Origin of the sequence: Shewanella sp., from assembly GCF_048265805.1 — a bacterium.
GTDB lineage: Bacteria > Pseudomonadota > Gammaproteobacteria > Enterobacterales > Shewanellaceae > Shewanella.
The window spans coordinates 57,672-115,342 of the sequence record NZ_JBLXAT010000011.1; the positions used below are offsets into that span (position 1 = coordinate 57,672).

Consider the following 57,671-nt stretch of genomic DNA (forward strand, 5'->3'; position numbering starts at 1 on the left):
AACCGTGAGCGTTTTTTCGCTGGAATTATCCCCGTAAAAGCAAAAATCCCCGCCAAAGCGAGGATTTTCAATCAACCATGATTCACATTAGCCTAAGTTCATCATGTGACGGCGCTGCTCAACCAATGATTTAAACGCCAATAATTGCTGTTTATCAAGGTGACTCGCCATCGGTATTTTTGCTGTGAGCGGGTTAACCGGACGACCGTTGATGTGGAATTCATAGTGCAGATGCGGCCCAGTGACACGGCCGGTGTTGCCCGACAGCGCAATGACTTGACCACGACTCACCCGCTGACCTTTGTGCACCAGCACTTTGGATAAGTGCAAGTAGCGTGTGGTGTATTTACTGTCGTGCTCCACCACCACATAACGCCCTGCGTAGGCATGGTTAGTCACCAGTTTCACTACGCCGTCACCCGTCGCTTCAACCTTAGTGCCAATCGGCGTAGCAAAGTCAGTACCGTTATGCGGTGCGTAACGCCCTGTCACTGGATGGTGGCGATTAGGGTTAAAACCTGAACTTACACGAAAACGTTTAGCGGTTGGGTAACGTTGAAAGGCGCGGACTAAGCTGCCACCGTTTTCATCATAGAAGTTACCATCAGCATCTTGGAAGGCAGTAATATCGTTACGGCCGCTATGAATGCTAATGCCCAGTAACTGGCTGTTACCGGTAGACTCACCTTCAACAAATTGATCTTTAAGCAGTACCGAGAAACTGTCACCAGCGCGCAAATCACGAGCAAAGTTAACTTTATCTTTTAACAGCATCTCAATACGTTGAATTTCTGCAGCACTTAAGCCGACTTTTTCTGCTGAGCGGTAAAAAGAACCGTTGATTTCACCGCTGATAATACGATCTTGCCAGTTACCCTCAACATTGATTTCGTTGACCGCAAATGAACCATCTTCGTAACGGGTAAACACCACCTGACGGGCAGCGTTAAAGTACAGTTCTAACTTGGTCAGTTGTTGTTGGTCGTCGGTCCAAAAGCTTATGCGGTCGCTCGGCATCAAGGTATCTAACGCCAGAATGTTTAAATCCGCTTCTAACACTTTGTACATGGTTTGTTGGTCAACACCCGCTGCAGAAAATAACGCGCTTAAGGTGTCACCGGATTCAATCCGATGGACAAAGCTCGGCGCAGTGGACACGGTAACAGGTGCATCGGGCGATTGTTGAGGAAGAAAACGACTAAAATCGAGTTCTAGCGGCACGCGGTCACCCACGCTGACCAGCCCATGCTGCTGGGATGATGGCCAAATAGCGGCGAGAACAAGCGCGAATCCGGTGGTAACAAGGGCCTTACGATGAAGAGATGGCAGCGCCTGCAAACGGGCGGTAATACTGCTGAATCCAAAATACTTCTCTGTCTGCAATCTGCGTCTCCCAAGTGGTATGTCGCTAAAAACACGCTGCAGCCCACTAAGACAACAGCTAATCTGGACAGAGTTATATCAGATCGAACGCAATAAACAAGGCCGAAACGTGACCAAAATCCAATTGCTGGCTTTTTGAACTAAAAATTTGCGAAATCACGCACAAACTAAGCTAATGACACTACCTCGCGCCTGCTTATGCACATCCACCCGCGTTAGCAACTGTTCTTTCATTTCGGTCACGTGGGAGATCACCCCGATCATGCGTCCAGCCGACTGCAACTCGGTCAACGTACGAATAGCCAGCTCTAACGAATCCTGATCTAAACTGCCAAAACCTTCATCAATAAACAGGGTGTCGAGTTTGATGCCGCCTGCGTAGGCTTGCACGACATTGCTGAGTCCCAGCGCCAACGACAACGCAGCCATAAAGCTCTCACCACCACTTAATGTAGCGACAGGACGTACCTTGCCGCTGTAGGCATCTTCGACTTCTAAATCCAACCCTGAAGCGCGATTGCCTTTGGCGCGATCTTCCTTCCGCAGCAAGCGATAACGGCCTTTACTCATGCGTGCCAACCGCTCGGAGGCTTCAAGTAACACATCATCCAGCAACACGCTCAGCACAAAGCGCTGCAAACTGAGTTTGCTTTGATTGTTGCCGTTGGCGACATCGGCCAAGGTGCCGATAACGGCAAACTGTTGCTCTAACGCCGCCAGCGCCTTGGCGTCGACCGCCAGCTTTTGCTGGCAATTGCTCAGGTTACTTAAGCGGCTATTGAGCTGTTGATACTGTTCATCAGCCAGTTGCAACTGTTGTTGTTGCTGTTCAACTAGGGATGACTGTGCGGTAAGGTCAGGCGCCACCGCATCTTTGAGCTTTTGCTGCAACGCCTCTAGTTGACCTGCTAATGCATGGCATTGCTGCTGCCACTGCTCAATCTGACCGTTGAGTTGTTGCTGTTGCTCCACCGTTAGCTGTGCTGAGGTTAATGCGTTAGCATCGGCAAAACCGGCTTGCTGCAGAGCATTGGTAAGCTCAGCATCCGCTTGCTCGCGATAATTTTGCGCCTGTGTTAATTGCTGCTGATGCGCTTTCAGCGTTGACTCAGCAGTGGCTAAAGCTGCACTTGCCTGCTGCTGCGCTTGCTGTATTTGACTGATGTTTGAGGTTAATTCGGCTTGCTGCTGCGCCAACTGCTCTAGCTGTGTGGTCAACTGCGTCAACGCTTGCTCAGCGGACAGACTTTGTAGCTCTGCTGGTAAACGGCGTTGATTCTCGCTTAAAGCACCACACAAACTGCTGACTGCACTTTGCTGCTCAGATGCCTGTTGCTGTGCAGTATTCACTTGCTGTTGCTGTGTCGTTAATTGTTCATCAAGCTGCTGCAGTTGCTGTTGCTGCTGATTAAGTTGCTGCTGTGCTTGTTGCGCTGTGGCTAACTGCTGTTTAATTTCATTCCATTGCTGCTGCCATGCCATCAATGGCACTTGTTCGCAAGTGACTGACGGTTCAAGTTGCAGCGCCTCACACAATGGCGCAAGTTGTTTATCTAACTGACTGATTTGGTCGCGCACACTGCGATAATCACTGCGCAGTGCTTCACAGCCACTGCGTTTACTATCGAGCTGTTGCTGCGCCATTTCCAATTGCTGCTCGGTGGGGATAGCTAATTCGCTGTGGGCCGGATTTGGGTGTTCCAAACTGCCGCACACTGGACATGGCGCCTGCGGGCCAAGTTGCTGGGCGAGCAGCGCGGCTTGGCCTCGGTGCCATTGCAATCGCAGTTGGGTCAATTCAATCTCAGCAGCATCTAACGCGGCTTTGGCTTGTTTGCCCTGCTGTGCTTTGAGCTCCAACGCCTGTGTTAACTGCGCTTGCTGGCGTTTGAGCTCAACGAAGTGCTGGCCCTGCTCACAACGGCGCTGCCATTGATATTGCTGTTCTTGTAGCGCTGACACTTGCCCAGCGTGTTGCTGCAGCGATGCCATCACTTGCGCTAATTGCGTTCTTTGAGTTTGCAGCTGATTCAGCTGTTGCTCTGCGTCTTGTTGTGCTTGTTGGGCACGCTGTGCCTGCTGCTGCGCCTGATTAAGCTGTTGCTGCTGCTGATAATAGCTATCCAGCAGCGGTTTTAACTGCTCCGCTTGCTGTTGGGTGCTGCGGCTATGCTGCAGTTGCTGATCAAGCGCAGGCAACTGCTCGGCTGCGCTATCGGCTTGCTGTTTATCAGCGCTAGCCTTGCTCAGCGCTTGCTCGGCTTGGGTTAATGCTTGCTGCTGGGCAAGAAATTCTCGGCTGCGCTGTTGCTGCTGGCGATACACAGGCAACACTTGCTGCGCCAATTGCGCTAAGTTGAGTTGCTGTTTTACCCCATCCATTTCAGCCTGACGCGCTTTGGCTTGCTCAAGGCTCGCCGCTATGCGCGCCTTTTCAGCCAGTTCATTACTCAGTAGTTTGGCGGCATCGAGCTGCTTATTGGCAACATCCAACTGCGCGCTTACCGCCTCTTTCTGTGCTTTGGCATCGGCGCACTGTGGAGTGAGTTCCGCAATAGCCGCCTGCAACGCTTCGGGTGAGTCAACGCCAGCGGCCTCTAATATGCCAAGACGTTTTTGCTCTAAGTCGTGGGCATTTCTACGAATCGTTGCTGCTTGCTGTTTTAGGCGTTCTTCAATACGGCTGTATACATTGGTTTGAAAAAGCTGACTAAAGATTTTTTCACGCGCTTTAGAGTCGGCCAGCAACAATTCTCGAAATTTACCTTGTGGCAGCACCATCACTTGCCGAAATTGGTCAACGTCCAATCCGGTTAATGACTCAATCATCTGCGTGGCTTCAGTTACTTTACTGGCGACCAAAATCTCACTCCGGCCATCATCGTACAGCCGTTGTAATTCAGCCTCACCACTTTGATGAGTAAAGCCGTCGCCACGCGCTTTGGGACGCTGCTGGTCGGGAATACGTTTTATCAAGTAACGCCGTTCACCCAGGGTAAATTCAAGACTGACTTCGGTGAGTAAATTGTCATCGGCGTAATCGCAGCGCATTTGCGGGGCTTCGCGTTCGTTACCGGTAGTTTTGCCATACAGGGCAAAACAGATGGCATCCAAAATACTGGTTTTACCGGCGCCGGTGGGGCCATTGATTAAAAACAGTGGGTTATCGCCCAAGCGACGAAAGTCGATTGTTTGGCTGTCTGCAAACGGGCCAAATGCGCTCATGCTCAGCAATAATGGTTTCATGCGTCCTCTCCTTGATGCAGCTCATCCAGCAACTGTTGTAGATGTTGCTGCTGCGGCATGGACAACGGCTCGCCTGCGACTTGATCAAAGAAGTCACTAAACATTTCCAGTTCACCTTTTTTTATGCGGTCACGGCCGATATCACGCTGTTGTTGCTGTGACATCAAGCCTGTGCGCTCGAGATGCAACACATTGGGATAGGCGCTGCGCAGCTTGCCCATTGGGTCAAGCAACGCATGGGTATCACTGAGACGCACCATCAGATAGTCATCCGCATGGGCATCGTCTTTGGCTTGCACCAATAAATCCGCCAAGTTGCCTTCGATAATGCGAACATCGCGGCCGGTGTGAATCGGCAATAACTCAATTTTTGCGGGTGCGTCGGCAGTTAACTCCACTAAGGTGACCGACTTTTTCTGCGTGGCTTCGCTAAACGAATATTTGAGGGGCGAGCCGCTATAACGCACATGTTCAACGCCACGATATTGCGGCCCATGCAGATGGCCCAGCGCGACATAATCAAACGGGGCAAATAACGCGGGCGAGATCCGGTCAGCGCCGCCGACACTTAGCGGCCTTTCAGACTCTGACTCGCTACTGCCATCCAAAAAACAGTGCGCAACTACCACTTTGGCCAAGCCGTCGCTGTCATGTTCGGTGACTTGCTGCAACAAGGCTTGCATCGCCAATTCGTGACTGTTAATCGCTTCATCGCCAAGCGCATGGCGCACCACCGCAGGCTCAGCATAGGAGATCGGATAAAACCACGCATCCGACTGCTTACCCCGCAGTTTTATCGGGGTAACTGGCAAGCTCAAGCTGCCCACCATGTGCAGGCCACTGCTACGCATCTGTTTAGCAGCGAAACCGATACGTTCAGCACTGTCGTGGTTACCAGCAGTAATCAGCACTTGGATCTGATGCTGGTCAATCAGTTCATCTAAAAACGCTGATAACAAGGTCACAGCGCTGGCAGGCGGGATCGCGCGGTCGTAAATATCGCCGGCGATGATCAATGCATCCACTTGGTGCTCGACGGCTAACGCGGCGATTTGCTCAAGTGCAATGCGCTGTTGCTCCAGCAATGATTCGCCATGCAGTTGACGACCGAGGTGCCAGTCAGAGGTATGGATAAACTTCATTAATGCATGATTCCTTATAACGCGTGCTTACAGTGGCGATAAGTTGTAGTGCTCGGCCAGTAGTTTAACACTCATCAGCAGCGACATGGTGACGACTAACGGCTTGATAAGTTTGGTGCCTTTGGTCAGCACCAGCCGCGAGCCTAACGTCGCGCCGAGCCCCTGCCCCACGAGCATAATCAGCCCCATGCTCCACACTACTTTACCGCCAAGGGTAAAAAACAGCAGCGAGGAGATATTGGTGGCAAAGTTCATCACTTTGGCATGGGCAGTCGCTTTTGCAATGCCATAGCCCGCAAGCGTGACAAAACCGAGCGCGAAGAAACTACCGGTCCCTGGGCCGAAGAAACCATCGTACAGCCCCACGCCGAGGCCAACAGTCAACGCAAATAGTTGCGGACTCAGTACGCGCGCACGGTCATCGTCGCTGATCTTTTTCGAAAACAGGAAATAGCCACCAATGGCTAAAATCAAAAAAGGTAATAGGAGTTTCAGGACACTGCCATCGACCATCTGTACGCCGATTGTCCCCACTGCGGAGCCAACCAACGCGCAGAAGATGGCCAGCTTCATCTCACCCAGTTGCACCATTCCTTTACGCACAAAGTACCAACTGGCAAAAAAACTGCCACCACACGCTTGCAACTTGTTGGTTGCCAGCGCTGCTGCGGGTGGCAAGCCAATCCACATTAATGCTGGGATGGTGATCAAACCGCCGCCACCGGCGATAGCGTCAATAAAACCAGCGATAAAGGCGATGGCAAACAGTAGCAACACCAGTTGAAATGTCAGTTCAATATCCATTTAAGGCACAATCTTATAGCGTGGGGGAAATCGGTATTAGAGAGGTTTTCTATATAAAAGGCAAAGGGTTAACTGAGAAAAAAACACCGCTTAATCATTCACTCACCAATGAGGTTTAAACGTAGCTCGCAGCGGTGAGCAAGGAGCACCGTAAGTAACCAACGCCAAATAAAAACCGACCAGCACTTTATGGGGGATTACCGGGGCAGATCGGTTTTGCTGCAGTTGGAGTGAAATGGCAACACATCGAGTGCGATTGACCTATGGTGTTCGATTTTCATCCTATGAACGAGGTGCCCCAGTTTAGTTAGCCAACTGGATGCAACTTCGTTTCGCAACGCTCATTTGCCGCTAGTGATAGGCTTCACCTTGGTGAACTTTGCCACGGAATACATAGTCACCCCACGCGGAGTAGCCGATGATGACAGGCAAAATCAACAGTACGCCCATCAAAGCAAATAGTTGGCTACTGAGCGGCCACGCGGCCTGCCAAAAGTCAATTTCCGGTGGAATGCGCTTCGGCCAAATACTCAACATGAGACCGATATAAGCCAACAAGATCAGCAGCAACACGGCCACAAATGGCTTCTAGGAATGGCGTTTACGCAGATGACTGAGCCCCCTAGTATGCTGCGCATCGACAATGCTGAGATTAATTCACGTATCGGATGGTTACTGCGCAAAAGCGAGCCCAAGTCAGCACTCGCTGAGCAGGGCTTCCAAGCGAAAATCATTCTGGCTGGCGACCAACCTCATGGAGACAAGTCTCAGCAACTGTAACATTAGCAATGAAATCGTAACGGCGGGAGCGGTATCAAAGAGTGGAATATAGCAGCTAAACATGGCAGCTAGTGAAAAAATAGCTGCCATACTGGTAATCAATTAATGATGGCAATGCTCATCACATTCGTGCTCATCGTCATCGCCAGCAAAGTCATCACCGTCTTGGTGTTGCATTACGCCCCAACCGTCGGTCATACCATCAAATTCACCAGCAAAGCTATTGAGTTCGGTTTCTTTGGCAAGAATGGCGTCATAGTCTGGCACCATGTGATAACAGGCAATAATTTCCCATTTTTCAACTTCTTCGTTGAATTGCAGTTCCAAATCAGCACTGTCGTTTTTAGCTGTCAAATCTTCTAACACTGACTCCGCATCGCTGCGCTCATCAAATACTAAGAAGAAATCGATATCCATTGATTTGGTTAAATCCATACCAGCATCGACCATAGCTTGCAGCATTTGGCCGTTATCATCTGCAGGGAATTGCATTTCTGTTGCCTCGGTTGTTGCAGCTTGACCCGCTTCGGCCACCACCACAATAGTTTCGCCAGCAAATACTACCGTATCACCAGCATAGATCTTTTTGCGTTTACGCGTTTCAACGTCGCCATTTACCAGCACTTGACCATCTGCCACCGCAATTTTGGCCTGAGCGCCATCCTGACATAAGCCTTCGGCTTTGAGGATTTTGTATAACTCGATAAATTCTTCGTCGGCGCGAAGTTTGAATTCAGTCTGTTGTGCCACAACATATGTCCACTTGGAAAAATTGCGCTGATTATAGCAACCTCAAGCTCTGACAGCTATCAGAGTTACGGCGCTAACAGTCCATAGAAACGCTCATCTAACCATTCTCCGCCAATTCGATGGTTATGACGTAAGATGCCTTCTAACTGAAAGCCACTCTTAGTTAACACCCGAGCGGAGGCCATATTACCATCAACACAACGACCAACAATTTTATGCAACTGATATTGCGTCAACGCCCATTGTGACAACGCTGTTAGCGCTTCGGTCGCAATCCCCTGCCCACAATACTCAGGAGCAATTAAGTACCCAACCTCGGCCTGAAGCAGCTCGTTATCAATACAACAAATACCCATCAGGCCGACTGCATCATCACCATACATAATGGTTAGCGATAACCAATCTCCGGCAAAAAAATCCTCACAAAAACAACGAGCGGAAAATTTTTGCTGCAAAATGTCTTCGCTCTCAATGTCGCGAATAAAACGATTCACCTCTGGGTCACGATTAAGACGGAGAAACAACGGCCAATCTTGCGCCAGCATCTGTCTTAAGGTTAATCGTGGAGTCGAAATTAGTGCGTGGGTCATCACAATACTTGTCTACCAAACATGAAACGTTAACCTAACATACAAAAACGCCGTCAGCGATGATGACGGCGTTTGCACTCTAACCTCTAAGCTACTGTTGCGAAGCAATCCAACGATCGATTTTATCTTCCATCACCGCCAACGGCAGTGAACCAGTGGTCAGCAGCTGATCATGAAAAGCTTTCAAATCAAACTTATCACCTAATGCTTGCTCCGCTTTATGACGCAAAGACAATATCTTCAACTGCCCGACCTTATAGGACAAAGCCTGCCCCGGCAACGCCATGTAGCGCTCAACTTCGGCGATGATATCGCTCTCGGCCAATGGCGAGTTATCTTTCATGTATTGAATAGCTTGTTCGCGTGTCCAATGCTTGGCATGCATCCCAGTATCAACCACTAGGCGCATGGCTCGCAGCATTTCGTCCGACAGTTTGCCAACATACTGATACGGGTCTTTAAACATGCCCATCTCAATACCTAAATATTCGGCATAGAGCGCCCACCCTTCTTCAAATGCAGTGTAACCACCAAAACGTTGGAACTGTGGAATATGCTCCAACTCTTGCTTAATAGAGATTTGAAAATGGTGACCGGGTGACGCTTCATGCAATGATAACGTCGTCATGCCCCACTTGGGTTGAGCATGTAGGTTGTAGGTATTGATGTAAAACACACCGGGGCGACTGCCGTCTACCGCTGGCGCATCATAAGACGCACCGGCAGCTGATTGCTCACGAAATGCTTCTACCGGTTTCACCACATAATCGGCTTTTGGCATTACGTTAAAATACTGCGGGAGTACCGCATTAATCCGCGCCTTAACGGCATCGTAGCCTTTGATAAGCTCCGCTGGTGTGTCGTAGAAATACTGCGGCTCTGTTTGCAGGGAGGTAAAAAATGCCTTCAGATCGCCCTTAAAACCCACTTGCTGCCGTACCTTATCCATCTCTTTCAGAATACGGGCAACTTCTTGCAAACCAATCTGGTGGATCTCATCCACCGACATGGTCGTTGTAGTGTGATAATTCGCTTGCTGCTGATACCAAACTAAACCGTTTGGTAGATCCCAATATCCTGCAGTATCACGCGCCGCAGGCAGATAAGTGCGTTCAAAATAGTCAACTAAATCTTGCAAAGCTGGCACGAGTTCATCTTGGATCATCGCACGATATTCAGCAGTAAGTTGCGTTTTCTCACTTGCTGAGAAACTCGCTGGCAGAAACTTTATCGGGTTATAAAAAATACTCTGTTCCGGTTGGCTAACCAACTGTGCACGTAACTGAGGAATAATACGTTGTACCAGAATTTTCGGTAGCACAATCTGTTGTTCGATACCTTCATTCATCCGCTGCTGCGCCAGCTTAGTCCAACTGATGAAGCCTTTAACGCGCTGATGCCAGTTTTGATAATCTTTCACCGTGGTAAAAGGTTGAGCGCTCTCAGCGCTACCGAGCTGCACCATAGTAATCACTGAGCTATAAAACTGCGTCATCGGCAATAGCTGATTCGGGAATTTTTCGCTTTGCAGTGCAATTTGACGATCATAAACAAACATGTCGTAACTTAACTGCAAGTCTGCTGGCAGAGCTGAACGATCAAGCTGCTGCACTAACTGCAAGTAACGACGATTAAGCTCATGCTGCTTTTGGTAATAGCTATCAGTCAAATCACCGCCGAAATCGGCGTCATAGTCATGAACACCAACAAACGTGGCGTAAATTGGTTCCAATTGCAGATATTCATTGAAGAATTGATCGGCCAATGCCAAATACTGCGTTGCTGCAGATTGCTGCTGAACAGCATTAGCATTATTTACATCAGTCGTCACGGAAGGGGATGATGAACTGCATCCTGCTAAGCTGACTAGCAACGCTAAACTAACAGCCGATAATCCGAGTTTCATTATTAACATTCTCCTAAGGGACTTGCACTTTTCAAAGCTAAACTATAATTGAGAGGTCATAGCAAACAGGTAACCGGCATGATTTATTCGTTTAATAATTCCGGTTTCAGGGATCCAGAAACTGGTGTCTATAACCAAGCTTACTTCATGGAAGTATTTCACCGTGAATGGTTCCGCCATTTAAGGGATAAACAAACGTTAGTGTTGTTATATATCCACCCGCAGCTGTATGAGCACAGTGCCAATCCTAGAGTACGGGAAACATATACGCAAAGCATTCAACAAGGCCTACTGCGTAACACTGACATGCTTGCTCGTTTAAACAGCAACACCTTTGCCGTAGGACTATTCAATACCGATGATACTGGCACAAAAGTGGTGGTAGAGCGTATAAAAGAACAGCTTAGCAACTTCTCCAACAACTACATGCAGCAACATGGTATTGGTGTCGATAGCAAAATAGCAGCATGTATCTGCCAACCGAAAAAATCGATTAAGCCCGAAACCCTATTCATGACGGTTGATAATTTATTGCTGCACCCCGAGAATGTTCAAGCTGCTGAGCAACATCAAGATTGCTGGATAGCCACTATTCATTAACAGGCATTAGCAATGTGGTTACGGCTGAAAGAGAGTCAGCTGAGTTTACAACTTGCAGGAGCTACATAATAACACCGCTAGTCACTTACATAGAAAAGGCCAGCTACTGGAGCTGGCCTAATACTGTCAACTTATCCTAGAATTTGACACACAGTGCTATGCAAAATCTAGAACTTAACTCCTACACTGGTAAATAAGAAACGGCCAAGCGAATCATAAAAGCCAGACATTGTATTAGCATTTGTTGATAATGTTCCACCAACCATCGGAGGCTCTTTATCAAAGATGTTATTCACACCTGCAGTAATAGTTATATAATCGTTTACTGCGTAATTTCCAGAAAGATCAAAGAAACTGTACGAACTGATACCGTCTCCAACTAAAATGTCTGTGCTGCCTTCGTAGTCAACTTTTCCATAGAAGCGCCATTTAAAAGCAACACTGTAATCGTCAGCTATATACTCAGTTCTGACCGTGTGGCGCCACTTAGGAGACGCAACTTCACAACTAGAACTTATTACGCCAGAACAGTCATAAGCAAGATTACTCGCGCCGGCAACAGGTTCAATTTCCTTCTTGATGCTGTATGAACCATTCAATGCGAAAGCTAACGTACCGCCATCAAGTTCCATCCGATAACCACTTTCTAAATCAACTCCTTCCCACGTACGGCTACCAATATTAGCCAATGCGTTCTCAACGTATCCAGTTTGTCCCAACCATAGGCTTCCCGATACACTTCTGTTAATGTTATCGCAGAAAGTTGCATCACCAGTTAAAGCACAGTTTTCCACAATGGTCTCAGCACCGATGCTGTCAATCACCTTATCCATCTTGATTTTAAAGTAATCAATAGAGAAGTTGAACCCTTCAAATGGACTGCTAACTAGACCGACCGTGTAGGTGTCTGCAGTCTCCGGTTTCAACTCTGTATTACCACCAGACACCTCATTATATTGGCTTGCAGGAGAAGAACTGATATTTCCATACTGATCAGCAGTAACCCCAGTACGAGCACACATTTCCGCATTCAAACCACTTTTTTCAATCTCTTGAGCTGAGCCGGCACAAACGTCTGCACCAGACCACAAGCCGATTCCTGTAGCAGAGAATAACTCACTTACATTTGGTGCACGCACAGCTCGCGCATAGCTTGCGCGAAATTTATATGCATCAGCCAGAGTATAATCGGCACCTATTGAGTAAGTTGAGTCAGTGCCAGTTGTATCATAATCGGATATACGACCGGCCAAATTAACATTCAAATTATCTAATACAGGAACGGCAAGTTCAGCAAACACTTCATTTACATTGATATCACCAATAATATCTTCTGTCGGACCACCTTGTCCTAGTAACAGGCCTTCCGCATAAATAGTATCGGCTGTTCTCTCATAATCTAGTTCGCGGCGTTCAGCACCAATCACCACACCAATAGTGTTTTCCGTCGTAGGCAAACTCCAGCCTAAGTCACCCGAGATATAACCATTGTAAATTGTCTGCTTAACGATACCGTTTAATGTACCAACGCCGGCTAACTGAGCCGCTTGCTCAGCTGTTACGCCACCCAACTCAAACACGTTGTAATACAAACAACCATCGGCCTCTAAACATTCAGTGTCAACAGCACCGACACGTTGCGGAATTTGTGTAGCTAGTAAGTCATTCTTATAAATTGAACTTGAGGACGTAGCCGAATAGCTGTAACTAACGTCATAACTCCACGAACTATTAATTTCACCTTCCATACCCGTTAAAATACGGTATGAAGTGTGTTCCATATTATCTGAACGAGGGCCGCCTTCAACATTACGCTTACCGATATACATTATAAATTGATCATCAGGAGTCTGACCAAAATAGGCTTGCAACTGGGCTTTTTGTGCATCGGTCATTAGAGGATTGTTATAATCCATCAATAGTTCATTATTAAAGAAAGTGCCTGATTCTGCGATCTGCCCCGCGGTGCGGTTATGCATAAATGACACTTCTAAATAAGGACGGAAGTGCTCGTTTATTTCATAGTTAACAAACGCGCCAGTAGAAAAACGCTCATTAGGGCGCATAAAATGGTTAACTGGGGCATAGTTATAGAGATTCATAACCCCGTCAGGATCTTCAATGAATCCATTCCCATTAGGGTTCAGAAAACCAAAAAATTCGTCACTTCCCATTTTACCATCAACAACGGGGAAAACATCGAAATAAGGATTAGGAGCTGTTGCTGAACCACCACAAACAGTCCCAGCATTGTTCAATGCACAAGAAGAATAGTCGCGGCTACCTTGTCTTAGCTCATCATTACGACGCCAAACAGCATAAACAGTAGCATGACCTTTACCATTGTCGAAGTTGCCTCCCATAGTCATGTCCATGGAATAAGCTTTGCCATCAACGCCATTGTAGCCATCAGGATAGTCATATCCCTGTTCATCCATTAAACCTTGGATGTATGAGTTATCGTTTTTATGCTGGTAGCCTGATGCTCCCGCATTAAACTGAAAGCCTTCAAAATCATCGTTCATGACAAAGTTGACAACACCTGCCACTGCATCAGCACCATATACAGCCGCAGCACCGCCTGTCAGCACTTCAACTCGCTTGATTAACGATGAGGGAATTTGGTTTACGTCGGCAGATTGAGAGTAGATACTGCCAGCTTGCATTCGACGTCCGTTAATTAAGACTAGCGTACGATTAGAGCCTAAGCCACGTAAGTCGAGTGTTGCAGTGCCAGTTGCTCCATTGGCAAGAAATGAAGTTTCCGCAGCTTCGATTTGAGGCAACTGATTCAGAATATCCTCTACTCGATCATAACCGGACTGTTTGATTTCAGTCGCATCCATCACCATCACTGGACTAGATGTCTCCACATCAGTCCGCTTAATACGAGACCCAGTGACCTCAATTCTCTCAACTGTCGTTGCTGTTTCTTCTGCCGCATATGAAACAGAAGAGAACGACGCAGCAACAACACCACTCACTAGAGCAAAATTTACTGCTTTAGCCAGTGCATTCTTCTTAACGATCATGCTATTTCTCCCTTGACTTACTTATTAGTGCAAGCGTAATTGTCGCCTGCTTTACATGTCACAATACGTAACAAAATAGAGGTACATTTGTGAAAAATGTGAAGATAAAAACACAACAAAAACATTTTATCAACACCGTTGTTATTGTTAAGCAGCACTTAAGATTGAGTTAACACAAACGAATGAATAGAAAATAAATTAATTTTGTGAACATGCCATAGTTGTTTTGCGGAAAAAGAGAGGATATATCAGAAATGACTGAGTATTTATCGGATTTGATATGTCAGAGAAATGTTTAAAAATACTGGTAAACGCTCATTATATAACCATAAATTTGTAACAAAATGAGTCTAATAGCTACTTTTAATAAGCATAAAAATATTTAACACGCTAAATTAACATAAATATAACAACATTTATATGTTAAAAGAAAACTGTTTGTTAACTATTGACTCAAATGTCACATTTAAAATATTAAGTACTGGCTCAGCAATGGGGCGGAGTTGTTTGTTTAAATAATAAACATAGTCAGGAGGAATATTAGTCATTACTGTAGGAATGGCGCCGTTCGCGGTTATTACATAATGAATAACTGCCCCTCTTTTGCCATGTTGAGGATCTTGAGTAAACTCGATTAATCTTTGGGCAGCTTTAACATGCGGAATGGCTTTAGATTGATAGCCTTGTATGTCTCGTCGTAATCGGCGAGTGAACACTAGTTCGGCATCACATTTTCCTTCTTTGATCGATGCTATCTGCTCCCGCAGGTAGGAGGTAACGTCGACATCATGAAACAAACGCCAGTATAACTCGTGCTGGATTCGCTTAGCGAGTGGCGTCCAATCACTGCGTACTTGCTCCATACCTTTGAAGATTAATTGGTCATTACCACTTTTGTCCTGCTTCATGCCGACATAACGCTTTTTGGAACCTTCATCCGAACCTCGCAATGTTGGCATAAAGAATCGACTAAAATGGTTATCAAACTCCAGTTCTAAATAGCTAGGGAGTTGGTAGTGTTGCTGAATATGAGTGCGCCACTTTTCGGTGATCTGCACTGCCAATTTTCGGCCAAAAGCTTCGTAATCGACTTCATTATGTGATTCACCCAGCCACACAAACGTGGAATCAGTGTCACCATAAATCACCGTGTAACCTAACTCCTCAAGCCATGCTTTGGTCTGCTGCATGATCTGATGACCACGCATGGTGATTGAGCTGGCTAGCTTGGCATCGTGAAATACGCAGCCTCTAGAACCCAATACCCCATAAAGCGAGTTCATGATGATTTTAATGGCCTGAGACAGTGCTGCGTTTTGGTCGTGCTTTGCTTGTTCCCTTGCGTCGGCCAGCTTACCAACCAGCTCAGGCAGAATATGATCTTGCCGGCTAAATTGTGCACCTAGGAAACCAGCCACCGTATCTTCAGCATTTTGCTTTAGACCAGTAATCAAACCAAGCGGATCCACCAAAAAGGTACGAATGATTGAGGGATACAGGCTTTTGAAATCCAATACCAGAATATCTCGGTACAATCCTGGTATCGAATCCATCACATAACCGCCAGGGCTTTCCAAACCATTACTTGCCGGCATTGCTGGAGCAACAAAACCAGCGCGGTGCAGATGAGGTAGATAGAGATTATTGAACGCTGCCACCGAGGCGCCAGCACGCCCAAACTCTAGCCCCGTGAGTTGCGCGCGCGCCATGGCGAAATTAAGCAAATCAGTTTTAGCAAAGATGTCCCAGACGAGGCGGCAATCGGTAAGATTATATTGTGCCAGTACCGTCTTTTCCTCTCGAAACTGACGGTTGATTTCAGCCACTTTGTTTTGCGTGGCAATAGTTTTGCCCTCACCTAGCAGAGCATGAGCAACAAAATCCAATGAAAAACTATCAAATTGGTAAAAGGCGGCCTTTAGCCAGTCAATACCATCTAAGACAACGCGTCCAGGTAAAGATAAGGTTTCTGGGCGATACGTCCCTTCGACTATCCATCCTAAAGGTTGTCCGTGACGACCAAATTGAGGCGCAATACCTAGCAACTGACAGCGCTTAGAAAGTAGTGCGAGATCAAAGCCAATAACAGACCACCCAATAATCACATCAGGATCCCACTGTTGAAACCAGTCAATAATCTGCAACAACAGCGCCCGTTCATTCGCTACCCAATGAATTTTCGCTTCGGACGGTTCAGGTTCCCCAATCATAAATATTTGCGCCACGGCTTCATTACCCAAAGTATCCGCACCATAAACGGCCGCGGAATAAAGTTGGCCGCTAGGCGCACATTCGAGATCGAACGACACCATTTTGATGGGAACATTCGCATCCGTTAAAGTGGTCGCGCGAGCACGTGTTGCGGCAAATTTAGCAGGCAAATTGTCGGCTGATTCATCAGCTTGGAAATAACCGTAGAATTCGGCTTCAAACGCAATAAAACGCTCAATCAAAAAACGTTGTTGTGGCTTGATTTCAGCTTCGTACAAAGCAATGCCTAAATCCTTGGCACGGGCACAGGTTTGTCGAGTGATCGATGCGCTGCCGCTATACAGCGCAGTTACCGGTTCGTGCTCAAAATTTGTTAACGGCACAGGGCGACAGTTTAGGCCATGCTGTTGTTGCGTGAGTATTGCAGCGTCACGTTGTGCAGCAAAAAATACCTGTTGTCCTTCAGGCACTTCAACCAATACTGCTCCCGCTGCAGTATTCAGGTAGTATTGCAGTACCGCGCCAGTGGCTCGTTGTCGCCAATGGCGCGTCAGCACTCGACCAGAAATTGTTTGGTATTGCGGTATCAATTTATCATTCCAAAGCAGCCAATTTACGGTTATCAGCAGGCATAATTACTGTTAATATATACAGGAATTCCTAGAGGAAAGCACTGAATGCTTGCAGCCCACGTAAAAACCCAAATCCGAGAAATCTACAAACGGATTTCGTCATCCCTACCTAACTTTCGCTCGCGTCGTGAGCAAAATTACATGGTGGCAGAGATCTCCAAAACCTTGGCGGGCGATTACGATAAGCTCCGAAAAATTATTGTTATTGAGGCAGGCACTGGGATTGGTAAATCACTCGCTTACATCCTTGGCACAATTCCTTTAGCCATGGCTACCAATAAAAAAGTGTGCATTGCAACAGCGACCGTGGCTCTGCAGGAACAACTACTGCATAAAGACTTACCCTTCTTTCTTGAACATAGCGGTATCGATTTCCGTTTCGGATTGGTAAAAGGGCGTCAGCGCTATGTGTGTCTATCTAAGCTAGAGATGTTACTGGGTGATAGCGGCGCTGAGCAGTTAGCAATGTGGCAAACCAAACCTGATAACAGCCAGATCCAACAACTGCAACAGATCCTCAATGATTATCGCCAAGGTCGATGGAACGGCGAGCTAGACTCGCTAAAAACCCCGATTCCGGATCACCTTTGGCAACAAGTCGCCTCAGATAAACATTCCTGCCATAAGCAGTTAGCGGGCCATGGCCAGTGTCCATTCCACAAAGCCCGTGACAATATGGAAGAGTGGGATGTGTTGATCGCCAACCACAGCTTACTGCTCGCCGATCTTGAACTAGGCGGCGGGGTGATTTTACCCGAGCCAGAAAATTTGTTGTATGTAATTGATGAAGCACACCACCTGCCAATCGTTGCACGTGACTTTTCTAGCGCTCAAGGTTCCTTAAGAGGTGCCGCCGATTGGTTAGATAAACTGCAAAAGACTGTCGGTAAATTACAGACACAAATCAAAAGCAACTACATCATTGCGCCAGCACAGGCGATGTTAGATCGCACCGAAGAACTCGCCTCCTTGCTACAAAAAGTGGCGCACTTTTGCGATAGCAATCCTAAGTTTTTTGCGAATGAAGATAATCGCTGGCGTTTTGTACACGGAAAGTTGCCAGAGCCGCTTACTATTTTGTCAGAGAACCTAGCCACCGCATCGAACGAAGCGCTCAAACAGTTCAATAAGATGCAGATGCTACTGTCTGAAGCGATTAAAGATGGTGAAATACCGAAACACCAAGCAGACGGCTTAGTGTCTGAATGCGGCTTTATGCTGCAGCGATTAGAGAATCTACAAAAACTGTGGAAAATGATGGCCAAGGAAGATAATCCCAAAGGAGCCCCGACCGCGCGCTGGTTAGAACAAATAACCGGTAAGCAACAAGATTATCTGTGCAGCGCCTCACCAATTGAAGTTGGCTTTATGTTGGAGCACTTATTATGGGAAAAAGCCGCCGGCGTAGTGCTCTGTAGTGCAACATTGCGGGCACTTAATAGCTTTGAGCATTTTGCCTATCAAGTGGGGCTATCTCCAAGAGATGGCAGTCGCTACTTGGCGTTACAATCGCCTTTTGATTTTGAAAATAATGCCACGCTGTATCTGCCTAAAATGGCAACCGAGCCTGCAGAAGATGCGTACACCGATGAGCTCGCCAAACAGATCCGCCAACTGGTAGAGGGAGAAACAGCCACCTTAGTGCTGTTTGCATCTTATTGGCAGATGGAAAAAGTCGCACAACTATTGGAAGGAAAGCTCCCAGTCACGCCATTGCTGCAAGGCTCATCACCACGGCAAACCTTGCTTGAAGCGCACAAAGCGCGCTGCGACGCAGGCCAAGCTAGCATTATCTTTGGTACTGGGAGTTTCTCTGAAGGGCTCGATTTACCGGGGGATTACCTGACCAACTTAATTGTTACTAAGCTGCCATTTGCGGTGCCAACCTCCCCTGTCGAGCAAGCGCATTCAGAGTATGTCAAACTCAAAGGCGGCAATCCGTTTTTACAACTGACGATTCCTGACGCCTCGCGTAAATTGATCCAGAGTTGTGGTCGACTCTTGCGTAAGGAGGAAGATTATGGCCGAATTACCATCCTCGATCGGCGACTTGTCAGTAAACGCTATGGCAAATCCCTGTTGGATGCCTTGCCGCCGTATCGTCGTGTTATTGAATAAACTGGGCCTTTAGTGGAAATTCTTTCAACAAGTATCAACTGGTTAGTATTAGCTGGCGCAGGGTTATTGGCAGGTTTTATCGATGCCATAGTGGGTGGCGGTGGACTGCTGTCGATCCCCGCTCTACTCAGCGTTGGCATGCCGCCCCATTTATCCCTTGGCACCAACAAGTTCGCGTCATCCATGAGCTCATCGACTGCTGCCTACACCTATTATAAAAAACACTTACTGGATCCTCGGCTTTGGAAAAAATGCTTTGTAGCCACTGCTATTGGCGCCGTGGTGGGAAGCATGTTGGTATACTTAATTGAGGGTGATCTGCTGGAAAAAATCCTCCCAGTCATCGTTATCTTAGTCGCCTTGTACAGCTTACTGTCTAGAAAAGTACTGCATGGTGAATTTAATCCGCCCAAATATCAACCACACACCAAGCGTCAGTTGCTGCAAGGTTTTGTCCTTGGTAGCTACGACGGTTTTGCGGGTCCTGGACTCGGGTCGATGTGGATCGTCAGCAGCCGTGTATTGTATAAGCTGTCTTTTTTAAAGAGCTGTGCCCTCTCTCGCGCGATGACCTTTGTGAGTAACATTGTGGCATTAGCGATTTTTATCTATCACGGGAACGTGGACTTTGCCGTAGGCTTACTGCTCGGTAGCTCGATGATGCTTGGCTCCTACATCGGCACACATTCGGCAATACGCTTTGGCGTACCGTTTATTAGGCCGCTGTTCATAACTATGGTGATTATCATTGCGATACACCTCAGCTGGAATGCGTGGACATGAATACCCAAGCGTTACTGCAAAAGCTAAGACAACAGCTCAAACAACTGGAGCAGGAAGTATTACAGCATGACCAATCCCAGTCTGAGCATACTTTGCGTTTACTAGCGCATTTAGAACGCTTTGATCAGGCATTGTTCCATCAAAGTGGTGGTAAACTTTATCCCTGTGTAACGCAGCTCGAACAAAGTATCACACAGTTAGAGAAACAGTTAGCAGCGGGGATCTCAACACCAGTATTATTGGCAAGTTGTGAACGTTTATCTGACAGATTTGTGGCATTAAAACGCGCAATAGGCACCACCGCAATAGATGTAAAAGCGCAACAACAAAATAAAAACAGCAAAAAAGCAGTCTACCAGCGTAAAATGCAGCAGCGTCATTCAGATTCTGGCTTTGGCTGGATCGCCGCAGATGTAATGCGCAACAGCCACCAGCTATACGAAGAGCTAAACAAGCATTTCAACTGGGAGAAGAAAATTCAGTTTAAAATTGAGCAGTTGCAGGCCAAGCTTGACAACTGTCACATTACTGAAAAAATTGCTGTTCAGAATGACCTGCTCGCTATGCACAAACGTTTGGGGAAATGCAGGCAAGCAATTCATTATATTGAAGAACGTATTCAATTATTTGAGCGCCCAAATAAACAATCCTAATTCTTGTTAAGGAGCAACAATGAAACCTATAACGACCGTTTCAGCCATTTTGGCACTGTTCTGTTCGTCATCTGCGTTTGCAGCAAATATGACTATTCCAATGGCTTTCGAATACTTGGCGTTAGATGGCGCTCAAATTGAGACCAATCACTTTACTCATAAGGCTGACCTGTCATTAAGCAGTGGTAAGCATAAAATTGCTATTCGTTACAGTGACATGTATGAGGATTCATTTTCTGAAAGCCCAAATTTTGTTAAATCGTCACCTTTTATCGTGACCATCAATGTACAACAAGATGCGAACTACGAGCTGAAACCCGCAAACAAAATCACCGACCCAGAAGCTTACGCTAAAGATCCTAAAGTCGTTATTAGCAGCAACAACAGCGAAGTGGAATACAGCGTTCAGCAAACCGATATTCAAGAAAATTCATTCTTCAGTCGTTTATTTAATGTCGGTGAGCAATCTCCAAAAGTGGATGTCGCCGCAGCAGCAATTACTGGCGGTAAACCAGTACCACAACCGGTAAAACAAGCGAGTGAAGTGGAAGCCATGACCGCCGCACCAGCAGTGGCAGCAACTGCAACATCATCAAGCGAGACCAATGCCTTGCCGCAAAACCAGTCAGCACAAATGTTACAATACTGGTGGCAACAAGCTGATGAAAAAACTCGTAAAGAGTTTATGAGCTGGGCTATCAAGCAGCTGTAAATCTTGTTACCGGTGACTTATCACGCCAGCTACTCCGCGCTGGCGTTACCACCCAGACACCGCTTCCCGATAGCGAAATATCACCTATTACATCAGCGATTGCAGCAAGCTGATTTCCAGCAGCACTGCGAGTTTTTAATACCTACGCCCGCGCCAATCTCGTGGCTAACATCTATTCACGATAGCCATTATGTTCATGCGCTGTTAGATGGAACACTTGAAGAGAAAGCTATGCGGCGTATCGGCTTTCCCTGGTCTGATGCGCTGATCGAGCGCACGAATTACTCGATTGGTGCTACCGTACTCGCTGCACGCACCGCACTTCAAACAGGCTTTGCCGCCCAAATTAGTGGTGGCTATCACCATGCTCATCATAACTTTGGCAGCGGCTTTTGTTTGTTCAACGATCTAGTCATTGCTGCTGATCAGCTGATCCGACAAGGTAACGTCCGGCGCGTACTCATCTTTGATTGCGATGTGCATCAGGGCGATGGCACGGCGACGCTCACCCAACATCGTGATGACATAATTAGTGTGTCACTACATTGCGATAAAAACTTCCCGGCGAGAAAAGCCAACTCGCATCATGATGTAACATTTGAGCGCGCCACCAATGATCAAGACTATATAAAGTTGATCCAGCAGATGCTTCCGCTACTAGTTAACACCTACCAACCTGATATCGTTTTCTATGATGCGGGGGTGGATGTGCATCAAGGAGATGAGCTTGGCCTCATCCAACTCACTGATGCTGGCTTATTAGCGCGAGAGCAAACTGTACTGAGTATTGTTAAAAAAGCCGATATTCCAATTATTTGTGTTGCTGGCGGCGGATATTGCCGTGACACGCTACACTTAGTTGATAGGCACCTACAGTTGTATGTTGCCGCCAAGGAATTGTTCAGTTAATCGGGAGAAAAATATGCAGCTGGATATCCGCAACTACTACGAAGTGATGCTAATGGAGATACTCTCCGAAGAGGGATTATTGGATGAATTACCCGAAGACTATATGTCGGATTTAGCCTGTGTAACGCTCAATCAGCTACCCGTGCGTTATGTGCACCACTTAGTGGATACCTATTTTTACAACGACAATAACGAACAACAGCAGATGCGCAATGAAATTTATGAAGCGTTGGAAAAATCACGAGCGTTTTTGAAAAGTCGCCTAGATCAGCGTGCTTGAACAGAGGTGAAAGCTGGAGGTTCCCCCAGAGCCAACACCCCGGCACATGAGTCACTTGCTACGGTTGCTCCCTTCCGGGCCTGGCCGAGTTCACAAGTTATCATTGCGGGGGGACCCTGGGGTCACCATTGATTTACCAAGATTAGCCACTGGCTAATAACTCTTGATAACGGCGGGAATTATCCATAAAGCAGCCGCCTGAATCAAGGTAAAACTACCAATTACCCGCTAACTGCGCACTGACTATACAAAAAAGCCCGCCGAAGCGGACTTTTTACTGTAAGCAGGTGCCGCTAGAGCGTTAGCGCATCGGCATTGTTTTCAATAAGTTTCTTGCCGATACCTTTTACTTGCTCCAATTGCTCAACCGATTCAAATTTACCGTTGCTTTCACGGTAGTCTACGATCGCTTTTGCCTTTGCCGCACCAATCCCTTTTAGTAGCTGTAGCTCGTCGACTGAAGCGGTATTGATGTTAACCTTTTGCAGTTGTTGAACTGATGCCTGTGGCAATTCGTCTTTAGCGAAGCTATTGGACGCAAATGGCACTAGCAACAACACAGCGGTGAGTAAACTACACTTGATCATTGAACTCATAAGTTCCTCCTTGTGATTTCCATATACAAACTGGAGCCTGCATACCTTTTCCTTGACTCCGTTGACCAGTGTAATAATTAGTTCACAATTTGAACAGCACTTCTTTAGTTGCGTTGTACAGGGTCAGTTCCCGTTGCCGCTTGCTCCGATTTTGCCATCCGTTGTTTCAGTTCTTTGAGCAGCTCCATGTGGATTTTGGTCAAACTCGGTTGGTTTTGCTCATTAAACTTTACTGGGCGACATAAGCGCATCGCTTGTAATCCTAAGCGTGCAGTTAATAACCCTCCACCCAATCCTTGTGCTAAACGTGCAGAGAGTTTGCCCGTCATTTCCATAGACAGCATTTGGCTACCGAAATCAGTCATTAGCTCACTCGTTCCAGCATAAATAATGTTCCAGAAAATCCCGCGAATGAGTCGCACTCGGCTCCAATAACCCAACTCGATACCGTAGCACGCGGCAATTTGCTTGATCATTGCCTGATTTCGCCACAACACCAGCACCATGTCTAACAGGGCAAATGGACTGACAGCGAGGATTAACGAAGATTGCAACGCAAACTTGCGTACAATGCGTCGCGCCGCTTTATCGCGATCATCTAGGACGATGGCCTCAAACAAGCGTATCTGCTCCGCGTCATTTTGATTGGGTGAAAGCGATTGATTGAGTTGCTTGACACAGCCGATTGCATCAGCTGGCAAGCGCGCCGTAATAGCGCCAATAAAACCTGGCGCTTCCCCCATCTGTACGCTGACCTTTAAACGCTCGGCCACTTGTTGTCCATCGATGCTGCCTTTAAGTTGCCGTAAATAACGCCACTCTTTAACCACCAACGCCAATAACCACAGCGTCAGAATGGCAAAAATGCCGGTGTAGGTAATAAATAGCAGGCTACTACGCTGCCACGCTTCAATTAACGTAACCACTAACTGCACTATGACACCGACAAGCAAAGCCAACATGGCTAAGCGCGTCAACAACGACCATGTACGTCGTTTAGGGCGTAGCGTCTGCTCGGCAACTTGTTCCACCTCTTCAGCAAAACCGTGCTGGGCAGGTTCGGAATCCTGCCACTGCACTATGTCGTTGGCATCATATAGCTTACGCTGCTGAATCGGAGCAGCTTTATCATCTGATGGAGGGAGATTCACGACAACTTGTCTCCTATGAGATATTCGAGTAGATGGTCCAACCGTATATGTTCAAACGGCTGATCAGCTGGTAGCCGTGGCGGCGCAAAATTGACAAACTCAAAGCCTTGCTGCTGCCAAAAATCATCATTGGGTAATGCTTGTGGCACTTCACCGGGGAATAACGTAATCGTCTCGCCACCGTTATCGAGACCACGACCACTCACTACCGCTACTTCACCTAGTCCACGGTCTTTCGCCATGCCATAACGGGTCGTTTTAATGGCGCTGACCGCCATAGCCTCAACTGCACAGCCTTGTTGGTCCGCCCGTTGCCACCCCGGATTGAGTAGCGCTTTAAGCAGCGACAATGCATTGCCTTGCTGTTCGCGCGTGATCTGGTCTACCTTACTCACAGCAAATAACAATCGGTCGATCTTAGGTGAAAATAACCGCTGCCAAAACCCGCCCTTACCAAATCGAAAACTCTGGTTAAGCGCATTTAACGCATTAGCCATATCTTCAAATTGTGGCCGCCCACGATTTAAGGCACCGAGCACATCAACTAGCACCAACTGACGATCAAACTCTCCAAAATAGTGTTGATAAAACGGCTTCACTACCTGCTTCACATAAGCATCATAGCGCTGGTGTAGCTGACGTGTAAGCGGAGAAGCCTCGCCTAACTCGGAGAAAAACTCATTCGGTAACGGGAAAAACGCCAACAACGGCGTACCTTGCAGATCGCCGGGCAACAATAACCTACCCGGTTGCGCGAGATAGAATCCTTGCTGATGCACCAGTTGCTCAAGTAACACACGATAACTATCGCTAATGGTCGCTAAAGCTTCATCACTCGGCTCTGTGGTTGGATCTAACGCAGTGATCTTAGCGATGAAATCAGGGTAGCTCGGCGTATTTACCAACGGACTATTGGCTGCTAATAGCTGTGTTGACCACTGTTGGTAATCAAGGTCGAGCATCGGCAGATCGAGCAACCACTCACCGGGATAATCAACAATGTCCAGATGTAATGTCGCCTTGTCCATGAAATTAGCTAACACACCAGTCTGAGGACGATAATCAATGGCTAAGCGTAACTCACTTATGTTCGTTGTGGACTGCGGCCAATGTGGCAGCCGTTGCCTTAATGCCCCCATGGCGGTGTCGTAACTAAAACTGGCGATATTGAGGTCAGGTTGACGCTCTCTACGTGCGCCAATAAAACGCCCCTCTCGGCACACAGTAAATAATGGGAGCCCGCCGTAAGGTGGGAGTTGCTCTGCGGTAAGCAGTTTTTCAACAATTGCAGTGATGAAAGCGGTTTTACCAGCGCCAGATAACCCAGTAACAGCGAGGCGAAGATGCCGGTCTGTGGTGCGGTAGCCAATATCCTTGGCTTTTTGTTCGAGTTGATGCCAACGTTGCTTAAGATCTGCCATAACTCTCCTAAAAAAGAGGCAGCGCTACGACGCTGCCTTTTGGGATTAGAGATTATTGATTTGCCGTTTTAGCTCATATTGATCTGAGGTGACATAAGTTTCAATGGCTCTTAATCGACTTTCTAAGGTATGGAAGCGAGAACTTACGTCCTGTAGCGCTTGTTTTGCAGGTTCCCCTGCTTGCCAAACCTTTTTCTTCACCGTGAGATCTGCGGCATCCTGCTGCTTTTCTACTGGTTTCTCGTCCAAAATCATCCACAGGGCAATATAGCCTACAAAGATAATTGCTGAGCCACCGAGAAGGAATATGGATACCACTGCCACACGCACCAACCAAGTTTCCAGATTGAAGTATTCAGCAATCCCAGCACATACCCCTGCGACTTTACCGGCGCGACGGTTACGATACAAAGCACGTTTATTTGTCATTACGTTGTCTCCACTCTGGTGACTCGGCATCCAAAATCGACTCTAAAGTACCAATCCGTTGCGTCATTTTATCTGCCTTATCAACTAACTCATTTAGCAGATTGAACTCTTCATCAGTTAATCCCTGACTCACTTGGCGCTTACTGCGATAGTGAAGAATCAACCATAGTGGTGCCACAAATATCATGAACAGATAGATTGGTACCATCAGGGTTTCCAGATCCATAATACCCTCCCCGAACTCAATTATTTAGCTGCGCTATCTTTGCCTTTCATTTTGGCTTTCAATGCCGCTAACTCATCGCTAACCGCATCGTCCGCTTGCAAAGCTGCGAACTCATCATCCAATTTATTCTTTTTGTTACCTAACTCGTAAGCTTCAACTTCCGCTTCAATATTTTCAATGCGACGTTCATATTGCTCAAATTTCATCATCGCATTATCAATTTTGCTAGAGTCCAGCTGCTTTTTCACTTCTAAGCGTGAAGAGGCAGTTTGCTTACGCATGATGATGCTTTTCTGGCGAGCGCGTGCATCAGCAAGTTTCTCTTGCAATTGAGTCACTTCGTCTTTCAAACGGCTAATGTGCTCATCAACCACATCCAGCTCTTTCGACATGATATCGAGTGTCGTCGCCACTTTTTGCTTTTCAATCAGTGCCGCTTTGGCCAGATCTTCGCGGTCTTTAGTCAGCGCTAACTCCGCTTTTGACTGCCAATCAGCCACTTGCTCTTCGAGTTTGCCCATACGGCGCAGTAACTCTTTTTTCTCTGCTAATACTTTGGCGGAGGTTGAACGAACTTCTACCAAGGTATCTTCCATTTCCTGAATAATCAGGCGCACCATTTTTTCTGGATCTTCAGCTTTGTCGAGCAAAGCACTGATGTTTGAATTAATGATGTCGGCAAAACGTGTAAAGATTCCCATAATCCTGTCCTCAAAAATTACTGTAGAACGCGATATCGTTAATACAGATACTGTGCCAACTTTACATTTTTATTTATTTTCAATGCATTATACAAATTTTAACTTTTACTTTATTTATTGTTTACAGCCACATATTATGGATTTCACCACTTATTAGCGATAAAGACCAACACAAATCGTGGCAAAGACTAACCAACAAGAAAACCTTATCGGCCAATCTAACGCCTTTTTGGAAGTACTGGAACGAGTGTCGCAAGTTGCACCGTTAAGTAAACCAGTGCTGATCATTGGTGAACGCGGTACGGGTAAAGAGCTAATTGCTGAGCGTCTGCACTTTCTATCACAGCGATGGGATCAGAGTTTTATCAAACTCAACTGTGCCTCGCTCAGTGAAACTTTGTTAGAAACCGAATTGTTTGGTCATGAGTCTGGTGCATTTACTGGCGCCAAAGGCCGCCATGAAGGACGTTTTGAGCGTGCCGATGGCGGTACGCTGTTTCTTGATGAGCTTGCTAATACCTCCGGTCTTATCCAAGAAAAACTGCTGCGGGTGATCGAATACGGTGAATATGAACGTGTCGGGGGCAGCAAAACATTGCAAACCGACGTACGGCTCATTTGCGCCGCCAACGAAGATTTGCCAGCGTTAGCCGACGCAGGCGAATTTCGTGCTGATCTGCTCGACCGACTGGCCTTTGATGTGATCACACTGCCGCCTCTGCGCTATCGGCAAGAAGACATTATGCCGCTTGCAGAACACTTTGCCATTAGCATGGCTCGCCAGCTAAAACTCGAGCTATTCACTGGTTTTAGCCGACTCGCACAAGAGATGCTGCAAGATTACCCATGGCCCGGCAATATTCGTGAATTAAAAAACGCGATTGAGCGTAGTGTCTACCGCCATGGCAATGATGAAGAACAGATCGACCACATTATTTTGGATCCATTTGATTCTCCTTATCGACCGCAGTCACGCGTTAAAACCAGAGAGCGTCAAGCTCTGCCAACGTCACCCGCGCCGATGCCTAACCCACCTGAGCGAGATACCGCCGTAGAGGTCAGCCATCGGCAGCACGCAGCGGCAATGAGCTTCCCATTGGATTTCAAGCAAGAGTGCGAAGCCTTTGAAGTATCGCTAATTCAAAATGCCTTGGCAGAAAGCCAATACAACCAGAAGAAAACGGCGGAGTTACTCGGTCTGAGCTACCACCAATTGCGCGGAATTTTAAAGAAATACAATTTGCTGGACAAAAATTGAGGGAATTGCCGAGTAATCACTTAGACTGTTAGAATGTCCGTTACGCTTCTGTATTTCTAACAAGTTCATGGAATTATCCACGCTGTGTACGCCATCAGGGTTGAACGCTTATTTAAAAGGCTCTGAGCCCAAAGATCATGTCGTTGCCATCACGTCTCGTGTTGCCGCACGTCTATTGATGTTGTGCGGCTTGTTGTTAGCCACCGCCTGCCAACAACAAGATGACGGGAAAGTGCCTAACGGATTGGTATATTGCTCCGAAGGTAACCCTGAAAGCTTCAATCCGCAGATTGTGACTTCCGGCACCACCATTGATGCCACATCGCATCAAATCTACAGTCGCTTAATTGATGACAATACCAGTAGTAGTGACTTTATCCCAGCGTTAGCCAGCTCTTGGACCGTGTCAGATGATGGCTTAGTGTACGAGTTTGAATTACGTCATGGCGTTGAGTTTCACTCAACCCGCTTTTTTACGCCTAGCCGAGAAATGAATGCCGACGACGTGGTATTTTCCTTTTCACGTATCATCGATCCCGAAAATCCATTTCATCACACAGCGCTACGCGGTTTTCCATTCTTTGACAGCATCGGTTTCGATAGGCTAATCAAGCAGATCAGCAAAGTAGATCAGTATCGTGTCCGCTTCGAATTAAATTATCCTGATGCGTCCTTCCTCGCCAATATGGCGACAGATTTTGCCGTGGTGCTGTCTAAGGAGTATGCTGAGCAGCTGCTTGAACAAGGCACGCCTCAACTACTGGACACTAACGCCGTCGGGACTGGTCCATATCAGCTAGTCGAGTACGTTAAGAACCAATACATTCGCTACCGTCGCAACCCAGATTATTGGGGGCAACAACCCGAGTCAGAACAACTGGTATTTGATATCACGCCACGTAGCACTGTGCGCTTGTCCAAGCTGATAGTGGGCGATTGTAGTATCTCTGCGCTGCCCAAAGCAGGTGAGCTACAAGTTGCCAAACAACATGCTGATCTCGAAGTAGATAGTCGTCCAGGTATGAACGTGGCCTATTGGGCACTTAATACGAAGAAACCGCCTTTTAACGATGTACGCGTACGCCAAGCTCTGGCTTATGCCATAGATAAAAGAAACCTACTTAACGCCGTTTACCACGATACTGCCATTGTTGCAGCGGGTATCTTACCACCCTCCTCGTGGGCATTTCCGGATGAGAGTGTTGAGCTGCCATATAACCCCACCAAAGCCAAGAGTTTATTAGCCGAGGCTGGCATTAAAAATCTCACCATCGATATTTGGGCCATGCCCGTGGCACGCAGTTATAACCCTAATCCGCAAAAAACGGCAGAGTTAATTCAAGCGGATCTCAAGGCCGTGGGCATCCGCGTAAACATTATCAGCTTTGATTGGAGCGTATTTACCCAACGCCTCGCCAATAGCAACTATGACTCCGTACTGATCGGTTGGAGTGCAGACAACAGTGATCCTGACAACTTTTTCACGCCGTTACTCAGCTGTGGTTCGATTCAATCTCACAACAATTGGGCTAATTGGTGCAACAGTGGTTTTGATGCGCTATTACGCCAAGCCAAGAATGTTTCAAGCGAGCAAGAGCGCAAAGTGCTCTATCAAGCCGCGGAAGAGATTATCGGCCAAGAAGTACCCGTAATACCGCTTGCTTATGCGCAGCGTATGCTGCTCAAACGTAAAAATGCCCCGTATGTGCAACTGTTACCGTTTGGTGGCATCGCCTTTGATAATATCAGCCAGCCTGTGCCTGTTGGAGGACGCCAATAATGGGTCGTTACCTCGTTCGGCGTTTAAACCTATTCTTAGCCACAACATTGGCCTTATTTATCATTCTGTTTGTAGCTACCCGCTGGTTTCCCGCTGAGTTAAGTTACGCACTGAGCGGTATAACGTTACCAACCACGCAGCAGCAATTACAGATAGAACAAGATTACGCGTTACACAGCAATGTCATTAGTCAGTTCCTCGCTTACGTTGCAGAGCGCTTGAGTGGCAACTTTGGTATTTCGGTAACCTCCCACCAGCCGGTGTTAAGTGAACTTTCTGGCGTACTACCGCCCTCTTTTGAATTGGCATTTGTGGCAGGGGTTATTTCGTTATTATGCGGCGTACCATTAGGCATGTTATCGGCACTTAGCCGTAGCAAACTGGTGCAAAAGACTATTATGGCCGCTACCTTGACTGGCTATTCCATTCCAGTATTTTGGCTAGGGTTGCTGCTGTCGCTGTGGTTTGGTATCGAACTCGGTCTGTTACCGATTTCAGGGCAAATCAATTTGCTGTATCAAATCCCCAAAGTTACCGGCTTTATGTTGTTTGATACCTTGCTGTACGATGGCGTGTATAAATGGAACGCCTTTATGGACGTACTCGCGCATATTATTTTGCCAGCCTGTACTTTGGCAGTATTGCCATTCACTGTAGTGGTACGTATTACCCGTGCTGCCATGCTTAATGTGATGAGTCAAACCTATATTCGTGCCGCGGAAGCGCGCGGGCTGCCTTACCACACCATAGTGCTAAAACATGCGCTGCCAAATGCGCTTATCCCACTGCTGAAACACTTAGGCCTAATGTTGGGGCCATTTGCCAGTTACGCCATTGTAGTAGAAGTAATTTTCTCATGGCCTGGTATTGGCGCTTGGCTGGTTTCCGGCATTTATCAACGAGATTATACCGTCATCCAAGCGGGTATTTTCGCTGTTGCCTTGGTGATTATTTTCTTCAGCATCTTAATTGAGGTGTTATATACCGCGGCAAACCCAATGAGCAGAAAGGAAATGTATGGGACGAACTAAGCTTTATCTCGACGATGACATTCCGTCTCATAGCAAACGGGTTTGGCGTCTATTCGCAGCAAAGCCACAGGGGTTGATAGGCCTCTGGGGCGTAGCAATTTTGCTGCTACTAAGCTGTTTGGGCCCCTATATCGCTCCTTACGCAGCGGAATATCAAGATCAATCGGCGCTATTAATGCCGCCATCTTGGAGTAACCAAGGCGCCGTAAGTCATTTCCTTGGTACCGATGACCTAGGGCGTGATATTTTCAGTCGCCTACTTCATGGCGCGCAGTACACTTTTGGTGTCGCGCTATTGGTTGTCATTTGTGCGCTATTTGCTGGGGTCATTATCGGTTCCATCTCCGGCATGATGCGGGGATTAAAATCGAGTATTTTGGGCCACTTGCTAGATGCACTGCTATCGATTCCATCACTGTTAATGGCGATTTTAGTAGTGGCGATCACTGGCCCTGGGCTAAGCAATGTATTTTGGGCAGTGGGTATTTCACTGACACCGCAGTTTGTACGTTCAATCCATCAAACGGTACATGACGAATTGCAAAAAGAGTATGTCACCGCCGCTACGCTTGATGGTGCCAATCCGCTACAAGTGTTCTGGTATGTGATTATGCCTAACGTCTGGGATACGGTGATTATTCAGACCACATTGGCCATGTCTGCCGCGATTTTGGATATTGCCGCGCTCGGCTTCCTCAACTTGGGCGCTCAGGCACCAATGCCTGAATGGGGCGCTATGGTGATGCAAGGATTAGATAACTTTTTATTCGCGCCTTGGACAGTGACCATTCCAGGTATTAGCATTTTGCTCAGTGTGTTAGCCGTCAACCTCGTTGGCGATGGGCTACGCTCAGCTTTAGCACCGATGAGAAACTAGTTATGCCACTACTTGATATTCGCAACTTAACCATTGAGCTAGACACGCCGCAAGGCCCAGCGAAAGCGTTGGAGAAAGTCAGCTTAACGATCAATGCGGGTGAGATGCATGGGCTGATTGGCGAATCTGGTTCAGGCCGTAGTTTGCTGGCGCGTGCGATTCTTGGCATCCAAGATCCCAGTTGGCACATTACCGCCGACCGCATGATGTGGGATGGGCAGAACCTGATGGAGATGAGCCGCCTAGAGCGGCGCAGTTTGATGGGCGATGAAATCTCGATGATCTTCCAAGACCCGTCCGGTAGCTTCAATCCTACCTATACCATTGGTAAGCAGCTACTTGAGGCCATTCCGGTGAGTAACAAGTGGGCGTTTTGGCGTAATACGCGTGACAAACGCCTCACGGCACAAAAATGGCTACACAAAGTGGGAATTAAAAACCCACGCAAAGTACTTAATAGCTATCCGTGGGAATTATCTGAGGGTGAGTGTCAAAAGGTAATGATTGCCATGGCACTGGCGAAACAGCCGCGACTACTCATTGCCGATGAACCGACAGCATCGATGGAGCCGGCGACACAAGCGCAAATCTATCGGCTATTGATGCAGCTAAATCAGTTACAGAACGTGACCGTGTTATTGATCAGTCATGAGTTAGATACCTTAGCTAACTGGTGTAACCGAATGACCGTGCTTTATTGCGGTCAAGTGATGGAATCCGGCCCCACCAGTGAGTTGCTAGCACAGCCAAATCATCCATATACCAAGGCACTGCTGGATAACATGCCTGACTATAATCTGGCGGCTTTGCACAAAAAACTCATGCCTACGTTGCCTGGTTCAGTACCTGCATTACGCCATTTGCCAATTGGTTGTCGCCTTGGCCCTCGCTGCCCCGAAGCAAGACGCCAATGTGTAAATCAACCGTTACTGAGCCACTATAAAGATCGCTATTACGCCTGCCATTTCCCTTACCATACTGAGGTGCCCGATGACGACCTCCTTGCTTAAAGTTGTCAATCTGGAGAAACGTTACTTCGCTGGCTATCAAGGCTTTAAAGCACAGTACAACCAAGCCTTGCATCCGGTATCGTTTGAGTTACAACAAGGCGAGACGCTGGCGATCGTGGGTGAAGCTGGCTCAGGCAAAAGTACCTTAGCGCGTATCCTTGTGGGGGCTGAACGACGTACTGGTGGCGAAATATACTACCAAGCCCAACCTTGGGATATGAAGAACCTCAAACAGCGTTGCCGTTTAATTCGGATGATTTTTCAGGACCCAACGACCTCGCTGAACCCGCGTTTGACCATCGGTGAGCTGCTGCAAGAACCGTTGCGGTTTAATACCAACTTGTCAGAAAAAGCGCGTGAAGAACAGGTAGTGGATACTTTGCGAAAGGTGGGCTTGTTGGCTGAACATGCTGATTTTTATCCACACATGATTTCAGAGGGACAGAAACAGCGAGTAGCCGTTGCTCGCGCGTTGATGCTTAATCCTAATATCATTATTGCCGACGAAGCGTTATCGGCATTGGATGTATCCGTTCGCGCCCAGATATTGAATTTGTTGCTGAGCTTACAAAGAGAGCTTGGTCTGTCCTATATTTTCGTAAGTCACAATTTAAGCGTTGTAAGGTATGTGAGTGACAAGGTCATGGTGCTAAATAAGGGCGAGATGGTGGAATTTGCCCCAACGGAAACGCTCTTTACCGATCCGCAGCATGAATACACTCAACGACTATTACAAGAACACCTGCAGTTAACCCGTCAAAAGGCCTGATGTAACTGCTCCAACCACTCGGATAGTAGTACCAATTATTGCGGAATTACTTATCCTAGTGACAATTTTTCTGGAACAAAGTACACCATGATTATTAAACCGAAAATCCGTGGTTTCATCTGTACAACCACACATCCAGTTGGCTGCGAAGCCAACGTGTTAGAACAAATCAATTACACCAAATTACAGGGCAAGATCGCCAATGGCCCAAAGAAAGTGTTAGTTGTCGGTGCATCAAGTGGTTACGGACTCTCTTCCCGCATCGCCGCCGCATTTGGCTCTGATGCCGCAACTATCGGTGTATTCTTTGAGAAACCAGGCACCGAAACTAAGCCTGGTACTGCTGGTTGGTACAACTCTGCTGCCTTTGACAAATTTGCCAAAGCGGAAGGTCTGTATTCAAAAAGCATCAACTGCGATGCATTCAGCCACGAAGCCAAAGCCAAAGTAATTGAGCTGATCAAACAAGACCTTGGCGAAATCGACATGGTGGTTTATTCATTAGCCTCACCAGTACGCAAACTGCCAGACACTGGCGAGGTTATTCGCTCATCGCTGAAGCCTATTGGTGAGACCTACACCTCTACTGCGGTTGATACCAACAAAGACGTCATCATTGAAGCTTCTGTTGAACCTGCAACCGAACAAGAAATCGCTGACACGGTTACCGTAATGGGCGGTCAAGATTGGGAGTTGTGGATCAACGCACTGAGCGAAGCCGGTGTATTAGCCGATGGCTGCAAAACCGTTGCTTACAGCTATATTGGTACCAAACTCACTTGGCCAATCTACTGGCATGGCGCGTTGGGCAAAGCCAAAATGGATTTGGACCGCGCGGCACATGCACTGAACGATAAACTAGCCACTAACGGTGGTAGCGCTAACGTTGCAGTGCTAAAAAGTGTTGTCACTCAAGCGAGTTCAGCCATTCCTGTTATGCCGTTATATATCGCAATGGTATTCAAGAAAATGCGCGAAGAGCGCCTGCATGAAGGCTGTATGGAGCAGATCTATCGCATGTTTAGCCAACGCTTGTATAAAGCCGATGGCACCGCACCAGAAACTGATGCTGACAACCGTTTGCGTTTAGATGACTGGGAACTGCGCGAAGACATCCAACAACACTGCCAACAACTTTGGCCGAAAATCACCAGCGAAAACCTGAGTGAATTGACTGATTATCGTGAATACAAAGCCGAGTTTATCAAACTGTTTGGTTTTGGTATCGAAGGCATTGATTACGAACAGGACGTCAATCCAGAAGTGGATTTTGACGTTATCCAACTGTAATCACAATGCTAAAAAAACGCCGCTTTTGCGGCGTTTTTTATTTATGAGAGTAAATATTCCATCTATACTTGAGCTGGTTTACCCCTACTAGAGAGGACTCTAAATGAAAGTCAGCGCAAGAAACTGTTTAAGTGGTACTGTCAAAGCGATTGAAGTGGGTGCGGTTAACAATGAAGTGGTTATTGAGCTTGCTCCAGGCGTTGAGCTCACTGCGGTCGTCACTAAAGCATCAAGCGAAAAACTAGGATTAAAAGTAGGAGCGGATGCCTACGCGCTAATCAAAGCCAGTAATGTTATGATTGGTGTCGATGATTAATGGATTAAGTTGAGCAGTGCCCTTCGTGGCACTGCTTTTTAGAGATAATGACAACAGCACTCACTTGGAAATCTTTGCTCAATAAAGAGCGTAATCAACCCTACTTTCGCCAAATCCTTCACACAGTAAATGAGCTGCGAGCAGCAGGCAAAACTATCTATCCACCACAAGCAGATACGTTTAACGCCTTTAAGTTAACACCATTTGAACAACTGAAAGTCGTGATAATTGGACAAGATCCCTACCATGGTCACGGCCAAGCGCACGGATTAAGTTTTTCAGTGCCTTTTGGCATTAACCCGCCCCCATCGTTGCAAAATATCTTTTTGGAGCTGCAGCACACTGTTAGAGGCTTTAACATGCCCAACCATGGCAACCTCAACCATTGGGCTGAGCAAGGTGTGCTGTTACTCAATACCGTATTAACGGTGGAAGCGGGCCAAGCACACTCTCACGCAGAGCTGGGATGGGAACGTTTTACTGATACAGTGATAGCGCAAATCGACCAGCACAGCCAAGGCGTCGCGTTCTTATTGTGGGGCCGCCATGCTGGTGAGAAAACTGCACAAGTGAATAAGAACAAACACCTAGTATTGCGAGCGGCTCACCCATCGCCCTTTTCGGCCAATAAAGGCTTCTTTGGCTGTAATCATTTCAATTTGGCAAACGAGTATTTACGTCAGCAAGGTAAAACCCCGATTGATTGGCGCCTATAGCACCACTACAGCCTTGCGTACACAACATGCGAATGGTGAGTTTTAAGCTATGTAAATCAAAGGCTTTAGCTATAAAAAAACCGGCAATATATGCCGGTTTTTTCAACCAAAAGGTGATTAAGACGCTTCTGGATACGTGATTTCCGCTTTTGACTTCAACAACTCAATCAAAGCACGGTAATCCGCTTGGCTGTATTGGTTAGCAAGACGTTGTTGTAACCCGTTGACCAATTCATCAGGAACACTAGTGGGTGTAGTAACACTATCCACAATCACTACGGCATAGCCAGTAGCTACCTGGGTCACGTCTGCGGTTAGCCCATCAGCCGCCTTCGCCATTTTAAATGCTTGGCTTACGATAGCAGAATCAACATCGCTAGAGTTGCGAGTAACAGCCTTATGCGTTTCTAGCGCTACACTGGTATCGCCAGACTTAACGGCAGCCAATAACGCCTCAGCTTTGCTCTTAGCTTGCTCATTCGCTTTTTGTTGTTTCAGTGAAGCAGCAATCTGTTCCTTCACCTCATCAAACGGCTTCAAGCCAGCAGCTTCGTGTTGCTTCACACGAATGACCATAACGTCGTTATCAGCGACTTCCAACACGTTACTGTTCATGCCAGACAACACATCGTCAGAAAATGCCGCTTTTAATACGTCTGGTGTATTAAATGGCGCTGGAGCATCACTCTGGCTAAACAACGCTGAAGTCTGCACTGGCAACTGCACAGCTTTCGCAGCTTCTTCTAAAGTATCTGGTACTTCATAGCTGGTATCTGCTAGTTTAGGCTGCAACGTATAGAACTCATTAACTGCTTTATCCATTTTGATTTTCTGTACAATCTGCGCTTTCACAGAATCAAATGGAGCGGCGGCACTTGGTTGAATATCCAACAGTTTAATGATGTGGTAACCGTAAGGTGTCTTCACAACATCTGATACGTCACCTTTGTTCAGTGCGAACAACGCAGTATCAAATGCAGGATCCATCACACCAGCTTCAAACCAACCTAACTCACCACCTTTATCAGCCGTCAAAGGATCTTGTGAATTCTGTTTTGCCAGCTCGGCATAGTCAGCGCCAGCTTTCAGCTGCTTAACAATGTCTTCAGCTTTCGCTTTAGCGGCAGTATCATCTGTGGTGGCCTCAATGAGAATGTGAGCCGCTTGGCGCTTCTCTTTGGTTTGATAGTCAGCTACATGCTCATCGTAATAAGCCTTGGCTTCGTCATCAGTTACGTTCACCTTTTCGCTTAACGCTGCGGCACTCAGCTCGATATACTCGAGGCTAACCATCTCTGGGCGTTGGAACTGCAACTTGTTGTCTTCGTAGTATTTAGACACTTCGTCATCAGTAACACTAATATCAGCAACGAATGGTTCAGATGGAACCGTAGTAAAGCGGATATCACGAGTTTGTGCTTGCAGCTTAGCTAGAGCTTCGCTTTCACCTTTCAACGCAAAATCACTAGCAACTAAGGCATTGACCAACTGATTGCGGGTCATGTCGCCACGCATTGCATCGCGGAAGCTTGATACGGTGTAGCCCATTTGACGCAAAATGGACAAGTAACGATTATTGTCAAACACACCTGCTGTTTGGAATGCAGTTTCATTCCGAATTGCGTCTTTAATCTGTTCATCTGAAGCACGTAAACCAAGCTCATTAGCTGCTTGGTTAATCAAACGTTGGGCAACTAAGCGCTGCAGAACGCCCTGCTTCACACTGTTTAGGTAGCTTTCGTTAGCTGCCAGAGTGTCGAACATGTCCCCCAGCTGTTGTTGCAAGCGGTTACGTTCACTTTGGTACGCTTGTTCCAGCTCGGATTTAGAAATTTTTTCGCCATTAACGATGGCTGCAGCAGCTTCTGAGCTACTGCCCATGTAGCTACTGACCCCTGCAAATGCAAAAGACAGGATCACCAGCACCAAAATCACTTTGGCTACAATGCTCTGTGCTCCGTCGCGCAACTTATCTAACATCAGATATCTCGCTTATGCGATGTTGGTTAAAAAAAAGACGCATCTCATAATGGATGCGCCTATTGTTTTATTTACTGCAGTTTAAAAAACACTGCGTAATTGTTTTCTTGTCGGACTGCGCGTCCGGTAAAACGAATCGCTTTACGCCAACAAGTCTCAATTAGTTAACAGCATCCTTCAGCGCTTTACCAGCTTTGAATGCTGGAATTTTAGCAGCTGCAATTTTGATCTCTTTCCCAGTTTGTGGGTTGCGACCAGTGCGTTCTGCACGTTCACGCACTTCAAAAGTACCGAAACCAACAAGAGAAATCTTATCGCCTTCTTTCAAACCATCAGTCACAGCAGCGATAAAAGAATCCAGTGCGCGGCCGGCAGCGGCTTTAGAAATGTCGGCACCAGAAGCGATTTTCTCAATTAGTTCAGATTTATTCATGTCATCCCCTTGAATGTAGTTTTCGCGCCGCAACCAAGTCCTTCTCTCGAGCGGTCTGCGGAGGCTTTTATAACAAGCTTGATTTGAAAGTTCAAGCCCAGATGGAAAACCAAGTTTATGTATTTCGATACAGCTCAAAGCCAGACACCTCAAGGGCTTGAGCGGTCTGGCTCTCCACGGAACTTAGGCTATCACAGGTCGTGCTTTTGTTAAGCCCTTTTTTTCAGTTTTTTTTAGCGAAAGCTGTATTTTGTTGCGTTAGTCCAAATTTTTAACAACTTCAAAGCCTTTTACCGGCCTTTCCAGTGCCAAATTGAGAACTTCGTCCACCCAACGTACTGGTCTAATTTCTAAATCAGCCACTACGTTTGCTGGAATTTCCTCCAAATCACGTTCGTTTTCTTTTGGAATCAACACCAGTTTGATCCCCCCCCGATGGGCGGCTAGCAATTTTTCTTTCAATCCACCGATAGGTAACACTTCGCCACGCAAAGTAATTTCGCCAGTCATCGCCACATCAGCACGTACTGGGTTACCTGTCAGACTCGATACCAAAGCAGTACACATCGCGGCACCAGCAGATGGACCATCTTTTGGTGTAGCACCTTCTGGCACGTGTACGTGAATGTCACGTTTTTCGTAGAAGTCGCCATTAATGCCCAAATGCTCAGAACGTGCTCGAACCACGGTAAGCGCTGCCTGAATAGACTCTTGCATTACGTCACCCAATGAACCCGTATAAGTCAATTTACCTTTACCTGGTACAGAGGTGGCTTCGATCGTCAACAGATCACCACCGACTTCAGTCCACGCCAGCCCTGTGACTTGACCGATTTGATTGTGTGACTCGGCTTTACCGTAATCAAAACGTTGCACTCCAAGATATGACTTCAAGTTGTCTTGATTCACTTCGACATGTTTAACGCTCTTATCCAGCAGGATCTGTTTGACGACTTTACGGCAAATCTTCGACAGTTCACGCTCTAACGAACGTACCCCAGCCTCACGGGTGTAGTAACGAATAACACCAATAATCGCACTGTCATCAACAGTAATTTCACTGCTTTTCAAACCATTACGTTCAATTTGTTTTGGTAACAAGTGGGCTTTGGCAATATTCAGTTTTTCATCTTCGGTATAACCTGACAGACGAATCACTTCCATCCTGTCCAGCAACGGTCCAGGAATATTCATTGAGTTTGACGTGGCCACAAACATTACATCAGACAAGTCATAATCAACTTCTAGGTAATGGTCGTTAAATGTCGCATTTTGTTCTGGGTCTAATACCTCTAGCAATGCTGACGCCGGGTCGCCCCGCATGTCTGAACTCATCTTGTCGATTTCATCAAGCAAGAACAGCGGGTTTTTCACTCCCACTTTCGACATTTTCTGGATGATCTTACCCGGCATAGAGCCAATATAAGTACGACGGTGACCGCGAATTTCCGCTTCATCTCGCACACCACCTAAGGCAACACGTACATATTTACGGCCAGTCGCTTTAGCGATTGACTGCCCCAGAGACGTTTTACCCACACCTGGAGGACCAACCAAACATAAGATTGGGCCTTTCAGTTGTTTAACGCGGCTTTGAACCGCCAAATATTCCAGAATACGCTCTTTAACTTTTTCCAGGCCATAGTGGTCGGTATCAAGCACGGTTTCTGCTTTTGACAGATCGCGTTTGATTTTAGAGCGTTGTTTCCAAGGCACCGACGTCATCCAATCAACGTAACTACGCACTACGGTCGCTTCAGCGGACATTGGTGACATCATGCGCAATTTGTTTAATTCAGCTGAGGCCTTTTCTTTGGCATCAGCTGGCATACCCGCTTCTTCGATCTTGCGAGTTAAGACTTCAAATTCATCATGGCCTTCATCGAGATCACCAAGCTCTTTCTGAATAGCTTTCATCTGCTCATTCAGATAATACTCACGCTGGCTTTTCTCCATCTGCTTTTTAACACGCGAACGAATACGTTTCTCGACTTGTAGCAAGTCGATTTCCGCCTCCATCATCGCCATCAGATATTCCAAACGTTCGGCCACGTTTACCATTTCAAGCACTGACTGCTTGTCTTGCAGTTTCAATGGCATATGCGCAGCCATAGTATCCGCTAGTCGGTCGGCTTCTTCAATGCCGCTTAGCGATGTCAGTACTTCAGGTGGAATTTTCTTATTAAGCTTGATGTAGCCTTCAAATTGGCCAATCGCACTACGCACCAATACTTCTTCTTCTCGTTCATCCATCGGCTGAGATTCAAGGTATTCGGCGGTAGCAACAAAGTAATCATCGTCTTTAGTGTAGTTGCCAATTTTGGCGCGTTGACCACCTTCGACCAATACTTTGACAGTGCCATCGGGGAGCTTAAGTAGCTGTAAAATTGAGGCCACTGTACCAATATCAAAAATATCATCTGTCGTAGGCTCATCCATATCAGCATCGCGCTGAGCAACAAGAATAATTTGCTTATTCTGCTCCATTGCCGATTCTAAACAACGGATGGACTTTTCTCTGCCGACGAATAACGGAATTACCATATGGGGGTAAACCACCACATCTCGTAATGGCAGCACGGGCAATTCGATTCGCGCTTCTGATTCTATGGTCATAGCTTGATTCCGTTTCAGTTAATAGTATTACCTTGAGTATATTGGGACGTGATCTCAGCTTTCAATGCCCAAAATAAAAAAAGGAGCCGGTTAAGGCTCCTTATTTTTCAAACTGATACCTAAGTGCACAATTAATGTTCACCTGAGGCAACTTGTGACTCATTGCTTTCATAAATCAAAATAGGATCTGATTCACCGTTGACTACAGATTCATCAATCACCACTTTGGCAACACTCTCGAATGAAGGTAATTCATACATGGTGTCAAGCAAAATGGCTTCGACGATAGAACGCAAACCACGGGCGCCAGTCTTACGTGTCATCGCTTTCAGAGCAATCGCTTTCAGCGCATCATCACGAAATTCCAGCTCAACCTTTTCCATGTCGAATAAAGCACCATATTGCTTAGTGATAGCATTTTTAGGTTGTGACAGAATTTGCACCAGTGCGGCTTCATCAAGCTCGCCCAAGGTAGCAACCACAGGTAAACGACCGATGAATTCAGGGATCAAACCGAATTTCACCAAATCTTCTGGCTCTACTTGCAGCAAAGTGTCTGTGATAGTTTTCTTATCAGCTTCACCTTTAACAATCGCACCAAAACCAATACCGCTGCCTACGTGAGCACGCTGCTCGATGACTTTTTCAAGTCCAGCAAACGCACCGCCGCAGATAAACAGGATTTTCGATGTATCAACTTGCAAGAACTCTTGCTGCGGATGCTTACGGCCACCTTGAGGCGGCACCGCGGCAACTGTACCTTCAATCAGTTTCAGCAGGGCTTGTTGAACCCCCTCGCCCGATACGTCACGGGTGATCGATGGGTTGTCAGATTTGCGGCTAATCTTGTCAATCTCATCAATATAAACAATACCACGCTGCGCTTTTTCTACATCGTAGTCGCACTTTTGCAGCAGTTTTTGAATGATGTTTTCAACGTCTTCGCCCACGTAACCAGCTTCGGTCAACGTCGTAGCATCAGCCATGGTAAATGGTACGTCGAGAAAACGAGCCAGAGTTTCGGCCAGCAAAGTTTTACCACTACCGGTAGGACCGATTAGCAGGATATTACTTTTTCCTAACTCAACACCGTCTTTAGGACTTGGATACTTTAACCGTTTGTAATGGTTGTAGACCGCAACTGAAAGCACCTTCTTCGCTTTATCTTGACCGATAACATAGTCGTCCAAGTGAGCTCTTAACTCTTTCGGCGTCGGCAATTTTTCTTGATCGCGTTTCGGTGAGATATCTTTGATCTCTTCGCGAATGATGTCGTTGCACAACTCTACACATTCGTCACAAACATAAACGGACGGACCGGCAATCAACTTACGCACTTCGTGTTGACTCTTTCCACAGAAAGAGCAATACAGCAGTTTACCGTTATCACCGTTTTTATTGTCAGCCATTACTGTTCCTCATTTGCAGCACGCGCTACGTGCTGCTTAACACATCCTACTGAGCTTAGCTCAGAAAGTGGCATTTTTCAGCCTAAAACTTACTATTCGCGCTGTGAAATTACCGAGTCAACCAAACCATATTCTAACGCTTGGGTTGCACTCATAAAATTATCACGGTCGGTGTCACGCTCAACGACTTCCAGCGGTTGGCCTGTGTGTTCAGCCAACAAGCTGTTTAATTTATTTTTAATGCCCAAAATTTCTTGCGCGTGAATGGCGATATCAGACGCTTGGCCTTGGAATCCGCCCAGAGGTTGGTGGATCATCACACGTGCGTTTGGCAAACAATGTCGTTTACCTTTGGCACCACCCGCTAACAAAAATGCCCCCATGCTAGCAGCTTGACCAATACAAACGGTACTTACGTTTGGCTTGATAAACTGCATGGTGTCATAAATCGCCATACCGGCAGTCACAGAACCACCTGGAGAGTTGATATACAACGAGATATCTTTGTCTGGGCTTTCTGATTCAAGAAACAGCAACTGCGCCACGATCAGGTTAGCCATGTGCTCTTCTACTTGACCCACCATAAAAATGACCCGCTCTTTTAACAGACGAGAATAGATATCGTAGGAGCGTTCGCCTTTCGAGGTTTGTTCTACCACCATTGGTACTAGAGCATTCATCACTGACTGAGGTGTATGCATTCTGATGTTTCCCTAAATAAAAATGGCCCGCATGAGGGACCTCATACGAGCCATTATAAATGGCGACTGACGGATTAAGTCAAGTCTCGCTTACGCGCGGCCAGCAGCCTTGTTCATAAATTCTTCGAAAGCAACCTCTTTGTCGGTTACTTTGGCAGATTTCAGTACGGCTTCAATGGCTTGCTCTTCCAAAGCCAAGTTGCGCATGCTTTGCATCAGCTCTTGGTTGCTGTTGTAGTATTCAACAACTTCTTTTGGATCTTCGTATGCAGATGCCATAGATGCGATCAACGCGTTAACGCGGTCATCTTCAGCTTTCAGCTCGTTACCTTTGATAACTTCGCCCAACAGCAGACCGATTTTCACGCGGCGCTCAGCTTGCTCTGTGAACAGTTCGGCTGGCAGTTCAGGCATCTGTTTTGGATCCATTTGGCCACCAAAACGTTGCATTGCTTGACGACGCAGTACGTCTACTTCACCGTCGATCAATGCTTTTGGCAATGCCACTTCGTTACCAGCCAACAGGCCTTCGATAACTTGTTCTTTAACGTTCGCTTTCAGTGCTTGTTCCAGCTCGCGTTCCATGTTCTTGCGTATTTCAGCTTTCAGCGCTTCCACGCCGCCGTCTTGGATACCGAAACGAGTAGCGAATTCATCATTCACTTCTGGCAATTCAGCGCCTTGAACCTCTTTCACAGTGATAGCGAACTTGGCCGCTTTACCTTTCAGGTTTTCAGCGTGATATTCTTCTGGGAAAGTCACGTCGATATCGAATTCTTCACCTGCTTTGTGGCCAGTAACGCCGTCTTCAAAGCCAGGGATCATACGACCAGCGCCCAGTTGCAATTCGAAATCTTCAGCTTTACCGCCTTCGAATTCTTCACCGTCGATGCTGCCAACAAAGTTGATGATCACTTTGTCGCCTTCTGCGGCTTCACGTTCTACTGCAGAGAAAGTAGCGTGTTGCTTACGCAGAGTTTCGATCATGTTGTCAACGTCAGCGTCTTGTACAGAAGCAACGGGTTTTTCAACTTCGATCGCTTCAACACCTTTCAGTTCCACTTCTGGATACACTTCGAAAGTTGCTGTGAACTCAAACTGTTCACCTTCAGTGGCACCTGGAGTCAGAGTTGGTGCACCAGCTGGGTTCAGTTTTTCAGCGATGATTGCTTCTACGAAGTTACGCTGCATCACCTCACCGGTAATGTCCTGACGGATAGCATTGCCATAACGTTTTTCGATAACGCTGACAGGCACTTTACCTGGACGGAAGCCAGGGATACGTGCGCGCTTAGCTTCACGTTGCAGGTTTTCTTTTACCAGTTTTTCTACCTGTTCAGCAGGTACGGAGATGGTCAGGCGACGCTCCAGGCCTTGTGTTGTTTCAACAGAAACTTGCATTCTTTTACCTCGAAATGTGTCTAACTTCCTTTTTATAGCCGACATTTGATCAACTATTCAGGTATTCGTTTCTTGACGATTATGTTGACTTAAATGCCGCATATAAACGCTCGCGAGCATCTGTCGTACAATTGTTGATGTTTATCAAGACGCAGCATTATAGCCATGCCCCAGCGAGGAGTCGAGCCACAATGGCCGATTAAAGGTACAAAAAAAGCGACTCAAGGTCGCTTTTTTTGAAATCTAAATAATGGGGTGACTGATGGGGCTCGAACCCACGACAACTGGAATCACAATCCAGGGCTCTACCAACTGAGCTACAATCACCATAATTTGGTACGCCCGGCAGGATTCGAACCTGCGACCATCCGCTTAGAAGGCGGATGCTCTATCCAACTGAGCTACGGGCGCAAGGGCGGCAACTTCATGTTGCATCCTGTTCGGTACTGACAATGTTTATAGCACACTGCCCTAAAATTTGGTCGGTGATAGAGGATTCGAACCTCTGACCCTCTGGTCCCAAACCAGATGCGCTACCGGACTGCGCTAATCACCGAGAGTCGTTTCAAGAATAATGTTTAACACATCTGTTTGCTAAACATCAGCTTGGCGTTTGATTTGGTATTCAAACCAGCCCCACTGCTTGAGAACGGGGCGCATGTTAGCGATTAGACCTCATTGCGTCAACGATTTTTTGGGGCAATAAATTCAGATGCTGAAATTTAGTGCTGCAAATGGCAAATTCTGTGTTCTGGCGCACCAATCACCATGACACCCAATGCCTCCACTGTTAAAATGTCGCCGCTTTTTCAAACATCGCGCCATAACAAAGGAACCCCTACACCCATGACTGCCCAACTGATAGATGGCAAAGCGATAGCCCAATCCATTCGACAACTACTCAAACAAAAAGTCACAGACCGCCAAGCGGCGGGACAACACATTCCAGGACTCGCGGTAATTCTGGTCGGCAGCGACCCGGCATCGCAAGTCTACGTTGGTAGTAAACGTAAAGCATGTGAAGAAGTTGGTTTTCTGTCACGCTCTTACGACCTGCCTGTCGAGACCAGCGAAGCGGAATTGCTGACGCTGATTGATACTCTCAATGCTGACCGCAGTATTGATGGAATTTTAGTGCAGTTGCCTTTACCTGCCCATATTGACGACACCAAAGTTATTGAACGCATTCAGCCCGACAAAGATGTGGACGGTTTCCACCCTTATAACGTAGGTCGTCTTGCTCAACGTATTCCGGTACTGCGCTCGTGCACACCCAAAGGAATCATGACGCTGATTGAGTCTACCGGCATTAAAACTCACGGCTTAGATGCCGTTGTGGTTGGCGCCTCTAATATCGTTGGCCGACCAATGACACTCGAATTGCTGCTTGCAGGTTGCACGACCACCACTTGCCACCGTTTTACCCACGATTTGCAAGACAAAGTCAGCCGTGCCGATTTAGTCGTTGTTGCCGTCGGCAAGCCTGGATTTATTCCCGGTGAATGGATTAAACCCGGTGCAGTAGTGATTGATGTGGGGATTAATCGTTTAGCGGATGGCCGTTTGGTCGGCGACGTTGAGTTTGCCAGTGCGGCGGCTCGCGCGAGTTACATCACCCCAGTTCCCGGTGGTGTAGGCCCAATGACGATTGCGAGCCTCTTAGAAAACACCTTATTTGCCGCGGAAAAATATCACGACAATTAATCAGACCCGCATTTTGCAGACAAAAAGCCAACGTGATGTTAATGCCACTAGCTTAAGAGCCAGTGGCATTTTTATCTCTAGAGCGTGATGGATATTGCTGTTTAGCAAACGCGTTGAGGCGATATTCTTGGCAAAAACTCGGCGTTAACCTTTAAGTCTTTAATAAAAAATCGGCCTCAACGACGATGTTGAGGCCGATTATGAAGTCTGCTCAGAATCGTTAATTACTTAAAGCGATCGGCACTAGACGTGATGTCGGCTTTTCTATTTACACAGATGTGCGTGAAAATTACTTCTTACGCCACGTAGTACCGTTGGCGCCATCTTCCAACACAATGCCTAGCTCATTTAAACGATCACGCGCTTTATCTGCGGCAGGCCAGTCTTTTTCAGCACGAGCACGATTACGTTCAACGATCAAAGCTTCAATCTCTGCCACCTCATCGTCGTTGCCTTCTCCTTGGAAAAACGCTTCCGGTGTCGATGACAAAATTCCCAACACATCGGCAAGCTGTTTCATTGCGACCGCCAAAGCTGAAGCTGCGCTATAGTCACTGCCTTTCAGGCGATTGACCTCGCGCACCATATCGAACAGCACTGAGTACGCTTCTGGCGTGTTGAAATCGTCATCCATGGCCGTTCTAAAGCGTTCAACATATTCACAGGCATCAGCAGCGGCTACAGTTAAATCCAAATCTTTCAGCGAAGTATACATGCGCTCTAGCGAAGCGCGCGCTTGTTTGAGGTTATCTTCAGAATAGTTCAGTTGGCTACGGTAATGCCCTGACAGTAAGAAATAACGCACAGTTTCGGCGTCGTAATGTGCCAGCACGTCGCGGATGGTAAAGAAGTTACCCAGCGATTTTGACATCTTCTCTCTGTCTACCATCACCATACCAGTGTGCATCCAGTAGTTCACATACTTGGCATCATGCGCACAGCAAGATTGGGCGATTTCGTTCTCATGATGCGGGAACATCAAATCAGAACCACCACCGTGAATATCAAAGTGGGAACCTAAGTGTTTACTGTTCATTGCCGAACATTCGATATGCCAACCTGGACGGCCAGCCCCCCAAGGTGAATCCCAGGTGGGTTCACCTGGCTTTGACATCTTCCACAGCACGAAATCCATCGGATTGCGTTTGGCTTGGTCTACTTCTACACGCGCCCCTGCTTGCAGCTGCTCTACGTCTTGCCCAGACAAGCGGCCATATTCTTTGAACGATTCCACACTAAATAACACATCGCCATCATCGGCCACATAGGCGTGGCCACGTTCGATCAGTTGCTGCACCATCTCAATGATTTCATTGATGTGCAGTGTAGCACGCGGTTCAAAATCAGGGCGTTGCATGTTAAGTGCATCAAAGTCGGCATGCATTTCAGCAATCAAACGCTCCGTCAACGCATCACAGCTTTCACCATTTTCGTTCGCACGTTTGATGATTTTGTCATCCACATCGGTAATGTTGCGCAAAAAATTGACTTCATAACCGGCGTAGCGCAAATAGCGTACAATCATGTCAAACGACACAAACGTCCTGCCATGTCCAATGTGACACAAGTCGTAAATGGTCACACCACAGACATACATGCCCACTTTTCCGGGGACAATTGGCTTAAATTCCTCTTTCTGGCGGCTCAGACTGTTGTAAATCTTCAACATCGAATTTTCTCTTGTACTCTATATAAACGTGTGGCTCGAAATTGGCTCAAGAGTTTAGCATTGCACCATGCTCTTGAATACCGCCCTTTCGCGCCATTGATGGATAAGTTAGAATCCGCCCACGAATTTAGCTCAAAGGAACTACTATGATCACTTTGCACACCAACCACGGCGATATCAAACTGGCTCTTAACGAAGAAAAAGCGCCAGAAACCGCAGCAAACTTTCTGCAATACGCACAAGAAGGCTTCTACGACGGCACAGTCTTTCACCGTGTGATTGATGGCTTTATGATCCAAGGCGGCGGTTTCACTGCTGAAATGCAACAAAAGCCTACCAATGCACCAGTGAAAAACGAAGCGAACAACGGCCTGAGCAATAAAGTTGGCGCTATCGCCATGGCACGTACCCAAGATCCACACTCTGCGACCGCTCAGTTCTTCATCAACGTTAACGACAACACCTTCTTGGATCACAAAAGTGAATCACTGCAAGGTTGGGGTTACTGCGTATTTGGCGAAGTGGTTGAAGGTATGGACGTTGTCAACAAAATCAAAAACGTTGCAACTGGCAACCATGGTATGCACCAAGACGTACCATTGGAAGCTGTTGTGATTGAAAAAGTGAGCATCGGCGAATAATCGACGCATGCAAACTTTGTTCATCGGCGATCTGCACTTAAGTGCAGATCGTCCTGATATCCTCGATGCCTTCTTCCGCTTTTTAGATAACATCGAACAAGCGGACGCCTTGTATATTTTGGGCGACCTATTTGAAGTTTGGGTCGGTGATGACTTGGCAGAGCCATTTGCACTGCAAGTTGCTGACAAGCTTCAGCAAATAAGCCAACGCATTCCGTTGTTTTTCGTCCACGGTAACCGTGATTTTCTGCTCGGTAAGCGTTTTGCCAAACGCGCAGGTATGCAGTTATTGCCAGAAGTGTTTATCACCAAGCTGTATCAACAAACTACCGTAATTTTGCACGGTGATAGCCTATGCACGCTAGATCACGACTACCAAAAGTTTCGCCGCTTCCGCAACAATCCATTGGTGCGCTTAGGCTTTAAGTTACTGACCAAGAAGAAACGGATAGCCATAGCTGCAAAGTTGCGCGCCAACAGTAAGCAGCAAAATCAGTACAAACATGAGCAGATCATGGATGTAACGCCAGATGCAGTGTGTGAGCTACTTAACGGCCAACAAGCCATGCTGATGATCCATGGGCATACACATCGTCCAGCAATTCACGCTCTGCCCAATGGTAAAACGCGTGCAGTGGTGGGTGATTGGTACGAACAAGGGAGCGTGTTGGTGGTCACGCCAGAGGGGATGGAACTGCAATCATTACCATTTGCCGAAAATAGCCCAACGGTTTAGCGCCGAGCAGAGTCTCAGCGCTGTTATCCAGCCAAATTATGCCACGCTCGGCACGCCGCTATGAAAACGAAATTCATTATCTTCCTGCTGGATTAGCTTAGCTTCTTGCACCACCAGATAAGCCACCCGATCGCTGATATCTGCTCCGGCAACTGCCTCCGCCAACGTTAGATAGTCTTGATAATGACGCGCTTCTGAGCGCAGCAGCGACACGTAAAAGCGCCCTAGTTCATCATCTAAATACGGTGCGAGTTTGGCAAAACGCTCACATGAACGCGCTTCGATTAACGCGCCGATAATCAGCTTATCGATTAAGGTTTGCGGTTCATGAGTAATCACTTGGCGCATTAACCCTTTCGCATAACGACCCGCACGAATATTGCTGTAGGGAATATCCCGCGCTTGCATCAGCTCGAGCACTTGCTCGAAATGATGAAACTCCTCTTTAATCAAACGCACCATTTTCGCAATCAAGTCTTGGCCATGAGCAAAGCCTGCTTTGGCGTTCAGCTGCGCCGCCAACTCATTTTTACGACTATCACGCGCCATAAAGCGATTGATATCGCGGTCACGGTGATAAACAAACTCTTCGTAGGGTTTCGCCCATTCAAGCAATAGTTGACCGCTGGCTTCATCTACGGCGTATTTGCGGATAAGAAACATCGCCGTTTGGGCCGCCTTAAGCTCGCAGTTACAGTGGTCGATAAGCAGTAGCGACAGTCGCTCAGGCTTAGCGGCTTCCTCAATCCATGATTCTGGAGTTTCACAGCCGAGAAACTCGTGCACAGGAGCCAATAGTTGCTGGTACATAGTCAAACGCTTGCTGTCAAAAATTGGCAGCGATTCTAACAACCACGTTGGTAGCTGCCTAGTGCAAACCGTTCTTCATTGAGTCCAATAACAACAAAAAGGCGCCTTTCGGCGCCTTTTAAAACTCACATAATTAGCGATTATGCGAATGAATCACGCAATGCTACGGTGCGGTTAAACACCAGCGCATCCGGCGTTGAATCTTTACTATCGGCACAGAAATACCCTTCACGCTCGAACTGATACGCCTTGCTCACTGGTGCAGCTACCAAACCTGGTTCAACAAAGCCATGAGCAACCACCAGAGATTCTGGATTCAGCACTTCATCAACCGTCTCGGCTGCCGCAGGGTTTGGATCAACAAACAAGCGGTCATACAAACGGAACTCTGCAGGTTTAGCGTGAGTCTGCTCTACCCAATGGATCACGCCTTTAACCTTGCGACCATCACTTGGATTGCTACCTAAGGTCTCTGCATCGTAGGTACAGTAAACGGTGGTGACATTGCCTTCGGCATCTTTGTCACAACGTTCAGCCTTGATGACGTATGCATTACGCAAACGAACTTCTTTGCCAAGCACTAAACGTTTGTAGTGCTTGTTGGCTTCTTCACGGAAGTCTGCTGCATCAATGTACAACTCACGGCCGAATGGCAGTTCGCGTTCACCTAAACTTTCGTCGTTAGGGTGCGCTGGAGCTTTAATGGTTTCAAACTGGCCTGCCGGATAGTTTTCAATGATCAGCTTAATCGGCTTGATCACCGCCATCGCACGTGGCGCAAATTCGTTCAGTTCATCACGAATACACGCTTCCAACATACCAATTTCAATCAGGTTATCCTGCTTGGTCACACCAATACGGTCACAAAATTCGCGAATGGATGAAGGGGTAAAACCACGACGACGCAAGCCAGCAACCGTTGGCATACGAGGATCATCCCAGCCGCTCACCAAACCGCGTACCACCAAGTCGTTCAGCTTACGCTTTGACATCACGGTGTATTCCAGATTCAGACGAGAAAACTCGTACTGACGCGTGCGGTTAGGTTTGTTGAAATCATCTAAGTGATCCAATACCCAATCGTACAAACGGCGGTTATCTTGGAACTCCAAGGTACAGATACTATGGGTGATCTCTTCCAGCGCATCAGAGATACAATGGGTGAAATCGTACATTGGATAGATACACCACTTGTCACCTGTTTGGTGGTGATGGGCAAACTTAATGCGGTAAATCACTGGGTCGCGCATACACATGAATGGCGATGCCATATCGATTTTAGCACGCAGTGAACACTCACCTTCTTTGAACTCACCCGCACGCATTTTTTCAAACAGTGCTAAGTTCTCTTCCACACTAGTATCGCGATATGGGCTATTTTTCCCTGGTGCTTTTAATGTACCGCGGTATTCACGGGTTTGTTCACCGTTAAGGAAACACACATACGCCAATCCTTTGTTGATCAGCTCCAGTGCGTAGCCATACAGCTTATCGAAATAATCTGATGAGTAGTGAATATCACCACTCCATTGAAAACCGAGCCAATGCACGTCTTCTTTGATGGAGTTAACGTAATCGATGTTCTCTTTCTCAGGGTTAGTGTCGTCAAAGCGTAAGTTACACTGTCCCTGGTAGTCACGAGCAATACCGAAGTTCAAGCAAATGGATTTTGCGTGACCGATATGGAGGTAGCCGTTTGGCTCTGGCGGAAAACGGGTATGCACACTCGTGTGCTTGCCGCTAGCCAAATCCTCATCAATGATATTGCGAATGAAGTTACTCGGACGAACTTCAGTGTCCACCTGACTCATGTATTTCCTCTTTGCACCGTGCAAACCTGATAAAACGGGCATGATTTAACATCATGCCCGCTGACAATCTAAGTAGAATAAGAATTGGTGCGTATGGCGTCAACGACTCTGTAAAAGAAAAGCAGCCTTATTGGCTGCTTTTCAAACAAGTATCTCGATTATTGGCCGGCGATCACCTTAATGCCGGGAATAATCTGTTGCGCACGCTTACCTTTGTGTTTCAACCATTGGTAGAACACGACTAGAGCAACCACAAATACCCCAATCCAAATAGTGGATTGTAATGGATGTTCGGTAAAGGTCGCCCCTTGATAGACCACGGTGGCAGAGCCATACGCCAAGGAGAAAGTCCACGTTGCAGCAAATGCTGCCCAACGAGGGCCAAACTCGTTAACCAGTGCTCCCATAGCGGCAACACATGGGGTATACAGCAAAATAAACAGCAGATAACTAAAGGCAGAAAGTTGACCAGCAAAACCCTGTTGCAAGGCGCCAAAGGTTGACTCATTCACACCTTGCTCCGCAGCGGCTTCATCCAGCTTATCAACATGTCCAACCGAGATTGACAACGGATCATCAGGTGAAATGCCCAGCAAGTTTTCGGGAATGGTTTGCAATGCTTCTTTAAAGCTGTCTGACAGAGGGGCTAACTCGCCACCGTGTTGCGCTTCAGTGCTATAGAGACTATTTAACGTACCTACTACCGCTTCTTTAGCAAATAGACCGGTAATGATCCCTACGGTCGCTTGCCAGTTATCCTGCTCAAGTCCCATCGGAGCGAAAAACGGTGTAACTTTCTGGCTCGCAACACTCAGTAACGACTCTTTACTGTCTTCATGACCAAAGGTGCCATCAGTGCCAATCGCATTGATGAAGTTCAGTACAGTCACCACGATGATAATGGTTTTACCGGCACCAAGAATAAAGCTCTTAGTGCGCTTACTGGTACGTGAAGCCACTGCGCGCCATTTTGGCAATTCATAGGTTGGTAACTCCATCACTACGGCACTGCTGTTACCCGGTAAAATCGTTTTGCGTAGCAAGAAACCGGTGCCAATCGCAGCCAAAATCCCCAACAGATACAAGCCGAAAACCAAGTTTTGACCTGAGGTTGGGAAGAATGCGGCAGCAAACAACGCATATACAGGCAAACGCGCACCACATGACATAAATGGTGCCATCATCCCCGTAACAATACGTTCACGCTGACTACCTAACGTACGCGTTGCCATAATTGCTGGCACCGAACAACCAAAACCAACAATCATCGGTACAAACGCTTTACCCGGTAAGCCAATGCGACGCATCAAGCCATCAACCACAAATGCTGCGCGAGCCATATAGCCCGAACCTTCGAGCACTGAGAGTGCAAGGAACAACGCCATAATCACTGGGATAAAGGTACAAACTGTTTGGATCCCTTGGCCAATACCGCCAGCAATCAAAGTCACCAACCACTCAGGTGAGCCAAGTTGGTTCAACCACGCGCCCAAATGATCAACAAATAGTGCCCCAGCGGCAATATCAAAGAAGTCGATAAATGCACTGCCCACGTTAATGGCAAACATGAACATCAGGTACATCACCCCTAAGAAAATCGGGATGCCCAGCACCGGATGCAGGGTTATTTGGTCAATGCGGTCACTAAAGGTTAACAGCGCTTTTTGCTGTACGGCTTTGGCAAATACTGTCTCGACGAAATTAAAGCGAGTGGTAGCAGCAACCATTTCGATATCTTTGCCGTTAGCAGCAAGGGCTGCGGCACACTCTTCAACATATTGGTCACCTTGACCACGTTCACAACTTCCACAGCCGATACCATTGGCCAGCATCGCCAGCGCACGACCACGGTTTGCGACATACTGCTGAGTCATTAATGCGGCAACACTGCGTTCAACTTCTGGGCCGTAATCCAGCAGTAGCGGGTCAGCAGACACTGTGCCCTCTAAAAAACGTACCACTAACGCCTTGACTTTCTCGACATCTTTAGAATCACGCGACGTCACAGCAATGACCGGACAACCCAAGGCTTCGGCCATGGCTTCTGTATCAACAGTGACACCACGCTTTAACGCCGCATCGATTTTGTTGAGTATCACCACCATTGGGATACCCAATTCGCGCAACTGCACAGTTAAAAACAGATGGCGTTCAATGTTAGTCGCATCAACCATATTGATGATGCCATCAGTTTGTTGATTGGCGAGATATTGTTGAGCGATTTGCTCGTCCAACGAGCAATCACAATCCTTGCCAGCCGGAAGAATATCGTAGATACCAGGTAAATCGGTTAAATAAACATCCGTATCATTTAAGGTAAAACGCCCCGTTTTTTTCTCAACGGTGACACCGGCCCAATTACCAACTTGTTGGTTTGAGCCGGTCAAGGCATTAAATAATGTCGATTTACCAGCGTTAGGGTTACCAACGGTGACGCAATGAAACTGCTTAGTCATTCGTCCTCTCCACCTCAATGATTTTCGCCAAATCTTGACGGACACATAGCTTACTGCCGCGGATGTCGAGTTCTAAGCCCGAACCTAGTGGAGCTCGACGAATTAGAGAAAGGCGGGTATTTGGCGTAATGCCGAGAGACAGTAGCTTACGTTTTACAGACGAAGGAAGATCTATCTGACCAACATCACTGATGATAGCGTGGTCACCGGGGTTCAATTCATTTAACTTCATTCTACCTACCATCTTTAGTATCACCGTAATTGAAAAAGCATTGCTGTCTGCTACAACTTGGAAAGAGTCTCGGTGATACTTTTGTAAACGAGAATAGTTTTCAATTGTGTTCTGTATTATGAGACAAAAAAAACTAGGAATAAACCACATACAGCAAATTTAACGTGAAAATTTGCCAAGATTGTGGCTCCTATTCAAAAATCCTAATCTGCGAGCCGATAGTTGAAACCGCTTGTTATTAACAGTGATAGTATTTCCCCATAAAATTCAGGTCTACTTCCTGCCCTCACACGCTCGCACGAGTCGCATTTTTTTCGCATTGTCAAAATTTGTACGTAAATGTCCATTCGTTAACTTACGTCAATAAATTAACTAACTCTTTATAAATAGTCCGATCTCAGTCACATAACATGGCTAAATTAACTGCTTAAAAGCGTGCTATTGGATAGCCTAATATTCTGGAAACTAAATTCCACACACTGAATGTGTCCTTTTCATTCGCACAGCCGCACATCAGTGATGAATACAAAATTTTTGCAGGGAAAAATGAATGATGAAACGGTTTAAATTCAATACCGCTTATAAAGCGTTGTTGGGAGCCGGCATACTATCTTTAGCGCTCGCAGGATGTGGCGGGAGTGGCGAAGATGGTCAAGATGGCATTGATGGCGAGCCAGGTTTGGCGACCATCAACATTGACAATGCCACCACGCTCGGTGCATCCATTGAAAGCGCTAGCGTGGCGGACGGTACTGTAACAGTCAACTTTCTGTTAACCAATGCTAACGGTGTCGCTATCACAGGCTTAACCAATAGCAACGATATCCGTTTTGGTATCGCGCAGTTGACTCACATTGTTGATACCGCCGCTGATGGCTCAGCAGATTTTGACCACGGCTATCAATGGTTGTCATACATCAATAGTGAGCAAGCCCCCAATAATGCTCCTACAGATGTCAGTGGCATTACGCCACGAAATGAATTCCAAGCGAGCGTTGAAGCCGCATCAGCCTGTGACACCTGTTTAGTAGATAATGGTGATGGTTCTTATAGTTATACTTACCAACAAAATATCGCCAATGTCACCTCACCGGTAACCGTTGCCTTTGATGCCAACGACACACAGCGCGTGACCCTTGAACTGCGTTTGTCTGCTGATTTGGCAGTTAATGCCCATTACGACTGGCAACCATCTAGCGGTTCAACCGATGACATTCAAACCCGTAACGTTGTATCCATTGATGCTTGTTATACCTGTCACCAACCTGACAGTTTGAAAATGCACGGCGGACGCCGCATGGATATTGAAAACTGCGTTGTGTGCCATACCTCAACATCAGGTGATCCAGAATCAGGTAATAGCATTGACTTCACTTACATGATCCACGCGATTCACCGCGGTGAAGAACGCCATACTTTCAATGCCGATGGAGAACAAGTCGCCGCACCATACAAAATCGTCGGTTACGGTGGCAATGTTTATGACTTTGGTAATGTCGCATTCCCACATAAACCTGGTGCCGATTGCGCGGTGTGCCATGTAGAAGGTGCGAACGCACCAAAAGACGCTGCACTGTTCACAGCTGAACAAAGTAATACAGCATGTATCGCTTGTCATTCAGAAAAACCATCAAACAACCACAGCAGCACCAACTGTATGTCTTGTCACCAAGCCGAATCGCCTTATCAGGGCACTGGCAGTGCCGTTAAACGCCATGGTGATGTGTTGAAAGCCTACACCGAAGCACAAGCAATGAGTGTGGCTGTTTCTAACGTTGCCACCAATGACAACGGCAATCTGACCTTCGATGTACAAGTGTTAGACCAAGATGGCAATGCAGTTGATCAAACCGTAGTGAGCCAAAGTAGCCGCATGGTAGTAGCGTGGGATGTTGATAAAGATTTCCCTGCCTATGAAGACGCATCATACGCGCAACGTCGTATTGCACTGAGTTCAGGTACCTATGATGCTGAAAGCCATACCTATAGCTTAGCAAGCAGCTTTAGCCTGCCCGCTGATGCTCAAGGTAAAACCTTTGAGATCTGGTCTACGCTGCAAGCTTGTTTCAATAATGGTGGTTATGGCATAGATGATATTACGCTGACTGATTGCAGTGCAGACAATACTCGCCGAACTTACATTCAACAAACACCTTATCAGTTTGTGTGGGGTGCAACTGGCCCAGACAGCAGCGCCACTGCCGCCGCACGTCGTAGCATTATTGACCCAACTAAGTGTCAAGGTTGCCATGGCGCCGAAATCCACCACTACGATAACGGTGTTAACTGTGGCTCATGCCATACTCCAGATAAAACGCTTCGTGCTGAAGACGGTTACCCAGGTGGGCGCATTCCAACTAGCTTCGCCTTTAAAGCACACCATCGCCCAGGTCATGAACTTAACCATAATGGTATGAGTTCAGGCACAGTGATCAAGAGTGACTGTATGACCTGTCATACCGACAACGGTATTCAACTAGGTCGCTCAGCCGATCGCGTATGGCGCTTCGGTGATGCTACTGGCAATGATATTTGGGTGTCATCAGATGCTGGTGCCTGCCTATCTTGCCACCAACCCTATTTGACTGATGCAACTCGCAGTCACATTGAAACCAACGGTGGCATCATCAATGGTACGAGCAAGGAGGATGTGCAAAACCGAGCAGCTGAAACCTGTAGAACCTGTCATACAGTGGATCAACTGCTAGAGGCACATGGTAATTAACACCTAGCTAATCTGAGAAAAAGGGAACGCCATTTGGCGTCCCCTTTTTGCCTTAGATTGGCTAGGTTTGAATGAAAAATCCTCAAATTTCACTTTTTACGAAATTAGGGATTACTCCTTTAGAAATAGGCAGATCTAAATCACACATTAATCGCAGCTCAGCGGAATAAAAGTGATTTGTGAGTTAGCCTCTCTACAGGGGAATGTTTTCCAGCATAAGTACGTGGCGCATATTAACAATAAGT

48 protein-coding genes, 3 tRNA genes, 1 other RNA gene and 1 pseudogene are annotated in these 57,671 nt (G+C 47.0%); 21 read left to right on the forward strand and 32 right to left on the reverse strand.

The window, feature by feature from the left end:
* Nucleotides 1–87: 87 nt before the first annotated feature.
* The 5 genes from ACN0TT_RS09665 to ACN0TT_RS09685 form a co-directional block, all read right to left on the reverse strand.
* Nucleotides 88–1,383: a peptidoglycan DD-metalloendopeptidase family protein gene (locus tag ACN0TT_RS09665; RefSeq protein WP_417761944.1), complete on the reverse strand. Its 1,296-nt coding sequence runs from the start codon at nt 1,381–1,383 to the stop codon at nt 88–90.
* Between the two features lie 156 nt (nt 1,384–1,539).
* On the reverse strand, nt 1,540–4,629 hold the full coding sequence (locus ACN0TT_RS09670; protein ID WP_417761945.1) for an AAA family ATPase: 3,090 nt from the start codon (nt 4,627–4,629) through the stop codon (nt 1,540–1,542).
* Entirely contained in the window at nt 4,626–5,771 is a 1,146-nt protein-coding gene (locus tag ACN0TT_RS09675) for an exonuclease SbcCD subunit D (RefSeq protein WP_417761946.1), read from the reverse strand. Before ACN0TT_RS09675 ends, ACN0TT_RS09670 begins: the two co-directional genes overlap by 4 nt.
* A gap of 27 nt (nt 5,772–5,798) precedes the next feature.
* Complete coding sequence (locus tag ACN0TT_RS09680) at nt 5,799–6,575, reverse strand: TSUP family transporter (RefSeq protein WP_417761947.1); 777 nt, start codon at nt 6,573–6,575, stop codon at nt 5,799–5,801.
* Between the two features lie 351 nt (nt 6,576–6,926).
* Nucleotides 6,927–7,154 carry a hypothetical protein gene (locus tag ACN0TT_RS09685; protein ID WP_417761948.1) on the reverse strand — a complete coding sequence of 76 codons (228 nt, stop codon included), beginning with the start codon at nt 7,152–7,154 and terminating at the stop codon, nt 6,927–6,929.
* A 30-nt stretch (nt 7,155–7,184) separates the two neighbouring features.
* Between ACN0TT_RS09685 and ACN0TT_RS09690 the strand changes: the two genes are divergently transcribed.
* A complete protein-coding gene (locus ACN0TT_RS09690) occupies nt 7,185–7,355 on the forward strand; it encodes a hypothetical protein (RefSeq protein ID WP_417761949.1) in 171 nt (56 codons plus the stop codon).
* Nucleotides 7,356–7,457: 102 nt separating this feature from the next.
* Here ACN0TT_RS09690 and ACN0TT_RS09695 read toward each other — a convergent pair whose 3' ends face one another.
* The 4 genes and pseudogenes from ACN0TT_RS09695 to ACN0TT_RS09710 form a co-directional block, all read right to left on the reverse strand.
* Nucleotides 7,458–7,847: a ribonuclease E inhibitor RraB gene (locus ACN0TT_RS09695; protein ID WP_417761996.1), complete on the reverse strand. Its 390-nt coding sequence runs from the start codon at nt 7,845–7,847 to the stop codon at nt 7,458–7,460.
* A gap of 54 nt (nt 7,848–7,901) precedes the next feature.
* A pseudogene (locus ACN0TT_RS09700) lies at nt 7,902–8,105 on the reverse strand (RNA-binding S4 domain-containing protein); the annotation flags it as partial.
* 65 nt (nt 8,106–8,170) lie between these two features.
* Nucleotides 8,171–8,695 (reverse strand): GNAT family N-acetyltransferase, encoded by a 525-nt coding sequence (locus ACN0TT_RS09705; RefSeq protein ID WP_417761950.1) that lies wholly within the window; start codon nt 8,693–8,695, stop codon nt 8,171–8,173.
* A gap of 91 nt (nt 8,696–8,786) precedes the next feature.
* The gene (locus tag ACN0TT_RS09710) at nt 8,787–10,601 is read right to left on the reverse strand and encodes a DUF885 domain-containing protein (protein WP_417761951.1); all 1,815 of its coding nucleotides are present in this window, start codon (nt 10,599–10,601) and stop codon (nt 8,787–8,789) included.
* Between the two features lie 78 nt (nt 10,602–10,679).
* On the opposite strand from ACN0TT_RS09710, the gene ACN0TT_RS09715 reads away from it, so the two are divergent.
* The gene (locus ACN0TT_RS09715) at nt 10,680–11,201 is read left to right on the forward strand and encodes a diguanylate cyclase domain-containing protein (protein ID WP_417761952.1); all 522 of its coding nucleotides are present in this window, start codon (nt 10,680–10,682) and stop codon (nt 11,199–11,201) included.
* A 167-nt stretch (nt 11,202–11,368) separates the two neighbouring features.
* On the opposite strand, the gene ACN0TT_RS09720 is transcribed toward ACN0TT_RS09715, so the two are convergent.
* Both ACN0TT_RS09720 and ACN0TT_RS09725 read right to left on the reverse strand, forming a co-directional pair.
* A complete protein-coding gene (locus ACN0TT_RS09720; RefSeq protein WP_417761953.1) occupies nt 11,369–14,233 on the reverse strand; it encodes a TonB-dependent receptor domain-containing protein in 2,865 nt (954 codons plus the stop codon).
* A gap of 416 nt (nt 14,234–14,649) precedes the next feature.
* Nucleotides 14,650–17,034, reverse strand: a complete 2,385-nt coding sequence (locus ACN0TT_RS09725) for a DNA polymerase II (RefSeq protein WP_417761954.1) — start codon at nt 17,032–17,034, stop codon at nt 14,650–14,652.
* A gap of 87 nt (nt 17,035–17,121) precedes the next feature.
* On the opposite strand from ACN0TT_RS09725, the gene dinG reads away from it, so the two are divergent.
* The 6 genes from dinG to ACN0TT_RS09755 are packed head-to-tail and all read left to right on the forward strand — an operon-like array spanning nt 17,122 to nt 22,531.
* A complete protein-coding gene (gene dinG, locus ACN0TT_RS09730) occupies nt 17,122–19,194 on the forward strand; it encodes an ATP-dependent DNA helicase DinG (RefSeq protein WP_417761955.1) in 2,073 nt (690 codons plus the stop codon).
* Between the two features lie 12 nt (nt 19,195–19,206).
* Complete coding sequence (locus tag ACN0TT_RS09735) at nt 19,207–19,977, forward strand: sulfite exporter TauE/SafE family protein (RefSeq protein WP_417761956.1); 771 nt, start codon at nt 19,207–19,209, stop codon at nt 19,975–19,977.
* Nucleotides 19,974–20,630, forward strand: coding sequence for a primosomal replication protein (locus ACN0TT_RS09740; RefSeq protein WP_417761957.1), 657 nt, complete (start codon nt 19,974–19,976; stop codon nt 20,628–20,630). The genes ACN0TT_RS09735 and ACN0TT_RS09740 overlap by 4 nt, the downstream gene beginning before the upstream one ends.
* Before the next feature lie 19 nt (nt 20,631–20,649).
* Nucleotides 20,650–21,342 (forward strand): DUF2057 domain-containing protein, encoded by a 693-nt coding sequence (locus ACN0TT_RS09745; RefSeq protein ID WP_417761958.1) that lies wholly within the window; start codon nt 20,650–20,652, stop codon nt 21,340–21,342.
* 12 nt (nt 21,343–21,354) lie between these two features.
* Nucleotides 21,355–22,251 carry a histone deacetylase gene (locus tag ACN0TT_RS09750; protein ID WP_417761997.1) on the forward strand — a complete coding sequence of 299 codons (897 nt, stop codon included), beginning with the start codon at nt 21,355–21,357 and terminating at the stop codon, nt 22,249–22,251.
* A gap of 13 nt (nt 22,252–22,264) precedes the next feature.
* On the forward strand, nt 22,265–22,531 hold the full coding sequence (locus tag ACN0TT_RS09755; protein ID WP_417761959.1) for a late competence development ComFB family protein: 267 nt from the start codon (nt 22,265–22,267) through the stop codon (nt 22,529–22,531).
* A 22-nt stretch (nt 22,532–22,553) separates the two neighbouring features.
* On the opposite strand, the gene ffs is transcribed toward ACN0TT_RS09755, so the two are convergent.
* The 7 genes from ffs to pspA all read right to left on the reverse strand — a co-directional run bounded on the left by ffs (nt 22,554) and on the right by pspA (nt 27,055).
* Nucleotides 22,554–22,651, reverse strand: an RNA gene (gene ffs / locus ACN0TT_RS09760) — signal recognition particle sRNA small type.
* Between the two features lie 173 nt (nt 22,652–22,824).
* The gene (locus tag ACN0TT_RS09765; protein WP_417761960.1) at nt 22,825–23,127 is read right to left on the reverse strand and encodes a ComEA family DNA-binding protein; all 303 of its coding nucleotides are present in this window, start codon (nt 23,125–23,127) and stop codon (nt 22,825–22,827) included.
* Between the two features lie 104 nt (nt 23,128–23,231).
* Entirely contained in the window at nt 23,232–24,278 is a 1,047-nt protein-coding gene (locus tag ACN0TT_RS09770) for a TIGR01620 family protein (protein ID WP_417761961.1), read from the reverse strand.
* The gene (locus ACN0TT_RS09775; protein WP_417761962.1) at nt 24,275–25,699 is read right to left on the reverse strand and encodes a YcjX family protein; all 1,425 of its coding nucleotides are present in this window, start codon (nt 25,697–25,699) and stop codon (nt 24,275–24,277) included. Before ACN0TT_RS09775 ends, ACN0TT_RS09770 begins: the two co-directional genes overlap by 4 nt.
* A gap of 45 nt (nt 25,700–25,744) precedes the next feature.
* Nucleotides 25,745–26,128, reverse strand: a complete 384-nt coding sequence (gene pspC, locus ACN0TT_RS09780) for an envelope stress response membrane protein PspC (RefSeq protein ID WP_417761963.1) — start codon at nt 26,126–26,128, stop codon at nt 25,745–25,747.
* A complete protein-coding gene (gene pspB, locus ACN0TT_RS09785; protein WP_417761964.1) occupies nt 26,118–26,354 on the reverse strand; it encodes an envelope stress response membrane protein PspB in 237 nt (78 codons plus the stop codon). The genes pspC and pspB overlap by 11 nt, the downstream gene beginning before the upstream one ends.
* 20 nt (nt 26,355–26,374) lie before the next feature.
* Entirely contained in the window at nt 26,375–27,055 is a 681-nt protein-coding gene (pspA, locus tag ACN0TT_RS09790) for a phage shock protein PspA (RefSeq protein WP_417761965.1), read from the reverse strand.
* A 178-nt stretch (nt 27,056–27,233) separates the two neighbouring features.
* Here pspA and pspF point away from each other — a divergent pair, with 178 nt between their 5' ends.
* The 9 genes from pspF to ung all read left to right on the forward strand — a co-directional run bounded on the left by pspF (nt 27,234) and on the right by ung (nt 36,102).
* Complete coding sequence (gene pspF, locus ACN0TT_RS09795) at nt 27,234–28,313, forward strand: phage shock protein operon transcriptional activator (protein ID WP_417761966.1); 1,080 nt, start codon at nt 27,234–27,236, stop codon at nt 28,311–28,313.
* 178 nt (nt 28,314–28,491) lie between these two features.
* On the forward strand, nt 28,492–30,093 hold the full coding sequence (locus ACN0TT_RS09800; protein WP_417761998.1) for an ABC transporter substrate-binding protein: 1,602 nt from the start codon (nt 28,492–28,494) through the stop codon (nt 30,091–30,093).
* A complete protein-coding gene (locus tag ACN0TT_RS09805) occupies nt 30,093–31,124 on the forward strand; it encodes an ABC transporter permease subunit (RefSeq protein ID WP_417761967.1) in 1,032 nt (343 codons plus the stop codon). Before ACN0TT_RS09800 ends, ACN0TT_RS09805 begins: the two co-directional genes overlap by 1 nt.
* A complete protein-coding gene (locus ACN0TT_RS09810) occupies nt 31,111–32,001 on the forward strand; it encodes an ABC transporter permease subunit (protein WP_417761968.1) in 891 nt (296 codons plus the stop codon). Before ACN0TT_RS09805 ends, ACN0TT_RS09810 begins: the two co-directional genes overlap by 14 nt.
* A 2-nt stretch (nt 32,002–32,003) precedes the next feature.
* The gene (locus ACN0TT_RS09815; RefSeq protein ID WP_417761969.1) at nt 32,004–33,011 is read left to right on the forward strand and encodes an oligopeptide/dipeptide ABC transporter ATP-binding protein; all 1,008 of its coding nucleotides are present in this window, start codon (nt 32,004–32,006) and stop codon (nt 33,009–33,011) included.
* On the forward strand, nt 32,992–33,780 hold the full coding sequence (locus ACN0TT_RS09820; protein WP_417761970.1) for an ATP-binding cassette domain-containing protein: 789 nt from the start codon (nt 32,992–32,994) through the stop codon (nt 33,778–33,780). Before ACN0TT_RS09815 ends, ACN0TT_RS09820 begins: the two co-directional genes overlap by 20 nt.
* A gap of 87 nt (nt 33,781–33,867) precedes the next feature.
* Complete coding sequence (gene fabV, locus ACN0TT_RS09825; protein WP_417761971.1) at nt 33,868–35,070, forward strand: enoyl-ACP reductase FabV; 1,203 nt, start codon at nt 33,868–33,870, stop codon at nt 35,068–35,070.
* Between the two features lie 103 nt (nt 35,071–35,173).
* Nucleotides 35,174–35,386 (forward strand): TOBE domain-containing protein, encoded by a 213-nt coding sequence (locus ACN0TT_RS09830; RefSeq protein WP_417761972.1) that lies wholly within the window; start codon nt 35,174–35,176, stop codon nt 35,384–35,386.
* 47 nt (nt 35,387–35,433) lie between these two features.
* The gene (gene ung, locus ACN0TT_RS09835) at nt 35,434–36,102 is read left to right on the forward strand and encodes a uracil-DNA glycosylase (protein WP_417761973.1); all 669 of its coding nucleotides are present in this window, start codon (nt 35,434–35,436) and stop codon (nt 36,100–36,102) included.
* A gap of 117 nt (nt 36,103–36,219) precedes the next feature.
* Here the strand turns inward: ung and ppiD are convergent, their stop codons facing one another.
* From ppiD to ACN0TT_RS09880, 9 genes are all read right to left on the reverse strand, one after another.
* Complete coding sequence (gene ppiD / locus ACN0TT_RS09840) at nt 36,220–38,082, reverse strand: peptidylprolyl isomerase (RefSeq protein ID WP_417761974.1); 1,863 nt, start codon at nt 38,080–38,082, stop codon at nt 36,220–36,222.
* Between the two features lie 160 nt (nt 38,083–38,242).
* Nucleotides 38,243–38,515, reverse strand: a complete 273-nt coding sequence (hupB, locus tag ACN0TT_RS09845; RefSeq protein ID WP_025010704.1) for a nucleoid-associated protein HU-beta — start codon at nt 38,513–38,515, stop codon at nt 38,243–38,245.
* 258 nt (nt 38,516–38,773) lie between these two features.
* On the reverse strand, nt 38,774–41,131 hold the full coding sequence (lon, locus tag ACN0TT_RS09850; RefSeq protein ID WP_417761975.1) for an endopeptidase La: 2,358 nt from the start codon (nt 41,129–41,131) through the stop codon (nt 38,774–38,776).
* A gap of 131 nt (nt 41,132–41,262) precedes the next feature.
* Nucleotides 41,263–42,540, reverse strand: a complete 1,278-nt coding sequence (gene clpX / locus ACN0TT_RS09855; RefSeq protein ID WP_417761976.1) for an ATP-dependent protease ATP-binding subunit ClpX — start codon at nt 42,538–42,540, stop codon at nt 41,263–41,265.
* A 92-nt stretch (nt 42,541–42,632) separates the two neighbouring features.
* Entirely contained in the window at nt 42,633–43,241 is a 609-nt protein-coding gene (gene clpP / locus ACN0TT_RS09860) for an ATP-dependent Clp endopeptidase proteolytic subunit ClpP (RefSeq protein WP_417761977.1), read from the reverse strand.
* A 90-nt stretch (nt 43,242–43,331) separates the two neighbouring features.
* Nucleotides 43,332–44,642 carry a trigger factor gene (gene tig, locus ACN0TT_RS09865; RefSeq protein WP_417761978.1) on the reverse strand — a complete coding sequence of 437 codons (1,311 nt, stop codon included), beginning with the start codon at nt 44,640–44,642 and terminating at the stop codon, nt 43,332–43,334.
* A 251-nt stretch (nt 44,643–44,893) separates the two neighbouring features.
* Nucleotides 44,894–44,969 (reverse strand) — tRNA-His (locus tag ACN0TT_RS09870).
* Between the two features lie 7 nt (nt 44,970–44,976).
* Nucleotides 44,977–45,053: transfer RNA gene (locus ACN0TT_RS09875), tRNA-Arg, on the reverse strand.
* A gap of 68 nt (nt 45,054–45,121) precedes the next feature.
* Nucleotides 45,122–45,198 (reverse strand) — tRNA-Pro (locus tag ACN0TT_RS09880).
* Between the two features lie 290 nt (nt 45,199–45,488).
* Between ACN0TT_RS09880 and folD the strand changes: the two genes are divergently transcribed.
* Nucleotides 45,489–46,346: a bifunctional methylenetetrahydrofolate dehydrogenase/methenyltetrahydrofolate cyclohydrolase FolD gene (gene folD / locus ACN0TT_RS09885; RefSeq protein WP_417761979.1), complete on the forward strand. Its 858-nt coding sequence runs from the start codon at nt 45,489–45,491 to the stop codon at nt 46,344–46,346.
* Between the two features lie 289 nt (nt 46,347–46,635).
* Here folD and cysS read toward each other — a convergent pair whose 3' ends face one another.
* The gene (gene cysS, locus ACN0TT_RS09890) at nt 46,636–48,015 is read right to left on the reverse strand and encodes a cysteine--tRNA ligase (protein WP_417761980.1); all 1,380 of its coding nucleotides are present in this window, start codon (nt 48,013–48,015) and stop codon (nt 46,636–46,638) included.
* Between the two features lie 146 nt (nt 48,016–48,161).
* Between cysS and ACN0TT_RS09895 the strand changes: the two genes are divergently transcribed.
* Both ACN0TT_RS09895 and ACN0TT_RS09900 read left to right on the forward strand, forming a co-directional pair.
* Complete coding sequence (locus tag ACN0TT_RS09895; RefSeq protein ID WP_417761981.1) at nt 48,162–48,656, forward strand: peptidylprolyl isomerase; 495 nt, start codon at nt 48,162–48,164, stop codon at nt 48,654–48,656.
* Between the two features lie 7 nt (nt 48,657–48,663).
* Nucleotides 48,664–49,392, forward strand: coding sequence for a UDP-2,3-diacylglucosamine diphosphatase (locus ACN0TT_RS09900; RefSeq protein WP_417761982.1), 729 nt, complete (start codon nt 48,664–48,666; stop codon nt 49,390–49,392).
* Between the two features lie 36 nt (nt 49,393–49,428).
* Here the strand turns inward: ACN0TT_RS09900 and miaE are convergent, their stop codons facing one another.
* The 4 genes from miaE to ACN0TT_RS09920 all read right to left on the reverse strand — a co-directional run bounded on the left by miaE (nt 49,429) and on the right by ACN0TT_RS09920 (nt 54,701).
* Nucleotides 49,429–50,202 (reverse strand): tRNA isopentenyl-2-thiomethyl-A-37 hydroxylase MiaE, encoded by a 774-nt coding sequence (gene miaE / locus ACN0TT_RS09905; RefSeq protein ID WP_417761983.1) that lies wholly within the window; start codon nt 50,200–50,202, stop codon nt 49,429–49,431.
* Nucleotides 50,203–50,342: 140 nt separating this feature from the next.
* Entirely contained in the window at nt 50,343–52,013 is a 1,671-nt protein-coding gene (glnS, locus tag ACN0TT_RS09910) for a glutamine--tRNA ligase (protein ID WP_417761984.1), read from the reverse strand.
* A gap of 158 nt (nt 52,014–52,171) precedes the next feature.
* Nucleotides 52,172–54,469, reverse strand: a complete 2,298-nt coding sequence (gene feoB, locus ACN0TT_RS09915; RefSeq protein ID WP_417761985.1) for a Fe(2+) transporter permease subunit FeoB — start codon at nt 54,467–54,469, stop codon at nt 52,172–52,174.
* Entirely contained in the window at nt 54,462–54,701 is a 240-nt protein-coding gene (locus ACN0TT_RS09920; protein WP_238894902.1) for a FeoA family protein, read from the reverse strand. The genes feoB and ACN0TT_RS09920 overlap by 8 nt, the downstream gene beginning before the upstream one ends.
* A 550-nt stretch (nt 54,702–55,251) precedes the next feature.
* Here ACN0TT_RS09920 and ACN0TT_RS09925 point away from each other — a divergent pair.
* Nucleotides 55,252–57,426: an OmcA/MtrC family decaheme c-type cytochrome gene (locus ACN0TT_RS09925; RefSeq protein WP_417761986.1), complete on the forward strand. Its 2,175-nt coding sequence runs from the start codon at nt 55,252–55,254 to the stop codon at nt 57,424–57,426.
* The last annotated feature ends 245 nt before the right edge of the window (nt 57,427–57,671 follow it).

Bases quoted from the DNA above. Each gene is read 5' to 3' on its own strand.
- ACN0TT_RS09670 (WP_417761945.1), bottom strand. From the start codon at position 4,629: ATGAAACCATTATTGCTGAGCATGAGCGCATTTGGCCCGTTTGCAGAC.
- ACN0TT_RS09675 (WP_417761946.1), bottom strand. From the start codon at position 5,771: ATGAAGTTTATCCATACCTCTGACTGGCACCTCGGTCGTCAACTGCAT.
- ACN0TT_RS09680 (WP_417761947.1), bottom strand. From the start codon at position 6,575: ATGGATATTGAACTGACATTTCAACTGGTGTTGCTACTGTTTGCCATC.
- ACN0TT_RS09690 (WP_417761949.1), top strand. From the start codon at position 7,185: ATGACTGAGCCCCCTAGTATGCTGCGCATCGACAATGCTGAGATTAAT.
- ACN0TT_RS09695 (WP_417761996.1), bottom strand. From the start codon at position 7,847: ATGCAATTCCCTGCAGATGATAACGGCCAAATGCTGCAAGCTATGGTC.
- ACN0TT_RS09705 (WP_417761950.1), bottom strand. From the start codon at position 8,695: ATGACCCACGCACTAATTTCGACTCCACGATTAACCTTAAGACAGATG.
- ACN0TT_RS09710 (WP_417761951.1), bottom strand. From the start codon at position 10,601: ATGAAACTCGGATTATCGGCTGTTAGTTTAGCGTTGCTAGTCAGCTTA.
- ACN0TT_RS09715 (WP_417761952.1), top strand. From the start codon at position 10,680: ATGATTTATTCGTTTAATAATTCCGGTTTCAGGGATCCAGAAACTGGT.
- ACN0TT_RS09720 (WP_417761953.1), bottom strand. From the start codon at position 14,233: ATGATCGTTAAGAAGAATGCACTGGCTAAAGCAGTAAATTTTGCTCTA.
- dinG (WP_417761955.1), top strand. From the start codon at position 17,122: ATGCTTGCAGCCCACGTAAAAACCCAAATCCGAGAAATCTACAAACGG.
- ACN0TT_RS09740 (WP_417761957.1), top strand. From the start codon at position 19,974: ATGAATACCCAAGCGTTACTGCAAAAGCTAAGACAACAGCTCAAACAA.
- ACN0TT_RS09745 (WP_417761958.1), top strand. From the start codon at position 20,650: ATGAAACCTATAACGACCGTTTCAGCCATTTTGGCACTGTTCTGTTCG.
- ACN0TT_RS09755 (WP_417761959.1), top strand. From the start codon at position 22,265: ATGCAGCTGGATATCCGCAACTACTACGAAGTGATGCTAATGGAGATA.
- ACN0TT_RS09765 (WP_417761960.1), bottom strand. From the start codon at position 23,127: ATGAGTTCAATGATCAAGTGTAGTTTACTCACCGCTGTGTTGTTGCTA.
- ACN0TT_RS09775 (WP_417761962.1), bottom strand. From the start codon at position 25,699: ATGGCAGATCTTAAGCAACGTTGGCATCAACTCGAACAAAAAGCCAAG.
- pspC (WP_417761963.1), bottom strand. From the start codon at position 26,128: ATGACAAATAAACGTGCTTTGTATCGTAACCGTCGCGCCGGTAAAGTC.
- pspB (WP_417761964.1), bottom strand. From the start codon at position 26,354: ATGGATCTGGAAACCCTGATGGTACCAATCTATCTGTTCATGATATTT.
- pspA (WP_417761965.1), bottom strand. From the start codon at position 27,055: ATGGGAATCTTTACACGTTTTGCCGACATCATTAATTCAAACATCAGT.
- ACN0TT_RS09800 (WP_417761998.1), top strand. From the start codon at position 28,492: ATGTTGTGCGGCTTGTTGTTAGCCACCGCCTGCCAACAACAAGATGAC.
- ACN0TT_RS09805 (WP_417761967.1), top strand. From the start codon at position 30,093: ATGGGTCGTTACCTCGTTCGGCGTTTAAACCTATTCTTAGCCACAACA.
- ACN0TT_RS09810 (WP_417761968.1), top strand. From the start codon at position 31,111: ATGGGACGAACTAAGCTTTATCTCGACGATGACATTCCGTCTCATAGC.
- ACN0TT_RS09815 (WP_417761969.1), top strand. From the start codon at position 32,004: ATGCCACTACTTGATATTCGCAACTTAACCATTGAGCTAGACACGCCG.
- ACN0TT_RS09820 (WP_417761970.1), top strand. From the start codon at position 32,992: ATGACGACCTCCTTGCTTAAAGTTGTCAATCTGGAGAAACGTTACTTC.
- fabV (WP_417761971.1), top strand. From the start codon at position 33,868: ATGATTATTAAACCGAAAATCCGTGGTTTCATCTGTACAACCACACAT.
- ACN0TT_RS09830 (WP_417761972.1), top strand. From the start codon at position 35,174: ATGAAAGTCAGCGCAAGAAACTGTTTAAGTGGTACTGTCAAAGCGATT.
- ung (WP_417761973.1), top strand. From the start codon at position 35,434: ATGACAACAGCACTCACTTGGAAATCTTTGCTCAATAAAGAGCGTAAT.
- ppiD (WP_417761974.1), bottom strand. From the start codon at position 38,082: ATGTTAGATAAGTTGCGCGACGGAGCACAGAGCATTGTAGCCAAAGTG.
- hupB (WP_025010704.1), bottom strand. From the start codon at position 38,515: ATGAATAAATCTGAACTAATTGAGAAAATCGCTTCTGGTGCCGACATT.
- lon (WP_417761975.1), bottom strand. From the start codon at position 41,131: ATGACCATAGAATCAGAAGCGCGAATCGAATTGCCCGTGCTGCCATTA.
- clpX (WP_417761976.1), bottom strand. From the start codon at position 42,540: ATGGCTGACAATAAAAACGGTGATAACGGTAAACTGCTGTATTGCTCT.
- clpP (WP_417761977.1), bottom strand. From the start codon at position 43,241: ATGCATACACCTCAGTCAGTGATGAATGCTCTAGTACCAATGGTGGTA.
- tig (WP_417761978.1), bottom strand. From the start codon at position 44,642: ATGCAAGTTTCTGTTGAAACAACACAAGGCCTGGAGCGTCGCCTGACC.
- folD (WP_417761979.1), top strand. From the start codon at position 45,489: ATGACTGCCCAACTGATAGATGGCAAAGCGATAGCCCAATCCATTCGA.
- cysS (WP_417761980.1), bottom strand. From the start codon at position 48,015: ATGTTGAAGATTTACAACAGTCTGAGCCGCCAGAAAGAGGAATTTAAG.
- ACN0TT_RS09895 (WP_417761981.1), top strand. From the start codon at position 48,162: ATGATCACTTTGCACACCAACCACGGCGATATCAAACTGGCTCTTAAC.
- ACN0TT_RS09900 (WP_417761982.1), top strand. From the start codon at position 48,664: ATGCAAACTTTGTTCATCGGCGATCTGCACTTAAGTGCAGATCGTCCT.
- miaE (WP_417761983.1), bottom strand. From the start codon at position 50,202: ATGTACCAGCAACTATTGGCTCCTGTGCACGAGTTTCTCGGCTGTGAA.
- glnS (WP_417761984.1), bottom strand. From the start codon at position 52,013: ATGAGTCAGGTGGACACTGAAGTTCGTCCGAGTAACTTCATTCGCAAT.
- feoB (WP_417761985.1), bottom strand. From the start codon at position 54,469: ATGACTAAGCAGTTTCATTGCGTCACCGTTGGTAACCCTAACGCTGGT.
- ACN0TT_RS09920 (WP_238894902.1), bottom strand. From the start codon at position 54,701: ATGAAGTTAAATGAATTGAACCCCGGTGACCACGCTATCATCAGTGAT.
- ACN0TT_RS09925 (WP_417761986.1), top strand. From the start codon at position 55,252: ATGATGAAACGGTTTAAATTCAATACCGCTTATAAAGCGTTGTTGGGA.